Origin of the sequence: Antarctobacter heliothermus (genome assembly GCF_900188425.1) — a bacterium.
Lineage (GTDB): Bacteria > Pseudomonadota > Alphaproteobacteria > Rhodobacterales > Rhodobacteraceae > Antarctobacter > Antarctobacter heliothermus.
Genome location: NZ_FZON01000023.1, coordinates 1 through 55,235 on the forward strand (window position 1 = coordinate 1; position 55,235 = coordinate 55,235).

Annotated in this window: 57 protein-coding genes (1 of these 57 running past the window's edge); 34 read left to right on the forward strand and 23 right to left on the reverse strand. The window is 63.6% G+C overall.

Features of this window, described 5'->3' with window-relative positions:
• The 3 genes from CHB90_RS12875 to CHB90_RS12885 form a co-directional block, all read right to left on the reverse strand.
• Window positions 1–521 (reverse strand): SH3 domain-containing protein (locus CHB90_RS12875; protein ID WP_089278280.1); only part of this gene is annotated, 521 nt, incomplete at its 3' end.
• A 417-nt stretch (window positions 522–938) separates the two neighbouring features.
• Entirely contained in the window at window positions 939–1,280 is a 342-nt protein-coding gene (locus CHB90_RS12880; RefSeq protein WP_089278281.1) for a DUF427 domain-containing protein, read from the reverse strand.
• A gap of 57 nt (window positions 1,281–1,337) precedes the next feature.
• A complete protein-coding gene (locus tag CHB90_RS12885; protein ID WP_089278282.1) occupies window positions 1,338–3,104 on the reverse strand; it encodes an aminopeptidase P family protein in 1,767 nt (588 codons plus the stop codon).
• 138 nt (window positions 3,105–3,242) lie between these two features.
• Here CHB90_RS12885 and CHB90_RS12890 point away from each other — a divergent pair, with 138 nt between their 5' ends.
• The gene (locus tag CHB90_RS12890; RefSeq protein WP_089278283.1) at window positions 3,243–3,683 is read left to right on the forward strand and encodes a hypothetical protein; all 441 of its coding nucleotides are present in this window, start codon (window positions 3,243–3,245) and stop codon (window positions 3,681–3,683) included.
• A 6-nt stretch (window positions 3,684–3,689) separates the two neighbouring features.
• On the opposite strand, the gene cobT is transcribed toward CHB90_RS12890, so the two are convergent.
• A complete protein-coding gene (cobT, locus tag CHB90_RS12895; RefSeq protein WP_089278284.1) occupies window positions 3,690–5,567 on the reverse strand; it encodes a cobaltochelatase subunit CobT in 1,878 nt (625 codons plus the stop codon).
• A 119-nt stretch (window positions 5,568–5,686) separates the two neighbouring features.
• Between cobT and CHB90_RS12900 the strand changes: the two genes are divergently transcribed.
• Window positions 5,687–6,715, forward strand: a complete 1,029-nt coding sequence (locus CHB90_RS12900) for a hypothetical protein (protein WP_089278285.1) — start codon at window positions 5,687–5,689, stop codon at window positions 6,713–6,715.
• 15 nt (window positions 6,716–6,730) lie between these two features.
• Here CHB90_RS12900 and CHB90_RS12905 read toward each other — a convergent pair whose 3' ends face one another.
• The 3 genes from CHB90_RS12905 to cobS all read right to left on the reverse strand — a co-directional run bounded on the left by CHB90_RS12905 (window position 6,731) and on the right by cobS (window position 8,805).
• On the reverse strand, window positions 6,731–7,063 hold the full coding sequence (locus tag CHB90_RS12905) for a hypothetical protein (RefSeq protein ID WP_089278286.1): 333 nt from the start codon (window positions 7,061–7,063) through the stop codon (window positions 6,731–6,733).
• Window positions 7,064–7,325: 262 nt separating this feature from the next.
• Window positions 7,326–7,778 carry a hypothetical protein gene (locus tag CHB90_RS12910; RefSeq protein ID WP_141135869.1) on the reverse strand — a complete coding sequence of 151 codons (453 nt, stop codon included), beginning with the start codon at window positions 7,776–7,778 and terminating at the stop codon, window positions 7,326–7,328.
• Window positions 7,779–7,818: 40 nt separating this feature from the next.
• Window positions 7,819–8,805 carry a cobaltochelatase subunit CobS gene (cobS, locus tag CHB90_RS12915; protein WP_089278288.1) on the reverse strand — a complete coding sequence of 329 codons (987 nt, stop codon included), beginning with the start codon at window positions 8,803–8,805 and terminating at the stop codon, window positions 7,819–7,821.
• 92 nt (window positions 8,806–8,897) lie between these two features.
• On the opposite strand from cobS, the gene CHB90_RS12920 reads away from it, so the two are divergent.
• The 4 genes from CHB90_RS12920 (at window position 8,898) to rpiA (ending at window position 11,555) form a co-directional block, all read left to right on the forward strand.
• Entirely contained in the window at window positions 8,898–9,449 is a 552-nt protein-coding gene (locus CHB90_RS12920; RefSeq protein WP_089278289.1) for a sigma-70 family RNA polymerase sigma factor, read from the forward strand.
• An 8-nt stretch (window positions 9,450–9,457) separates the two neighbouring features.
• The gene (locus CHB90_RS12925; protein ID WP_089278290.1) at window positions 9,458–10,129 is read left to right on the forward strand and encodes an anti-sigma factor; all 672 of its coding nucleotides are present in this window, start codon (window positions 9,458–9,460) and stop codon (window positions 10,127–10,129) included.
• Between the two features lie 120 nt (window positions 10,130–10,249).
• Entirely contained in the window at window positions 10,250–10,681 is a 432-nt protein-coding gene (locus tag CHB90_RS12930; protein WP_089278291.1) for a hypothetical protein, read from the forward strand.
• A gap of 91 nt (window positions 10,682–10,772) precedes the next feature.
• Window positions 10,773–11,555, forward strand: coding sequence for a ribose-5-phosphate isomerase RpiA (rpiA, locus tag CHB90_RS12935; protein ID WP_089278342.1), 783 nt, complete (start codon window positions 10,773–10,775; stop codon window positions 11,553–11,555).
• A gap of 179 nt (window positions 11,556–11,734) precedes the next feature.
• On the opposite strand, the gene CHB90_RS12940 is transcribed toward rpiA, so the two are convergent.
• Complete coding sequence (locus CHB90_RS12940) at window positions 11,735–12,997, reverse strand: SulP family inorganic anion transporter (protein ID WP_089278292.1); 1,263 nt, start codon at window positions 12,995–12,997, stop codon at window positions 11,735–11,737.
• Between the two features lie 107 nt (window positions 12,998–13,104).
• Window positions 13,105–14,058, reverse strand: a complete 954-nt coding sequence (locus tag CHB90_RS12945; protein WP_089278293.1) for a calcium/sodium antiporter — start codon at window positions 14,056–14,058, stop codon at window positions 13,105–13,107.
• 182 nt (window positions 14,059–14,240) lie between these two features.
• On the opposite strand from CHB90_RS12945, the gene CHB90_RS12950 reads away from it, so the two are divergent.
• From CHB90_RS12950 to CHB90_RS12970, 5 genes are all read left to right on the forward strand, one after another.
• Window positions 14,241–15,683, forward strand: coding sequence for an FAD-dependent oxidoreductase (locus CHB90_RS12950; RefSeq protein WP_089278294.1), 1,443 nt, complete (start codon window positions 14,241–14,243; stop codon window positions 15,681–15,683).
• 61 nt (window positions 15,684–15,744) lie between these two features.
• The gene (gene hflK / locus CHB90_RS12955) at window positions 15,745–16,914 is read left to right on the forward strand and encodes an FtsH protease activity modulator HflK (protein ID WP_089278295.1); all 1,170 of its coding nucleotides are present in this window, start codon (window positions 15,745–15,747) and stop codon (window positions 16,912–16,914) included.
• Window positions 16,914–18,023: a protease modulator HflC gene (hflC, locus tag CHB90_RS12960; protein ID WP_089278296.1), complete on the forward strand. Its 1,110-nt coding sequence runs from the start codon at window positions 16,914–16,916 to the stop codon at window positions 18,021–18,023. The genes hflK and hflC overlap by 1 nt, the downstream gene beginning before the upstream one ends.
• On the forward strand, window positions 18,024–18,215 hold the full coding sequence (locus CHB90_RS12965; protein WP_089278297.1) for a DUF2065 domain-containing protein: 192 nt from the start codon (window positions 18,024–18,026) through the stop codon (window positions 18,213–18,215). It abuts the gene before it with no gap.
• Between the two features lie 317 nt (window positions 18,216–18,532).
• Entirely contained in the window at window positions 18,533–19,924 is a 1,392-nt protein-coding gene (locus tag CHB90_RS12970) for a Do family serine endopeptidase (RefSeq protein WP_425426622.1), read from the forward strand.
• Window positions 19,925–20,115: 191 nt separating this feature from the next.
• Here CHB90_RS12970 and CHB90_RS12975 read toward each other — a convergent pair whose 3' ends face one another.
• Both CHB90_RS12975 and CHB90_RS12980 read right to left on the reverse strand, forming a co-directional pair.
• A complete protein-coding gene (locus CHB90_RS12975) occupies window positions 20,116–20,679 on the reverse strand; it encodes a peptidoglycan-binding domain-containing protein (protein ID WP_089278299.1) in 564 nt (187 codons plus the stop codon).
• A gap of 116 nt (window positions 20,680–20,795) precedes the next feature.
• Window positions 20,796–21,128, reverse strand: coding sequence for an OB-fold nucleic acid binding domain-containing protein (locus CHB90_RS12980; RefSeq protein ID WP_089278300.1), 333 nt, complete (start codon window positions 21,126–21,128; stop codon window positions 20,796–20,798).
• Window positions 21,129–21,281: 153 nt separating this feature from the next.
• Between CHB90_RS12980 and CHB90_RS12985 the strand changes: the two genes are divergently transcribed.
• The 5 genes from CHB90_RS12985 (at window position 21,282) to CHB90_RS13005 (ending at window position 26,076) form a co-directional block, all read left to right on the forward strand.
• Window positions 21,282–21,605 carry a 2Fe-2S iron-sulfur cluster-binding protein gene (locus tag CHB90_RS12985; protein WP_089278301.1) on the forward strand — a complete coding sequence of 108 codons (324 nt, stop codon included), beginning with the start codon at window positions 21,282–21,284 and terminating at the stop codon, window positions 21,603–21,605.
• The gene (locus tag CHB90_RS12990) at window positions 21,605–22,360 is read left to right on the forward strand and encodes an FG-GAP repeat domain-containing protein (protein WP_089278302.1); all 756 of its coding nucleotides are present in this window, start codon (window positions 21,605–21,607) and stop codon (window positions 22,358–22,360) included. The genes CHB90_RS12985 and CHB90_RS12990 overlap by 1 nt, the downstream gene beginning before the upstream one ends.
• Before the next feature lie 179 nt (window positions 22,361–22,539).
• Window positions 22,540–23,355, forward strand: a complete 816-nt coding sequence (locus CHB90_RS12995; protein ID WP_089278303.1) for a TIGR00282 family metallophosphoesterase — start codon at window positions 22,540–22,542, stop codon at window positions 23,353–23,355.
• On the forward strand, window positions 23,352–24,272 hold the full coding sequence (locus CHB90_RS13000; protein ID WP_089278304.1) for a DMT family transporter: 921 nt from the start codon (window positions 23,352–23,354) through the stop codon (window positions 24,270–24,272). The genes CHB90_RS12995 and CHB90_RS13000 overlap by 4 nt, the downstream gene beginning before the upstream one ends.
• Window positions 24,273–24,297: 25 nt before the next feature.
• Window positions 24,298–26,076 carry an SLC13 family permease gene (locus CHB90_RS13005; protein ID WP_089278305.1) on the forward strand — a complete coding sequence of 593 codons (1,779 nt, stop codon included), beginning with the start codon at window positions 24,298–24,300 and terminating at the stop codon, window positions 26,074–26,076.
• Window positions 26,077–26,221: 145 nt separating this feature from the next.
• Here CHB90_RS13005 and CHB90_RS13010 read toward each other — a convergent pair whose 3' ends face one another.
• Both CHB90_RS13010 and CHB90_RS13015 read right to left on the reverse strand, forming a co-directional pair.
• On the reverse strand, window positions 26,222–27,028 hold the full coding sequence (locus CHB90_RS13010) for a class I SAM-dependent methyltransferase (protein ID WP_089278343.1): 807 nt from the start codon (window positions 27,026–27,028) through the stop codon (window positions 26,222–26,224).
• 235 nt (window positions 27,029–27,263) lie between these two features.
• Window positions 27,264–27,998, reverse strand: a complete 735-nt coding sequence (locus CHB90_RS13015) for a glutamine amidotransferase (RefSeq protein WP_089278306.1) — start codon at window positions 27,996–27,998, stop codon at window positions 27,264–27,266.
• Between the two features lie 117 nt (window positions 27,999–28,115).
• Here CHB90_RS13015 and CHB90_RS13020 point away from each other — a divergent pair, with 117 nt between their 5' ends.
• From CHB90_RS13020 to CHB90_RS13030, 4 genes are all read left to right on the forward strand, one after another.
• Complete coding sequence (locus CHB90_RS13020; RefSeq protein ID WP_089278307.1) at window positions 28,116–28,865, forward strand: YebC/PmpR family DNA-binding transcriptional regulator; 750 nt, start codon at window positions 28,116–28,118, stop codon at window positions 28,863–28,865.
• 544 nt (window positions 28,866–29,409) lie between these two features.
• Window positions 29,410–30,477: a DUF262 domain-containing protein gene (locus CHB90_RS13025; protein ID WP_089278308.1), complete on the forward strand. Its 1,068-nt coding sequence runs from the start codon at window positions 29,410–29,412 to the stop codon at window positions 30,475–30,477.
• Window positions 30,467–31,075, forward strand: a complete 609-nt coding sequence (locus CHB90_RS26175) for a hypothetical protein (RefSeq protein WP_141135871.1) — start codon at window positions 30,467–30,469, stop codon at window positions 31,073–31,075. Before CHB90_RS13025 ends, CHB90_RS26175 begins: the two co-directional genes overlap by 11 nt.
• Window positions 31,076–31,428: 353 nt before the next feature.
• On the forward strand, window positions 31,429–32,175 hold the full coding sequence (locus tag CHB90_RS13030; RefSeq protein WP_141135872.1) for a hypothetical protein: 747 nt from the start codon (window positions 31,429–31,431) through the stop codon (window positions 32,173–32,175).
• Between the two features lie 8 nt (window positions 32,176–32,183).
• On the opposite strand, the gene CHB90_RS13035 is transcribed toward CHB90_RS13030, so the two are convergent.
• The gene (locus CHB90_RS13035; RefSeq protein WP_089278310.1) at window positions 32,184–32,891 is read right to left on the reverse strand and encodes a DUF5765 domain-containing protein; all 708 of its coding nucleotides are present in this window, start codon (window positions 32,889–32,891) and stop codon (window positions 32,184–32,186) included.
• 133 nt (window positions 32,892–33,024) lie between these two features.
• Between CHB90_RS13035 and CHB90_RS13040 the strand changes: the two genes are divergently transcribed.
• The 10 genes from CHB90_RS13040 (at window position 33,025) to CHB90_RS13085 (ending at window position 42,548) form a co-directional block, all read left to right on the forward strand.
• Window positions 33,025–33,618 (forward strand): LysE/ArgO family amino acid transporter, encoded by a 594-nt coding sequence (locus tag CHB90_RS13040; protein WP_089278344.1) that lies wholly within the window; start codon window positions 33,025–33,027, stop codon window positions 33,616–33,618.
• 44 nt (window positions 33,619–33,662) lie between these two features.
• A complete protein-coding gene (locus CHB90_RS13045; RefSeq protein WP_245823244.1) occupies window positions 33,663–34,562 on the forward strand; it encodes a DMT family transporter in 900 nt (299 codons plus the stop codon).
• A 129-nt stretch (window positions 34,563–34,691) separates the two neighbouring features.
• Window positions 34,692–34,871 carry a hypothetical protein gene (locus CHB90_RS13050; protein WP_245823245.1) on the forward strand — a complete coding sequence of 60 codons (180 nt, stop codon included), beginning with the start codon at window positions 34,692–34,694 and terminating at the stop codon, window positions 34,869–34,871.
• Between the two features lie 123 nt (window positions 34,872–34,994).
• Window positions 34,995–35,981: a DUF1036 domain-containing protein gene (locus CHB90_RS13055; protein ID WP_141135873.1), complete on the forward strand. Its 987-nt coding sequence runs from the start codon at window positions 34,995–34,997 to the stop codon at window positions 35,979–35,981.
• 148 nt (window positions 35,982–36,129) lie between these two features.
• On the forward strand, window positions 36,130–36,696 hold the full coding sequence (gene betI, locus CHB90_RS13060) for a choline-binding transcriptional repressor BetI (protein ID WP_089278313.1): 567 nt from the start codon (window positions 36,130–36,132) through the stop codon (window positions 36,694–36,696).
• Window positions 36,693–38,201: a choline-sulfatase gene (betC, locus tag CHB90_RS13065; RefSeq protein ID WP_089278314.1), complete on the forward strand. Its 1,509-nt coding sequence runs from the start codon at window positions 36,693–36,695 to the stop codon at window positions 38,199–38,201. Before betI ends, betC begins: the two co-directional genes overlap by 4 nt.
• A gap of 24 nt (window positions 38,202–38,225) precedes the next feature.
• Entirely contained in the window at window positions 38,226–39,686 is a 1,461-nt protein-coding gene (gene betB, locus CHB90_RS13070) for a betaine-aldehyde dehydrogenase (RefSeq protein WP_089278315.1), read from the forward strand.
• Between the two features lie 101 nt (window positions 39,687–39,787).
• Window positions 39,788–41,440: a choline dehydrogenase gene (betA, locus tag CHB90_RS13075; protein WP_089278316.1), complete on the forward strand. Its 1,653-nt coding sequence runs from the start codon at window positions 39,788–39,790 to the stop codon at window positions 41,438–41,440.
• 155 nt (window positions 41,441–41,595) lie between these two features.
• On the forward strand, window positions 41,596–42,195 hold the full coding sequence (locus CHB90_RS13080; protein ID WP_342744956.1) for a thermonuclease family protein: 600 nt from the start codon (window positions 41,596–41,598) through the stop codon (window positions 42,193–42,195).
• Between the two features lie 116 nt (window positions 42,196–42,311).
• Window positions 42,312–42,548 carry an HP1242/YdcH family protein gene (locus CHB90_RS13085; protein ID WP_089278318.1) on the forward strand — a complete coding sequence of 79 codons (237 nt, stop codon included), beginning with the start codon at window positions 42,312–42,314 and terminating at the stop codon, window positions 42,546–42,548.
• 54 nt (window positions 42,549–42,602) lie between these two features.
• Here CHB90_RS13085 and CHB90_RS13090 read toward each other — a convergent pair whose 3' ends face one another.
• Window positions 42,603–43,118: a glutathione peroxidase gene (locus tag CHB90_RS13090; RefSeq protein WP_089278319.1), complete on the reverse strand. Its 516-nt coding sequence runs from the start codon at window positions 43,116–43,118 to the stop codon at window positions 42,603–42,605.
• 197 nt (window positions 43,119–43,315) lie between these two features.
• Between CHB90_RS13090 and CHB90_RS13095 the strand changes: the two genes are divergently transcribed.
• A complete protein-coding gene (locus CHB90_RS13095) occupies window positions 43,316–43,624 on the forward strand; it encodes a hypothetical protein (RefSeq protein ID WP_141135874.1) in 309 nt (102 codons plus the stop codon).
• Window positions 43,625–43,629: 5 nt separating this feature from the next.
• Here the strand turns inward: CHB90_RS13095 and CHB90_RS13100 are convergent, their stop codons facing one another.
• The 6 genes from CHB90_RS13100 to CHB90_RS13125 form a co-directional block, all read right to left on the reverse strand.
• Window positions 43,630–44,013: a hypothetical protein gene (locus CHB90_RS13100; protein ID WP_089278321.1), complete on the reverse strand. Its 384-nt coding sequence runs from the start codon at window positions 44,011–44,013 to the stop codon at window positions 43,630–43,632.
• A gap of 99 nt (window positions 44,014–44,112) precedes the next feature.
• A complete protein-coding gene (locus tag CHB90_RS13105) occupies window positions 44,113–44,403 on the reverse strand; it encodes a PAN domain-containing protein (protein WP_089278322.1) in 291 nt (96 codons plus the stop codon).
• Window positions 44,404–44,552: 149 nt separating this feature from the next.
• Window positions 44,553–46,364 carry a M3 family oligoendopeptidase gene (locus CHB90_RS13110; protein ID WP_089278323.1) on the reverse strand — a complete coding sequence of 604 codons (1,812 nt, stop codon included), beginning with the start codon at window positions 46,362–46,364 and terminating at the stop codon, window positions 44,553–44,555.
• A gap of 142 nt (window positions 46,365–46,506) precedes the next feature.
• Complete coding sequence (locus CHB90_RS13115) at window positions 46,507–47,373, reverse strand: hypothetical protein (protein ID WP_089278324.1); 867 nt, start codon at window positions 47,371–47,373, stop codon at window positions 46,507–46,509.
• 98 nt (window positions 47,374–47,471) lie between these two features.
• A complete protein-coding gene (locus CHB90_RS13120) occupies window positions 47,472–49,064 on the reverse strand; it encodes an ATP-dependent DNA ligase (protein ID WP_089278325.1) in 1,593 nt (530 codons plus the stop codon).
• On the reverse strand, window positions 49,061–50,059 hold the full coding sequence (locus CHB90_RS13125) for a ligase-associated DNA damage response exonuclease (protein WP_089278326.1): 999 nt from the start codon (window positions 50,057–50,059) through the stop codon (window positions 49,061–49,063). Before CHB90_RS13125 ends, CHB90_RS13120 begins: the two co-directional genes overlap by 4 nt.
• A gap of 99 nt (window positions 50,060–50,158) precedes the next feature.
• Here CHB90_RS13125 and CHB90_RS13130 point away from each other — a divergent pair, with 99 nt between their 5' ends.
• Entirely contained in the window at window positions 50,159–50,929 is a 771-nt protein-coding gene (locus CHB90_RS13130; RefSeq protein ID WP_089278327.1) for an HpcH/HpaI aldolase family protein, read from the forward strand.
• Window positions 50,930–50,971: 42 nt separating this feature from the next.
• On the opposite strand, the gene CHB90_RS13135 is transcribed toward CHB90_RS13130, so the two are convergent.
• On the reverse strand, window positions 50,972–51,934 hold the full coding sequence (locus tag CHB90_RS13135; RefSeq protein WP_089278328.1) for an alpha/beta fold hydrolase: 963 nt from the start codon (window positions 51,932–51,934) through the stop codon (window positions 50,972–50,974).
• The gene (locus tag CHB90_RS13140; protein WP_089278329.1) at window positions 51,934–52,224 is read right to left on the reverse strand and encodes an SCP2 sterol-binding domain-containing protein; all 291 of its coding nucleotides are present in this window, start codon (window positions 52,222–52,224) and stop codon (window positions 51,934–51,936) included. The genes CHB90_RS13135 and CHB90_RS13140 overlap by 1 nt, the downstream gene beginning before the upstream one ends.
• An 88-nt stretch (window positions 52,225–52,312) precedes the next feature.
• On the opposite strand from CHB90_RS13140, the gene CHB90_RS13145 reads away from it, so the two are divergent.
• Together CHB90_RS13145 and CHB90_RS13150 are read left to right on the forward strand one after the other, a co-directional pair.
• Entirely contained in the window at window positions 52,313–52,864 is a 552-nt protein-coding gene (locus CHB90_RS13145; protein ID WP_342744957.1) for a tetratricopeptide repeat protein, read from the forward strand.
• Window positions 52,865–52,921: 57 nt separating this feature from the next.
• Window positions 52,922–55,235: the 5' portion of a helicase-related protein gene (locus tag CHB90_RS13150; RefSeq protein ID WP_089278330.1), read on the forward strand. The gene runs 668 nt beyond the window's last position; 2,314 of the gene's 2,982 nt are visible here — the first part of the coding sequence; it begins with the start codon at window positions 52,922–52,924; the stop codon falls past the right edge of the window.

Below are 55,235 nucleotides of genomic sequence, written 5' to 3' on the forward strand. Positions count from 1 at the left end.
CCGCCGTCGCGGCCGTGGTCAACCGACGGTTTGCGATCAGACAGAAAGCGGCTGCTGGCCCATCCAGTCCTGCCTTCGAAGGTCAGCTTGTACCAGCCGTCCTGTTTGTAGATCACACGGGCCTTTGCGCCGTGGGGCATCTTGTCGATGACAGTGTAGGACCGTCCCGGCCCGTTGCGCAGGTTCAGGTGGCCGTCACGGGGGGCGTCGATCCAATAGTCCTGCCCGCGGTTGTGCCCGACGTCGCGGTCATGGCCCTTTGCCGGGTCGTGGTCGGTGAGAAAGCCGCTGTGCGCCCATCCGATCAGACCAGAGACATGCCTGACCTTGACCCATTTTCCCGGCGCTTCGAGCAGCTTGACCCGGCTGGCGTGCGGCATCTTGCCAAGCACATCGTATTGGACGGATGGCCCGGTGCGCAGGTTGAGATACCCGTCGCGGGGCGCATCCACCCAGAGGGTCGTGGCCGCCGCCGCACTGGCGAGGAATATGGCCGAGAGGAGTGTCAGCAATCTAAGCATGGTGTCGTCCCTTGTTGCATAGGCGATGTCCCAGAACTGGCCCAAAGCGCCCGGAGGGGCAATGTCAGGGACATGATAGCGGATAGCAGCCATACATATCAATCGGTTGAAGGAGGCAGGCCAAGAGCGGTCACTGCGCAGGAAAAGCCCGCCGGGTGGCGGCGGATCGATTTGTCAGGCCAGTTCAGCTTGGCCGGACTCTTGGCCGTGCGGCATTTCCGAGTGTCTTTGTCAGGTTGAGGGCCGCCGCCCGGCGTCTGGGTGGCGGTGAACGCGTTGCCGGTCGCTTTGCGGGACTGACCGGGCTTTGCGGGCGCATCACCCGGCGGTTGGTGTATTCCAAAGGGCTGCTGAAACGCGAACCCCGCGCGCCGAGGGCGCACGGGGTCCGGGTCATCGTGTCGGCATAGCCTGCGGTCAGACGTGTTCGACCGCCACGCCGTCCTGAGCATAAAAGGCGATGTGGTCCTTGATCTGGGCCACATCGGGCTTGGGATCCTCATAGGACCAGGCCGCGTTCACATAAGTTGTGGATTTCGACATGATCGAGAAATAGCTGGCCGCGCCCTTGTGCGGACAGGCGGTGGTGTGATCGGTGGCATCGAGAAAGGCCATGGCGATGTCGCTACGCGGAAAGTAGACGATCATCGGATAGCCGTCTTCGTGCAATTCCAGCGCATTTGCGGATTCGCCCAGAACGGCCCCCCCGGCGCGCACAACCCAGGTGCCGCTGGCCGGCGTGATGGTGATATTGCTCATGTCATGTCCCCCAGAATTTGCCCGCACAACAGACGCGGGCCGTGTAACCTTGTCATGTCAGATGACAGAACAGGCCCCGGACAGCCACTGCCCTGTTGCCGCATCCAGATGCGGGGACAGCGTGTCGTAGACCTGTTGGTGATAGTCATTCAGCCAGGTGCGTTCGGCCTTGGTCAGTAGAGTAACGTCGATCAGCCGGGTGTCTATAGGCACCCAGGTCAAAGTTTCAAATTCCAGCATCTGCGGCACGCTTTGCCCGTCCAGTTTTGGCGCGGGTCGCACGGCGATCAGGTTTTCGATCCGGATGCCGTAGGCGCCTTCGCGGTAGAAACCCGGTTCATTGGACAGGATCATGCCCGCCTCCAGCGGCACTGTGCCGGTACGGGCGATGCGCTGGGGGCCTTCGTGGACGGACAGATAGGCACCGACGCCGTGGCCGGTGCCGTGGCCATAGTCCAGCCCGACTTCCCACAGCGCTGCGCGCGCAAAGGGATCAATGTCGCGCCCGGCCAGCCCTTTGGGAAAGCGCAGCCGCGAGATGGCGATCATCCCCTTGAGCACACGGGTAAAGGCCTGGGTTTCCTCGGCCCCCGGCGTGCCGATGGCGATTGTGCGGGTGATGTCGGTGGTGCCGTCCACATATTGACCGCCGGAATCCACCAGCAGCAGTTCGCCGTCGCCCACGGGCCGGTCGGTGTTGTCGGTGACGCGGTAGTGCACAATTGCGCCATTGGGTCCGCTGCCAGAGATTGTCTCGAAAGAGATGTCGCGCAGGGCGTTGGTGGCGCGGCGCTCTTCCTCAAGACGTTTGACGACGCCGATTTCGGTCAGGCTGCCGGGGGCTTGCGCGTCCAGCCATGCCAGAAACCGCACCATGGCCAGCGCGTCGCGGTGGTGCGCGGCGCGGGTGCCGTCCAGTTCGGCGGCGTTCTTGATCGCCTTTGGCATGAGGCAGGGATCAGGCCCGTCCTTTGGGTCACTGAGCGCGTCGGCCACCGCGACCGGACAACTGGCCGGGTCGATCTGAACCGGGCCGGTCAGCGCGGCAAGATCGGTCAGAAAGTCGGCAGGCGTGCGCAGCGTGACCTGAGGGCCAAGGTGATCGCCTATATCTGCCAGCTTGGCCGCGTCCATATACAGAGTGACGGTGGCATTGCCGTGCAGCACGGCAAAGCCGTGCGGCACAGGGGTGCGGGCAATGTCGCTGCCGCGGATATTGAGCAGCCAGGCAATGCTGTCGGGCAGGGTGATCACGGCGGCCCCAGCGGTCAGATCCTTGGCCAGCCGCGTGATCTTGTCCGCGTGAGCCTCACCCGCAAGGTCCAGCGATTGCGCAAAGACGCGGCCCTGCGGCGGGGCGGGTTGATCCGGCCAGATCGCATCCACCAGGTTGTCGGTGGGGGTCAGGGTCAGATCGGGCAGCTTGTCGACAAGCGTCCGGTGCAGATCGACGCTCAGCAACCACGGGTCAAAGCCCAGCTTGCCCTTGTCCAGCGCCGTGCCGATCCAGTCGGCCAGCGAGGTTTCCGGCCAGTCGACCTTTTCGAACACATCGGCGACCTGCGCCTTGACCTGCACGCGATACCGCCCGTCCACAAAGACAGCCGCCCGGTCCCGCAGGGCCACGCACCAGCCCGCCGATCCGGTGAAGCCGGTCAGCCAGGACAGACGTTCATCCCGGTCGGCCACATCCTCACCCTGATGCGCGTCGGCGCGGGGGATCAGGAACCCGTCAAGGCCGGTGTCGGCCAGTTTCTCACGCAAGGCGGCAAGGCGGGGCGGTCCCTGATCGGGTGAGGCTGTCTCGGTGAAACTCTGGAACATGGGGGTCTCCTTTGCGGCGCAAGGTATCCGATGGGGGGCGGGTCGCAAGACCGGGCGCTAGGGATTTCTTAAAGCCTCGGCTGGCATGTGCTAGGTTTGGACCCGCGTATCCGGGTTTCGATTGGCTGGTGGATGACCATGTACGACGCACGCAGCGTGACACAGGATTTTCTGGATCGTCAGGGTGAGGCGACAATTTCCGGCGACCTAGAGGGCACGCTGGCCTTTTGCGATCTGCCCTGCACATTGGAAAGCCTTGAGGGACGGACCGTCGCCCGAACGGAGGCCGAGATGCGTGCCATATGCCAGGCGTTCATAGACAGCCTGCGATCGCGACAGTTGACCCATATGATGCGCCGCGCGCTGGAGGCGGATTTCAAGGATGGGCAGACCATCTGGGCCACCTATGAGACACGCTATATCCGCGCCGGAAAGCTGTTGACTGACGATCCCTACGTTAGTTTCATCATTCTGAAGCGCGTTGCGGAGCGGTGGAAAATCAGCATGTTACAGCTGACCGCCAGCGGCGACAGCCCCGCCAACGCGACCTTGCGACAATGGACACCGGACGCCGACTGACCGGCGTCAACCTGCGCGCTTGATGCCCATGAACCGGGCGCGGGCGCGCGGATCACTGTCAAACAGCGCCGCCAGTTGTTCGGTCATCGCGCCGGCCAGTTGTTCCACATCGGTGATGGTCACGGCGCGGTCATAGTAGCGTGTCACGTCATGGCCAATGCCGATGGCCAGCAGTTCCACCTGCTTGCGGCGCTCGACCATGGCGATCACGTCGCGCAGGTGCTTTTCCAGATAGTTGGCCGGGTTTACCGACAGGGTCGAGTCGTCCACCGGCGCGCCGTCGGAAATCACCATCAGGATCTTGCGCACCTCGGGGCGTCCCGCCATCCGGCGGTGCGCCCATTCCAGTGCCTCACCGTCGATGTTTTCCTTCAACAGGCCCTCTTTCATCATCAGACCAAGGTTGTCACGGGTGCGCCGCCACGGCGCGTCCGCATGTTTGTAGATGATGTGGCGCAGGTCATTCAGGCGGCCGGGCTGTTGCTCGCGTCCCGCATTCAGCCACGCCTCTCGCGCCAGCCCGCCTTTCCACGCGCGGGTGGTAAAGCCGAGGATCTCGACCTTGACGGAGCAGCGTTCCAGCGTGCGCGCCAGAACGTCGGCGCAGATCGCGGCAATGCTGATGGGGCGGCCGCGCATGGAGCCGGAGTTGTCCAGCAGCAGCGTCACCACCGTATCGCGGAATTCGGTGTCCTTTTCGACCTTGAACGACAGCGGCGTCGTCGGGTTGGCCACCACGCGGGCAAGGCGACCGGCGTCTAGGATGCCTTCCTCGCGGTCAAACTCCCAGCTGCGGTTCTGCTGCGCCTGAAGACGGCGTTGCAGCTTGTTGGCCAGCCGCGAAACAGCGCCTTTCAGCGGTTCCAGCTGCTGATCCAGATAGGCGCGCAGGCGTTCCAGCTCGATCGGTTCGGCCAGATCCTCGGCGGCGATCTCTTCGTCGTTTTCGGTCGAATAGACCGCATAATCCGGGTCGGCCTCGGAAATGGGCTGTGGGGCGGGCGGCTCCAGCGGGGCCTCTCCCTCTGGCATCTCGGCCTCTTCGCCCAGCTCCTGATCGGCCATCTCATCCATAGAGACCTGCGCCTGGGAGGGATCCTGGGTTTCCTCCTGCGACTGTTCGGGAGAGGCGTCTGCCTCTTCGCCATCGTCGTCGTCGTCGCCGGTGGAATCGGGATCCTGATCGTCCTGTTCGTCGTCAACGCCGTCGTCGTCCGAGTCGTCGTCAAAGCTGTCGGGGTCATCGCCCAACTGGTCGCCATAGCCCAGATCGGTGATCATCTGGCGCGCGAATTTCGCAAAGGCGGTCTGATCGGCCAGCGTGTCGTCCAGCCGGTCAAGCGTGTCGCCCGCCTGGTTTTCCATGAACCCGCGCCACAGGTTCATGACGTTGGTCGCGTCGGGCGGCAGATCGCGTCCGGTGGCCAGATGCCGGATCAGATAATTGGCGGCCACCGACAGCGGCGCATCCGCCGCCTCGCGGATCTGACCATAGCCACGCCGGGTGGCCTCGGCGGCGATCTTTGCGTCGATGTTGCCGGCGGTGCCGGGCATGTCGCGCGCGCCCATCGCCTCGCACCGCGCGGTTTCCATCGACTCGTACAATTCGCGCGCCATGTCGCCCTGCGGCATGTAACGCGAATGGGTGCTGTTGTCGTGGTAGCGGTGATACAGCGCCAGCGCATCCGCCGTGCCACGCGCCAGCATCACCTCATCGCGCGACATCCGCCGCGAGACCTGCGGCAGGCGCATGGATTCGCCAGACACGCCGGACGGGTCGACCGAATAGCTGACCGACAGTTCAGGATCGTCGGCCATCACCTTGGTCGCCTCGGCGAGGGCCTTCTTGAACGGATCGGCGGGGTTGTCGCTGGGCTTGTTCATGGGGCTTTTATCCGCCCTTTGAGGTGCGCCTGCAAGGGGGCGCAGTCTTGGTCGTGGGACGGTTTTGAGGTAGGCTGCCGAAATTGGTCGATTTGTTTTTGAGCGAAAGGATTTCCGCGATGTTGCGTCTGCTTTGCGCCTGTCTGCTGGTCTTGCCGGGACTTGCCCGCGCGGATGTCACCTGTGCCGAGATGCAGGCCGCGTTTCATGTGCCGCCGCCGCCGACCGGCGTCTCCGAAGACCCGGATGGCCCGTTGGGCTGTTCGATCGAGGCGCTGAAGATGTTTGTGGTGAACCACAGCGCGCTGGCCGAGGCGGTCCCGGTTTCCGATCTGTCCGACCTGCATGGCGCGTGGTTGGGGGACCGCGTGTTCCCGTATCTGTCGGGGATCAGGGTGGCGGGACAGGAACTGCTGGTCTTTGCACCGGGGCCAGAGCCGGACACGGTGGCGGTCACGCAATACTGGATGAAGGCGATGTCGGGACCGTCCAATGCGCTGTGGTCGGACGACGGCGGCTATGTGGGCGTCGCGACAGAGGTGGTGCTGGAACGGGCCGGGGACGGCAAGTTCGGCGTGTTCCGGTCGGGCACGTCAATCCGCTACGGCGGGCTGCTACTGGAACTCGAACGCTCGCGCGATCTGGCGGTCAAGGCTCAGCTGAACCATTTCGAGTTGCCCTTTGCCCTGCGCCTTGCGGGGGATGTTCTGGTTCTGGAGGGCGCGCACCGCGAACCGGCGACCCGGATCCCGGTGGACTATGCGCGCAGCTATACGCGGGTTGCGCCCGGCGCGGCAGAGCAGGCGCTGACGTTGGTCATATCCTTCAGCCTCAGTCAGGCCCGGTTTTTTGATTGCCTCACGCACCAGATTTCGAATGGGGCGGGGCCGCTGTATGAGGCGATGGGCGCGGCGGATGTCTCTGCGTTGAACGCGCTGACCCGGTCGATGATTGCAAACGGGCGCCGACGTGGAGAGGTCGTGAGCGCCTTGGAGGCGGTCGAGGATCAGGACAAACGCGACCTTTTGCGACAAGAGCTGGTGGATTGGACAGAGGCGTATGTTGCGCTGATCCGAACGCCAGAGGCGCGCAGCCTGATGGACCGTTTCAATGAGGCGTCCGGCGGGGTCTGTCCGACTTTCAACTAGAACCGGTTGAGGGGATCAACCAAGAATCAGCGCCGCGCAGGGGCGTTGTGCCCGGCGGGCCGCCGCGTCGGCGCGACGTTTTCGGTCGGGGTCAGTGTGAAAGGTGGCGATTTGCAGCAGGTGGGCCTGCGCAAACTTGGCGCGGATGCGCATATCCAGCAGTTCGGGGCCGGGGATGCCGGAGCGGGACGCAACTGTGTCCAACAGCATTTCGAACAGGGCGCGGCGGTCCTGCGCCGCATCCGCGCCGCCCCCGATGAGCCAGCTATGCTCCATCTCTGCCGACGCGCGTCCAAGACAGGTGGCAAAGATCTGCGCCCGTTCACGCGGTACATCCGTCAAGGCCATCAGCGGGCTGGTGGCGATGCTCCATAGGCCTAAGGCGGTTATTATTGTTTTCAAAACGCCCATGAAGTGAACTTTACGCCGAAATTATTGCCAAACAATAAGGCGAAATGAAAACTTTTGGTTTGTGTGGGCAAAGCCGCGGCGCCGCACAGAAGGCGAAAGGCCCGGATGCATGCAGAATCGGCGCTTTCGGTGTGGGGGGGGGCGGGATATTTGTGGGCTACAGACCGGCGGCGCCCAAGGCGCGCCCGCTACTCCCGGCCTAGCGGTCCCAGTGCATTTGCTGCAATGCGCTCGGCTCGGGTTTTTTCGGCACGCCCAGTTTCGCCAACCTATTGCGGCAGTCGGTGATCTGGGTTTCCAGCACTTCGCGGGCATTGTCTGCCAGATCGGGTTGCGCCAGATTCTGGAGGATCCGGTAGAACTGGATTCGCGCCTGGAACCCCAGTTCAAAGTCGTCATCGCCGCGCTGGTCGCTGAAAAAGCGGATGCGCTCGTAAAACCCGTCGCGCATCTCTGTCAGGTCTGCGGTCTCGACCACCACCACCCGGTCGTCCTCGTTTTCGAGGGCAACCTTCAGGAATTCATGGCAGAAATTGTCGGCGCTATAGCCCTGTAACGGGGCGGCGGGATCAGCCTTTGGGTCAACCTTGGGAAAAGGGGGCCGGTTGTGCTGCACCATGTAAACACCGGCCACGGCAAGCAGAATGCCCACGCCCGCCAAGCGGACCCAGGCATTCCGGAGGCCAGTATTGTCAGCCAAGGCTGAGCGAGGCCGCGCTTTCCGGCAGTTCCTCATCAAAGCAACGCTGGTAGAACTCGGCTACGGTCTGGCGCTCCAGTTCATCGCATTTGTTCAGGAAGGACACGCGGAAAGCATAGCCGACATCGCGGAAGATCTCGGCGTTTTGCGCCCAGGCGATCACGGTCCGGGGCGACATCACGGTCGACAACTCACCATTCATAAAGGCGCGGCGGCTGAAATCGGCCACGGTCACCATCTGGCGGATCGTCTTGCGGCCCTTTTCGTTGTTGTAATGCGGTGCCTTGGACAGGATGATCTGGGTTTCCGCATCAATCGACAGGTAGTTCAGCGTCGCCACCAGCGACCAACGGTCCATCTGGCCCTGGTTGATCTGTTGCGTGCCGTGGTACAGGCCCGTCGTGTCGCCAAGGCCCACGGTGTTCGCGGTGGCGAAGATGCGGAAATACTTGTGCGGGGTGATGACCTCGTTCTGGTCCAGCAGCGTCAGCTTGCCGTCGGTTTCCAGCACGCGTTGGATCACGAACATCACGTCGGCGCGGCCTGCGTCATATTCGTCAAACACGATCGCGGTGGGGTTGCGCAGCGCCCAGGGCAGGATGCCTTCCTGGAATTGCGTGACCTGCTTGCCGTCCACCAGCTTGATCGCGTCCTTGCCGATCAGGTCGATGCGGCTGATGTGGCTGTCAAGGTTCACGCGGACCGCAGGCCAGTTCAGGCGCGCGGCAACCTGTTCGATATGCGTCGATTTGCCTGTGCCGTGATAGCCCTGGATCATCACGCGGCGGTTGCGGTTGAACCCCGCAAGGATGGCCAGCGTGGTGTCGGGATCGAACTTATAGGTGGAATCAAGGTCCGGCACCCGCGCGGTGCGGTCCGGAAAACCATGGACAATCATGTCGCTGTCGATGCCAAACACCTCGCGGACAGAGATTTCCTCGGTCGGTTTCGCGTTGATATCGATCATCCCGTCGGCCATGGTGCCCGCGTCCTTCTGTCAAATCTCGTATGCCTTGCGTTAGGTGCAACATATCTTGGCGAGGGGCAAGAGGAAGTGGTGAGGCGTTCGGTATGACCGCGCAGGAAGAGATCGAAGCCTTGCTGGCCCGTGTGTCCAGCGGCGACCGGACCGCGTTCCGCAAGTTGTACGCGGCGACATCCGCCAAACTCTATGGCATCGCCTTGCGCATCCTGCGCGACGAGGCGCTGGCGCAGGAGGTCATGGAAGAGGTCTTTACCGGCGTGTGGGAGCGCGCGGCGCAGTATCGTGGCGCGCTGGCCTCGCCGCTGACTTGGCTGGTGACGATCACCCGCGATGCCTCTATCGCGCGGCTGGGGGCGGAACGCGCGGCGGGCCGGATGACCGGGCCGGTGGAAATCACCGAGCGGCTGTATGCGCCCCGTCCCGAGGTCAAGGAACTGGAGGGCCTGCGTGAAGAGGCGCGGGCGCTGGAGACCTGCCTGCGCGAATTGCCGCGCGCCCGCGCCGACATGCTGCGACAGGCCTATCTGTACGGGGCGACCTATGCCGATCTGGCGCGCAGCGCGGGGGCATCGCAGGACAGCCTGCGGGCCACATTGCGCGGCGATCTGCTGGCGCTGCGCGATTGTCTGAGCCGATGAAGACGCCGTTGGACAGGGACTTGCCGGGCGGCTGGGAGGCCGGGGCAGCGGAATACTCTCTGGGTCTGATGCCCAAGGAGGAAATCGCCGGTTTCGAGTCGCAACTGGTGGCGGAACCGGACCTGCAACAGGATGTGGCGGCCTGGGCCGAGTATTTCGCCTGCTTCACCGATCTGATCCCCGAAGAGACCCCGCCGCCGCAAGTGCTGCGCCGGATCGAGGGCAAGGTGTTTGGCGCGGTGGAAAAGGCCCCGGTGTGGCAGCAGGTGTTGCCCTACCTTGTCGGTGCTGTGGTCGGGGTGGTGCTGGCCTGGGGTGTCTTTGCTTCTGGCCTGCTGGAGCCGGATCGCCCGGTATTGAGCGCCGACCTGTCGGCGGCAGACGGGGCGCTGACGCTGGATGCGCGGTTTGACACCGCCACCGGCGTGCTGACGGTCGCGCGCCGGACCGGGGCTGCCGCAGACGGGCGCGTGCTGGAGCTGTGGTTGATGCCGGATGACGGCGCGCCGATGTCGTTGGCACTGTTGCGCAGCGCCGAAACGCTGGTTGCGCTGCCACCGGAAGTGGTGCGCGATCTCAGCGGCGCGCGGCTGCTGGTCAGCGAGGAACCCGCCGGGGGTGCCCCGCAGGGGGCACCGTCGGACGGGCTGCGTGCCGAGGGGCGGTTGACCACGCGCTGATCTGTCTGTGTTGCCGATTTGCGACGTGCCCTGGCGTCGGGCCGGACAGGGTGGTTGCGGCGCAGCCATGGGCGGCCTAGCCCATGGCGCGAAACCGCAATTGCCTGACTGAGAGTTCCCATGGTCCGCACCATTCTATCGCCCGTGTTCGCTGCTGCCCTCCTGTTGTCCGCCGGGGTCGCCACTGCACAACAGACGCTTGTCGAGGTGCCGGTCAGCGCTCGTTTCACCCAAAGTGAAATGGGGTGGGACACAAATATGGGCAAGATCAACATTGCCTGGGCGGTTATGGACATCCGCGGTGTGGCGCATGTCTGCGGCGCGACCAGCGCCACCACCAGCTTTGCCCATCGCAATACAACCAAGGCGTTCCGCAAGGGCTGGATCAAGGTGAACGGTCAAAAGGTCATGACCGACATGAGCTTTTTCACCCGCGCCGCGCGCAAGACGGATCTGTCCACGGTCAAGGCGCGCTGCAAGGCGCTGCCGGGCAATGCCGGGCAGGGCAAACGTTTCCTGCTGGGCTTTGATCCGGTTCGGGTGCGGATGTAAGCCCGCGACAGGCCCCACTTTCACCTCGCGCCCCGGACGGGTGCGACCTATAAGAGCGCGGTCCGTTGCCTCATACCCATAGGAGATGTCCATGACCGGAGAGCTGTCCCCGATCGACAAGGCGAAATTCGCCGCTGCCAAACAGGCAGCAAGCCTGGTGGACTCCGGCATGCGCGTGGGATTGGGCACCGGCTCGACTGCGGCGTGGCTGGTCCGCTGCCTGGGGGAGTTGGTGCGCGAAGAGGGGCTGCGCTTTCGTGGCGTGCCGACCTCGACCCGCACGGCTGAACTGGCGCGGGACGTGGGGATCGAGGTGATCTCGCTCGATGAGGCGCGCTGGCTGGACATTACCATTGATGGCGCGGATGAGTTTGATGGCGATCTGAACCTGATCAAGGGCGGCGGCGGCGCGCTGTTGCAGGAAAAGATCGTGGCGACGGCGAGCGATCAGATGGTGGTCATCGCCGACGCGGCCAAGGAGGTCGAGCGGCTGGGGAACTTTCCGCTGCCGGTCGAGGTGATCCCCTTCGGGATGCAGACCTCGCAGGCCCTGATCGAAGAGACATTGGTGTCGATGGATGTGATGGGCCGTCAGACGACGCTGCGGATGAATGGGGACAAGCCGTTCTATACCGATGAGGGCAATCATATTCTGGACCTGCATCTGGGGCGGATCGGCAACGCGCGGCAGCTGGCCATGGTGCTCAACCAGATCCCCGGCGTGGTCGAGAACGGGCTGTTCATCGATATCTGCGACAAGGTGATCATTGGCTATGGTGACGGGCGGGTCGAGACCCGCGATATCAATGAGGGCACCGTCAGCGAGGCGCAGCTGGATTTTGCCGAGGATGACAACATCTTTCGCGATCTCTGAGCGGGGCTGTCCACGCGTGGACAGCGGTGCGCCTGTGTAAGATCAAGGGCTTACAGAGACGAATTTACGAACGGTTAGGGATTGGGCCGGATTGGGGGCCGCGTTTTCCGGGCTCAAGCCCGGCCTGCCGAGGGCCTCACGGCGGGCGTTACAGCCAGCGCCGGGGGGGGCCGCGCGGATCACTTGTCGCGCGGTGTCCAGTCGGCGGGCGGCGCATCGCGGCGGGCCAACCGCAGGGCCAGACCCAGGGCGACGCCGACGGCAATCGCCACGGTCAGATCCGCCAGCACCGTCAGAACCATTGTCAGACCCAACAGCCCCACATCCGACCGGCGACCGGCCATGTAGCCGCGCCATTTGTGCGGCTCTGACATGTTCCATGCGGTCAGGATCAACAGCCCGGCCAGCGCGGGCATCGCCAGTTTGCCGGCCAAAGGCGCGGCCACCAGCATCACCAACAGGATTGTCGCCGCATGGACCAGCCCGGCCACCGGCGTGCGGCCCCCGGCGCGGACGTTGGTTGCGGTGCGGGCGATGGCTCCGGTGACGGGCAGGCCGCCAAACAAGGATGAGCCGATATTGGCCGCGCCCTGCGCCAGCATCTCGGCGTTGGGGCGGTGCTTTCCTGCGATCATGCGGTCGGCGACCATGGCCGACAGCAGAGATTCGACCCCTGCCAGAAAGGCGATCACCACCGCCGAGGGCAGCAATTCCTGCATTCGGGCCAGCGACAGGTCGGGCAGAGCGGGCATGGGCAGCGTCGCGGGCAGCGCGCCAAAGCGCGACTGGATCGTGTCCACGGGCAGCGACAGCAGCGCCACCGCCGCCGATCCCAGCCCCACGGCCACAACCAGCCCCGGAAGCCGGGGGGCTGCGCGGCGCAGCAGCACGATCAGCACCATCGTCCCCAGCCCGGTGGCCAGTGCCGCGCCGTTGAACGTGTCGCGCGCGTCCCAGAGCGCCGCGATCTTGGGCAGGAAATCGGCCGGAACCTCTGCCATTGTCAGGCCCAGCAGATCCTTGAGCTGGCTGGCGGCGATGATCACGGCAATGCCGATGGTAAAGCCGTTGATGACCGGCTCTGGCACCAGCGCGACCAGCTTGCCCGCCTTGAGCGCGCCTGCGATCAGCAACAGAACCCCCGCCATGAATGTGGCGATGACCAGCCCGTCATAGCCGTGGGCGATGATGGTGCCATAGACCACAACGATAAACGCGCCGGTTGGCCCGCCGATCTGCACCCGGCTGCCGCCCAACAGCGACACCAGAAAACCGCCAATGATGGCAGTCACCAACCCCGCCCCCGGATCGGCCCCCGAGGCGATGGCAATGGCGAGACTGAGGGGCAGGGCAACCATGGCAACGGTCACGCCGGCCAGCGTGTCACGGGATAGGTCCGCGCGGCTGTAGCCGGGCAGAACCGTCATCAATTTGGGTTTCATGAGGTCAGGTTTTTTGAAATGTGTGCCCCCAAACTAGCGTCTGGTTTCAGTCTGTGCAAATGCAGCAAAGTCGCAGGGGCGGCTGTGGGGGTCGATTGTGTATTGTCTCAGGCGGTCATCAGCAGCCAGCCCATATAGGCCGCGTAGGACGCCAGCAGCGCCCCGGCCTCTCGCCGCGACACGCGCGCCCCTGTGGTTGCAAAGACCAGCAGCGCCAACGTCGCGGCCGCCATGACCCAGATGTCCACGCTCAGGATTTGCGCGGGGACATCGATTGGCACGACGAGGGCCGTGATGCCGAGAATTCCGAGCAGGTTGAACACGTTGCTGCCGATGACGTTGCCCAGGGCGACCGCGCCTTCGCCTCGGCGGACCGCCATGACAGAGGTGACCAGTTCGGGCATCGAGGTGCCGATTGCGACTATGGTCAGGCCGATGATCGTCTCGGAGATGCCCATGGAGGCGGCAATCCCCACGGCCCCCTGCACCAGAAACCGCGCGCCAAGCACCGTCAGCGCCAGCCCGGCAAGTGTCAGCAGGGCGTCGCGGCCCAGTCGGGTGGGGTGTTTGGGCAGCAGGTCGGCCTCAGCGGTGTAGAGCGCGCCGGTGTCGCTGGCGCGGCGGCGTTCCAGCAGCAGGGTGGTGCCGACATAGGCCAGCAGCGCGGCCACAAAGACCGCGCCGGTTGCGCGGCCAATGGTGCCTTGGCTCATGGCCCACAGCCCCAGCGCCGTGGCCCCCGCCAGCACCGCGCCGTCGCGCCACAGCGCGCGGGTGTCCACCGCGATCGGCGCGATCAGCGCGGCAATCCCGAGGATCAGCAGCACGTTGCCGATGTTGCTGCCCACCACGTTGCCCACGGCCAGACCGGGCGACCCGCTGAGCGCCGCTTGCAGGCTGGTCACAAGTTCCGGCGCGGAGGTGCCAAAGCCGACCAGTGTCAGGCCGATCACCAGCGGCGGCACCGCCAGGCTGCGCGCCAGGTTGACCGCGCCGCGCACCAGCAGGTCACCGCCCGCCACGAGGGCGATCAAGCCGCCAAGAACAAAGAGAAAGGTCATGGTGTCGTTCTGTCCCAATAGGTGCCGGAGGGGCACAGCGCCAAGATGGGGATGCGCGGCCGCGCTGCAAGGCCCTGTGCTTCGTCGGGCCACGCGGCTGTGACGGATGCGGGGCATTCGCTGTCTGGCTTTCCCGGGCTGCCTGTGAAATACACTTTGGCGGGTCAGGCAAGGATGCGGACATGAGCGATTTCGACTACGATCTCTTTGTCATCGGCGGCGGTTCTGGCGGCGTGCGTGCGGCGCGTGTTGCGGCGGGCGAGACGGGGGCCAAGGTGGGTCTGGCAGAGATGGACCGCTATGGCGGCACCTGCGTGATCCGGGGCTGTGTGCCGAAAAAGCTGATGGTCTTTGCCAGCGAATATGCCGGAATGCCCGGTGAGGCGCGCGCTTATGGTTGGGACGTGGCGGATGGTGTTTTTGACTGGACGGCGTTTCGCGGCAAGCTGGACGCGGAGCTGGACCGGCTTGAGGGCGTGTATCGCAAGCTGCTGTCCGGCTCTGGTGTCGACAGTTTCGATGCCCGTGCGCGGCTGAAGGACGCCCATACGGTCGAGCTGTCCACCGGCGAGGTGAAGACGGCCAAGCATATCCTGATCGCCAGCGGCGGGCGGCCGGTGCGGCCGGACATGCCCAACGCCGATTTGGGCATGGTGTCGGACGATCTGTTCCATATGGAGCGGTTGCCGAAATCGCTCCTGATCGTCGGCGGCGGTTATATCGCCTGTGAGTTCGCCTGCATCCTGCACGGGCTGGGTGTCGAGGTGACGCAGTATTATCGCGGGGCGCAGATCCTGCGCGGTTTCGACGAAGAGGCGCGCGGCTTGATTGCCGACGCGATGAAGGAACGCGGTATCGACCTGCACACCGGCACCAACATCGTCGAGATGCACCGCGCGGGCGACCCGGACGAGGATGCGCTGGACGACGCCCCGGTCGAGGCGCTGCAATACGGGGCTGGTGGGCATGTCGGACCCAGCGACGGCGCGATCCGCGTCAAGGCGACCAACGGCAACATCCGCGAGTTCGACGCGGTGCTGTTCGCGACGGGCCGCGCGCCCAACACCGCCGATATGGGGCTGGAGGAGGCCGGTGTCACGCTGGGCCGGGGCGGCGCCATCGAGGTGGATGACTACAGCCAGAGCAAGGTGCCCTCGGTCTATGCCATCGGCGATGTGACCAACCGGGTGAACCTGACCCCGGTGGCGATCCGCGAGGGCATGGCCTTTGTCGAGACGGTGTTCCGGGGCAACCCGACGCCGGTGGATCACGAGCTGATCCCCAGCGCAGTGTTCACGCAGCCCGAGATGGGCACCATCGGCCTGACCGAAGAGGCCGCCGCCGAACAGGAAGAAATCGAGGTGTACTGCACCTCTTTCCGGCCCATGCAGACCGCCTTTGCCGACAAGCCCGACCGGGTGCTGATGAAACTGATCGTCTCCAAGGCCTCGCGCAAGGTGCTGGGATGCCATATCGTGGCCCCGGGCGCGGGTGAGATGATCCAGCTGGCGGGCATCGCCATCAAGATGGGCGCGACCAAGGAAGACTTTGACCGGACGGTGGCGGTGCATCCGACAATGTCCGAGGAAATGGTGACCATGCGCAATCCGACCAGGACCGCTTGAATTTGCGGGCGCCGGGCACAGGTAACATAACATATCGACAGACGAGGAAGGACGGAAGTTCATGGCAGGTAACAGCGGCGGCCCCTGGGGGGGCGGCGGTGGCAACCAGAACGGTGGTGGCAATGGTCAACGTCCGCCCAGTGGCGGCGGTGGCGGTGGCGGGCGACGCCCGGAAGACAGCCAGATCCCCGAGATCGACGAATTGATGAAAAAAGGCCAGGAACGCCTGCGCGTTCTGATGGGCGGGCGCGGCGGCGGCTCGGGCAAAAACGGCTCTGGCGGCAATGGCGGCGGCTCGGGTGGTCCCGGTCTGACGCGGGGCACCGTGGGCATCGGCGTGCTGGTGCTGCTGGGCCTGTGGTCCTTTGCCAGCATCTATACCGTGCGGCCCGAAGAGCAATCGGTCGAACTGTTCCTTGGCACCTATTCGAGCACCGGCAATCCGGGCCTGAACATCGCGCCTTGGCCGTTTGTGACCTATGAGGTTGTCAATGTGACCTCGGAACGGACCGAAACCGTGGGTGCGGGCCGTGGTGGCAACGACGGTCTGATGCTGACCACCGATGCGAACATCGTCGACATCGATTTCCAGGTGGTCTGGAACATTTCGGACCCCGCCAAGCTGCTGTTCAACATCCGTGATCCGCAACTGACGGTTCAGGCGGTGTCGGAATCGGTGATGCGTGAGATCATCGCGGCATCGACCCTTGCGCCGATCCTCAACCGTGACCGTGGTGCGATTGCCGATGGCGCGCGTGAGCAGATCCAGGCAACGCTGGACGAATACGACAGCGGCATCAGCATCGTGCGGATCAACCTTGATAACGCCGACCCGCCGAATGAGGTGATCGATGCCTTCCGCGCCGTGCAATCGGCCGAGCAGGAACGTGACCGGCTGGAACGTCAGGCTGACGCCTACGCCAACCGTGTGGTCGCCGAGGCACGCGGTGCCGCGGCGCAGGCGCGTGAAGAGGCCGAAGGCTATCGCGCACAGGTCGTGAACCAAGCCGTTGGTGAGGCCGCGCGCTTTACCAGTGTTCAGCGGGAATACGCGCTGGCCCCCGAGGTCACGCGCCGTCGCCTGTATATCGAGACGATGGAAAGCGTGTTGGGATCGGTCGACAAGATGATCCTCGACAATTCGGTGACCAATGGTGGCGGGGCTGCCGGTGGCGGCGTCGTGCCGTATCTGCCGCTGAATGAACTTCGCCGCAGCGGAGGGAACAACTGATGCGCAAGACAACTTATCTATTGCCCGGCCTCGTGGTGGCCATTGTCGTCGTGCTGTCGTCGATCTTTGTGGTGGACGAACGCGAAAAGGCGCTGGTGCTGCAATTCGGCCAGATCAAGGCTGTCAAGGAAGAGCCGGGGCTGGCGTTCAAGATCCCGCTCATTCAGGAGGTCGTGCGCTATGACGACCGTATCCTGTCGCTGGACACGCAAACCATCGAGGTGACGCCGTCGGATGACCGCCGCTTGGTCGTTGACGCCTTCGCCCGTTACCGGATCGCCGATGTGGTGCAGTTCCGGCAAGCGGTGGGCACCGGCGGCCTCCGCGTGGCTGAGGATCGCCTGTCAGGCATCCTGAACGCGCAGATCCGTGAGGTGCTGGGTGCCGATCAGGTCACGTCGGACCGAATCCTGTCCAAGGACCGGGGCGAGCTGATGATCCGCATCCGTGACAGCGCCCGCGTGCAGGCCCGTTCGCTGGGTCTGGATGTGGTCGACGTGCGTCTCAAGCAGACCAACCTGCCGCAGCGCAACCTCGAGGCCACCTTTGACCGGATGAAGGCGGAACGTGAACGTGAGGCGGCGGACGAGATCGCCCGTGGTAACGAAGCGGCGCAGCGTGTGCGCGCGCTGGCGGATCGTACCGTGGTCGAAACGCTGTCGGTCGCGGACCGGGACGCCAACGTGATCCGGGGTGAGGCCGACGCGGAGCGGAACAGGATCTTTGCCGATGCCTATGGCGCGGACCCCGAGTTCTTTGCCTTCTATCGCTCGCTTCAGGCCTATGAGACGTCGCTGAAGGGCGACAATTCGACCATGGTCATGACGCCGGACAGCCAGTTCTTCGAGTACTTCAAGAACGAACTGTCGACCAACGGCTCTGTGACCCTGCCGGACCCTGTGGCCCGCGCCGAGGCCCCGGACGCACCTGCGCCGGACGCCCCCGAAGCGCCGGAAATGCCAGAACCGTTTGACCTGACCCCGGTTGACCCGGCTCCGGTCGATCCGGCCCCGGAAAGCCCGGAGGCGGTCGACCCGGCCCCGGAACCGGCAGATCCGGCACCGGCTCCCGAGGAGCCCGAGGCCGACACCCTGCCCGCCGACAATTAATTGAGCGGGACGGACATATTGACGGGGATCGGAATGGTCCTTGTGATCGAGGGGCTGGTCTATGCACTGGCCCCTCAGCTTGTGGAGCGCCTGCTGGAGGCGCTCCGCAGCCTGTCCATCGAACAGCGCCGCAATCTGGGGCTGTTGACGCTGGTGTCGGGTCTGCTGGTGTTGTGGATCGCCAAAGGCTGACGCCCCCGACGGACGCGCGCAGACGTCCGGTGCCAAACGGTTTTTCCGCCGTTGGCGTCCTTTCCCCTAGCGGAATTGTGCCGATTCCCCCGTGTAACGCCGCCCTCACAAACCAGTGAGGTGTGATTTCATCCCTTTGGTGTTGCGCGTGCGCACCTATGTTTGTCACACTGACCGATAGGAGGCAGGCGGCGGCGTGTGGCCCCGCGCGCCCGCTGGCTGGCAGAGACAAGGAGACCCCATTGAAACCGCAATCCCTCGCCCTGACGCAGGAGAATGCGACACCGCTGCGGCTGTTCTGGCTGGCATCGCTGTCGATGATCCTGATCGTATCGCAATCCCTGATGGCCCATGCGCGCGGCGCGCCCGAAAGCTTTGCCGATCTGGCTGAGCGGATCAGCCCCGCCGTCGTGAACATCACCACCTCGACGACGGTTGCAGGCCGCAGCGGCCCGCGCGGCGTTGTGCCCGAAGGCAGCCCGTTCGAGGATTTCTTTCGTGAGTTCCAGGACCGTGGCGGCCCCGACCGTCCGCGCCGCTCTTCGGCGCTGGGTTCTGGCTTTGTCATTTCCGAAGACGGCTTTATCGTGACCAACAACCACGTCATCGAAGGCGCGGATGAGATCACCATCGAATTCTTCGAGGGGTTCGAACTGCCTGCGACGCTGGTGGGCACCGACCCGAACACCGACATTGCGCTGCTGAAGGTCGAGGCAGAGCGCCCGCTGGTCTATGTCAGCTTTGGCGACAGCGACACTGCCCGTGTGGGTGAGTGGGTGATGGCGATGGGCAACCCGCTGGGACAGGGCTTTTCCGTCTCGGCCGGGATCGTGTCGGCGCGCAACCGCGCGCTGAGCGGCACCTATGACGACTACATCCAGACTGACGCCGCCATCAACCGGGGCAACTCGGGCGGTCCGCTGTTCAACATGGCGGGTGAGGTGATCGGCGTGAACACCGCGATCCTGTCGCCCAACGGCGGCTCGATCGGCATCGGGTTCTCGATGGCGTCGAACGTGGTGACCAATGTGGTCGGCCAGTTGCAGGAGTTCGGCGAAACCCGCCGCGGCTGGCTGGGCGTGCGCATCCAGGACGTCAGCGAAGACGTGGCCGATGCCCTGAGCCTGGCAGAGGCCAAGGGCGCGCTGGTGTCGAACGTCCCCGAGGGACCGGCGCTGGAGGCCGGTGTGGCCGCAGGTGACGTGATCCTGTCGTTTGACGGGGTCGAGGTCGAAGACACCCGGCAGCTGGTCCGCATCGTGGCCAACACACCGGTGGGCAAGACAGTGCGCGTTGTGGTCAACCGCGATGGCGCGACGCAGACGCTGAAGGTCACGCTGGGCCGCCGGGAAGAGGCGCAGGGCGCCGTGCCCGCCGCCGCGCCGGTGATGCCGGACGCGCCGGAAGAGGTGCAGACCCTTGGCCTGACCCTCAGCCCGCTGACGGATGCGATCCGCTCTGAACTGGGTGTGCCTGCCGGCATGCAGGGTCTGGCGATCATGGATGTCGACGCCACGAGCGAGGCCTTTGAAAAGGGTCTGCGGGCCGGTGATGTGGTGACCGAAGCGGGTCAGCAGGCGGTCAGCAGCATCGAAGACCTGGAGGCGCGGATCGAAGAGGCCCGCGACGAGGGTCGCAAATCGATCCTGTTGCTGGTGCGCAGCGGCGGCGACCCGCGCTTTGTCGCGCTGAGCCTGTCTGACGGCTGAGACGCGGATCACCTGCGCATGACGACACGAGAGCGGAGCGCCCCTTGGGGTGCTCCGTTTTTTTTGTGCGGGTCGTGTTTTGGGTGGGGGCGACGTGTGCCGCGGATTATCGGGTGTGCTGACGGTTGGGGACGTTGATGCCTTGGACGGTGGCAATGGGGGGGCGTGGGGTCCGGCGGTCGGTTGAAGACTTAGAGGGTGTCTTGCGCGGGTGGTTTTGCGGGCAGTTCGACCGCAACCAGACCCAGCGCCCGCGCGGTTTCCAGCGAGAGCTGCGCGCTTTTCAAGCCGCGCTCTGACTGGTAGGCGCGCACGGCGGCAGTGGTCGGGGCGTCAAGTGTGCCGGTGACATTGCCCGCGAAATAGCCGCGCGCGGCCAGTGCCCGCTGGACCGAGGCGATGAACTCGGGTGTCATCTGTTCCGGGCAGGGGGCCTCGAACGTGATCTCGCCGCGTTCGCGGACGACGCGCGGCACGGGCGCCTTGCGGTAGATCGGCGGGCGGATCACGGTGCCATCCTCGGCGATTTCCGCCTGCACCACCTGCACCTCGCCCATGACATGCTCATAGATCGCCGGTTGCACGTCGCGGGCGCGGCAGGTGCCGTCCTCTACATGTTCAGCCATGGGCGGTTGACCCTCGGGGGGCAGGGCATCACGGCTGACGGTCTGGCTGACGGTCTGCGGGTCGCCACAGGCGGCAAGCGCGGTCAGCGCAGCCAGCAGCGCGGCCGGGGGCCTTGGGGGTCGGGACATCTCTGCTCGGGCCTCTTGTGTGCCTTTGATGCGGCGAACATAGCGGTTTTGACAGGCGCTGCCTAGAGTGCCGAAAGGACGGCCGCCAAAAGGCCGGCGGCGCATCGCCTGAGCGCTCAGGGCGTGTCCAGCAAGCGGTCCAGCAGGGGCGAAATGTCCTCGATCTGTTCAGAGATGACGTGGGTCACGCCGTTCTCGCGTTGCAGCCGGCCGGTGACGCGCAACATGCGGCCCGCGATCACGGCGCGGCGGAACTGTTCATACAGCTTGCGCCAGACGATGATGTTCACCACGCCGGTCTCATCCTCCAGCGTGATGAAGATCACGCCCTTGGCGGTGCCGGGGCGCTGCCGCAGGATCACCAGCCCGGCCACGGTGACGCGCGCGCCATTGGGCGGCAGGCCCAGGCGGTTGGCGGGCAGGCAAGACGGGGGGCGGGGCCAGTTCATGCGAACGTATATAGAACATGTGTCGCGCAGTGCCATGTTTTTCGCGGCGCGCGGATCACGAAAGGCACCTGTGGTCGCAAAGGTGCAATAGGGGGTGGCGGTGGCGGGATGGGCGCACTACCTAGGGTGTCGAATTTCAAGGAGAGCGGTGAAATGGCCAAGATCACCTATATCGAGCACAACGGCACAGAGCATGTCGTCGACGTCCCCAACGGTCTGACCGTCATGGAAGGGGCGCGGGACAACAACATCCCCGGAATCGAGGCGGATTGCGGCGGAGCCTGCGCCTGTTCCACCTGCCATGTCTATGTGGCCGAGGACTGGGTGGAAAAGCTGCCCGCGAAGGAAGACATGGAAGAGGACATGCTGGATTTCGCTTTTGAGCCCAATGCCAAACAATCGCGCCTGACCTGCCAGTTGCGCGTCACCGATGCGCTGGACGGTCTGGTCGTGAAGATGCCCGAGAAGCAGATCTGATGCGGACGGGGGCGCCGCGTCTGCCGGGGCGCCCTTGGCCCATGATCGCGCGCGGCGCGCGGGTGGCGCTGTGCCTGTGGCTGGTGTCTCCCGTGGCGGTTGTTGCGCAAGAGGCCGTCGCCGCGCGCTATGAAGGCGCGGTGACACGTTACCCGCACGGCGTTCTGGGCGACGAGATCGAATACGACACGCTGGCGGTGACCCTGTCGGACGGGCGCGTGCTGCGCCGCCGCTGGGACGCGCCGCTTGTGTTCGAAGACGTCGCCCCCCGGCTGTGGGATGTGACCGGCGACGGGCTGCCGGAAATCGTCACGGTAGAGAGTCACGAAACGCGCGGCGCGCGGCTGGCGGTCTGGGCGGTCACGGAGGGCAGTCTGGACCCGCTGGCGGCGACGCCGTTTATCGGCCAGCGGTTCCGCTGGCTGGCACCGATCGGGGCGGCGGATCTGGACGGCGACGGCGCGATAGAGATCGCCTATGTCGACCGCCCTCATCTGGCCAAGACCCTGCGCATCTGGCGCTTTGCTGAGGGCGCGCTGACCGAGGTTGCGGCGGCCCCGGGGGTCACCAACCACCGGATCGGTTGGGATTATATCGCGGGTGGGCTGCGCACCTGCGGCGACGGGCCAGAGATGATCCTTGCCAGTGGCGACTGGGCGCGGGTCGTTGCGGTGCGTTTCGACGGCACTGTCAGCTCGCACGATCTTGGACCCTACAGCGCCGACCGGATGGCCGCTGCCCTGACCTGCCACTGACCGGAATTTTCGGCGCTGCGCTATGCGGCTTCTTCTGGCTAAAAATATCCCGGGGGTGAGGCCGCAGGCCGAGGGGGATTTGTTCAGTGCACGCCTCTGGCGTGACGCCCCCTTGCCCCGACCTGCCAGGTACGATTGGGGCTTTGCTTTCGCCGTCGCGCGAATTACCCCTGTCGGCCATGAAAATACTCTTTCTTGGCGATGTCATGGGCCGCGCGGGGCGGCAGGGGATCACAGAGCGGCTGCCGGCCCTGCGCAGGGATTGGCGGCTGGATTTCGTGATCGTGAACGGCGAAAACGCCACCAATGGCGCGGGTCTGTCGGCGGAACACGCCAAGGCGATCTTTGAGGCGGGCGCAGATGTGGTCACGCTGGGCGATCATGCCTTCGATCAAAAGGAAATGCTGACCCATATCGAGGGCGACACCCGCGTCATCCGCCCGTTGAACATTGCCCGTCAGGCACCGGGGCGCGGGGCGGCGATGTACAAGGACGCGCGCGGGCGCAAGGTACTGGTGGCGCAGGCGCTGGGGCAGGTGTTCATGAGCCGCAACTACGACAGCCCCTTTGTCGCCATCGACGATCTGCTCAAGCGGCACCCGCTGGGCGGGCAGGCGCAGGCCATCGTGGTTGACATGCACTGCGAGGCAACCTCGGAAAAGATGGGCATGGGCCATTTCTGCGACGGGCGCGCCAGTCTGGTGGTGGGCACACATACCCATGTGCCGACCTCGGACACGCAGATCCTGCCCGGCGGTACGGCGTTTCAGTCGGACGCGGGCATGTGCGGCGACTATAACTCGGTCATTGGCATGGACCCGGCAGAGCCGCTGCGTCGGTTCGTCAATGGCATGGGCAAGGGCAGGTTCAACCCCGCGCTGGGGGAGGCGACGCTATCGGGCGTTTATGTCGAAACCGACGACGCCACCGGCAAGGCCGTCATGGTCAAGATGGTTCGGCAGGGTGGGCGGCTGGAACAGTCCGGCCCCGCATGACCCGGCTTTTGCCCTTTGCCACGCTGGTGGTGACGGGCGCAGCCTGGGGCGCGACGCAACCGCTGGCCAAGGTCGCGGTGTCTGAGGGCTATCGACATTTCGGTCTGATCTTTTGGCAGGCGATGCTGGTGGGACTGCTGCTGGGCATGCTGACGCTGATCAGGGGCAAACGCCTGCCGCTGCGACCGGCGGCCCTGCGACTGTATCTGTTTATCGCCGTGATCGGCACGGTTGCACCCGGCATCGCGTCGTATCAGGCGGCGGTGCATCTGCCGTCGGGCGTGCTGTCGATCCTGCTGAGTTCGGTGCCGATGTTCGCGTTGCCCATCGCGCTGGCGCTGGGGACCGACCGGCTGTCGGCCGCGCGGGTGCTGGGCCTGCTTTTGGGCCTGGGCGGGGTCGCCCTGCTGGTGCTGCCGGAGGCAAGCCTGCCTGCGGGCACGCAGGCGGTCTGGATCGCCATCGCGCTGATCGCCTCGGCCTGTTACGCGCTGGAGGGCAATGTGGTCGACAAATGGGGCACGCAGGGGTTGGACGCGGTGCAGGTCCTGACCGGGGCCTCAATCCTGGGCGCGGCGCTGAGCCTGCCGCTTGCACTGGCAAGCGGTCAGTTCATCGTGCCGGATCTGCCGCTGGGGGCACCGGACAAGGCGGTGATCGCCAGTGCGGCGCTGCACGGTTTTGCCTATTCCGCCTATGTCTGGCTGGTGGGTCGCGCGGGGGCGGTGTTTGCCGCGCAGGTCAGCTATCTTGTCACGCTGTTTGGCGTCACCTGGGCGATGCTGTTCCTGTCCGAGGCCTATGCCGGCTGGGTCTGGGTTGCGCTGATCCTGATGATGGCGGGCATGACCCTTGTGCAGCCGCAGCGTAAACCGCTTGTACCCGCTCCGGCGTCAGGTCAGAATGCGGTCGGTTGAGAGCGGGCGGTGAACTGAGCGAAACATGATCGGGATCGAGCTGAGCCAGACAGGCCAAGCGGTGGTGACCCTTGCCGTCGTGGTCGCGATGTTCGTGCTGTTTGTGCGCGAGTCCTACCCGACCGAGGTCACAGCCATCGGCGGCGTGGCGGTGTTGCTGGTGATGGGCGCGCTGCCCTATGAGGCGGCGCTGGAGGTGCTGTCAAACCCCGCGCCCTGGACCATCGCGGCGATGTTTGTCGTCATGGGGGCCTTGGTGCGGACCGGGGCGCTGGATGCCTTTACCGGATACGCGCAGGATCAGGTTGCCAGACGTCCCCGGCGGGCGATTGCGGGCATCCTGATGGTGGTCGTCGTGGCCTCTGCGGTGATGAACAACACCCCCGTGGTCGTCGTGATGTTGCCCATTTTTGTGCAGATCGCCAATTCGATGGGCATTGCGCCGTCAAAACTGCTGATCCCGCTCAGCTATGCGGCGATCCTTGGCGGCACACTGACGCTGATCGGCACCTCGACCAACCTGCTGGTCGATGGTGTCGCCCGCGCGCAGGGGATGGAGCCGTTCACCATCTTCGAGGTCACGCCGCTGGCGGTGATCCTGGTGGCCTGGGGCATGGTCTATCTGTTGTTCGTTGGCCGTTACCTGTTGCCGGACCGCACGTCGATGGCAGGCATGTTGTCGGACCGCTCGCGGATGAAGTTCTTTACCGAGGCGGTGATCCCGCCCGACAGCAACCTGATCGGACGCGAGGTTCTGGGGGTTCAGCTGTTCAAACGCGAAGGTGTGCGCCTGATCGACGTGATCCGGGGCGACGAATCGCTGCGCCGCAACCTGCGGGGAGTCGAGCTGCGTGTGGGCGACCGGGTGGTGCTGCGCACCAAGATGAACGAGCTGCTGTCGCTGCAACGCAACAAGGAGTTGAAGCGCGTCGATCAGGTTTCGGCCAAGGAGACGACGACCGTCGAGGTGCTGATTACACCGGGCTGCAAGATGGTTGGCCGCAGTCTTGGCGCGCTGCGCCTGCGGCGTAAATTCGGGGTCTATCCGCTGGCGGTGCACCGGCGGAACCAGAACATCGGGCGACAGTTGGACGATCTGGTGGTGCGGGTGGGCGATACCCTGCTGCTGGAGGGCAACTCAGAGGACATCAAGCGGCTGGCGGACGAGATGGAACTGGTCGACGTGGCGCAGCCTTCGGCGCGGGCGTTTCGGCGCAGCCATGCCCCGATTGCCCTGGTGGCGCTGGCCGGGATCGTGGTGCTGTCGGCCTTTGGCGTGGCGCCTATTCTGGCGCTGGCCGTGGTGGCGGTGGCGGTTGTCCTGCTGACCCGTTGTATCGACGCGGATGAGGCGTTTTCCTTTGTCGAGGGGCAGTTGCTGGCGCTGATCTTTGCCATGCTGGCCATCGGTGCGGCGTTGCAGACCTCTGGCGCGGTGGAACTGATTGTCGGCGGGGTGGCCCCGTGGATGGCGAACCTGCCCGCGCCGGTGGTTATCTGGGCGGTTTACCTGATGACCAGCCTGCTGACGGAAACCGTGTCGAACAACGCCGTGGCCGTGGTGGTGACGCCCATCGCGATCAGCCTTGCCGCCGCAATTGGCGTCGACCCGCGCCCCCTGGTGGTGGCGGTCATGGTTGCGGCCTCTTGCAGCTTTGCCACGCCGATTGGCTACCAGACCAACACTTTGGTTTACGGGCCGGGTGGGTATAAATTCTCGGACTTTTTCAAGGTTGGCCTGCCGCTGAACCTGAGCATCGGCGCGCTGGCCTCTGTCCTGATCCCGTTTTTCTGGCCGTTGTGATGTGGGCAAAGCCTGGCATGTGGTGTCTGCGCCGATCACCAAACTTGGCCGACCTTTGACAAGAGGCTGACGCACTGGACTGCGGCGGGCGACTGCGCATGTGATCGTGGTTGCGCAGAGACCGTCCGACAGGTGCCGAAAATCGTTATGCCGCTTGGGTGTATCCTCTGGCGGCCCAGGCGCGCGCGGGCAGGGCGACGGGGCCATCACCGCCAAGAGTTGTTTCCAGCCGGTCTTTCAGCTGTTGGCGGTGTGCGTCGGACAGGGTTCTGCAATAGCCGGGTGCGGGGCCCGCCCCCATTGTGAAGGGGTGCCAGAAGGCGTCGAAATCCTCAAATCGGGTTGTAACCTCGATAGGGATAACCTCTGTGCGCTTTAGCCCGGCTTCTTGGCACAGCCGGGTGAGGACATCCTGCGTGCAAAACGGAAAGCGAGTGCTTTCGTCCAGATCGGACGCTTTTGGATCGACCTCGGCCGCCGCTTTCCAGAAGGCGTCGATAAAGCCCATGCCACCGCCGGGATAGTCCCATACATAGAAAGACAGCAGTCCGCCGGGCCGCAGGGCGCGGGACATGGCGGCAAGGGCGTCTTGTCTGTCGGGGATGAAGTTCAACACGAGGGCAGAGGTGACAATGTCGACAGAGGCGTCGTCAACCGCAAGCAGCGCTGCATCCGCGACCTTGAACCGCGCGCGCCGGTCGTCGGTCTGCGCCTTTGCATGGGCAATGAAATCGGGCGACTGGTCGATTGCAAGCACGGATCGCGGGGCCGCAGACGTCAGGATTGTCTGGGTCAGCGCCCCGGTGCCGCATCCCAGGTCAAGCCAGTCGGCGTCCGGCTTTGGCGTGAGCCATTCCACGAAACGAGCGGAGATCATCCGTATCCACCGACCCATGTAGTGCTCGTAACTCTGTCCGGCGGACCAGGCGTCGAATGCGTGTTGCGTCGGCATCGTATCCTCCATTGCGCCCGGTCGCCCTGAAAGTCAGAGCCATCCGTGAGCTACAATAGCACGTTCAACGGCAATTCGATTGTGTCTCACCCGACGCGCCCTTGGGGGATCCGGGGAAATGCGCGGCGTGGTCTAGGAGACAGGCGGGCCAGCGTGCCTTTTTTGCCCGGCGGGGCGACGGTGCCGCTGCGCGCCTGAATTACCGCGTTCCCCCAAGACATCCCTGTGCGACTTGTCACCCGAAGCGCTGGACAAACCCTTCGAGCAGGCGGGGTGGTTCGCTGACCTGTGCGGCGCGGCACATCTCTATCAGGGCGTCGGCCTCTTCGGGGGCGAAATAGCCCTTGTGACGGTAGATGCGGATGCGGGTTTCAAATTCGGAGGCGTCCGCCTCTGGGTGGAACTGGGTGGCGTAGACGTTCTGACCATAGCGGATCATCTGGTAGGGGCACGGCCCGGATGAGACGAGGTGAACCGCGCCGTTGGGCAGATGCTGGACCGCTTCCTTGTGGCCGACAAAGGCGTCGAACTGGCCGGGCAGGTCGGCGGTCAGCGGGTCTTGTGCGCCCTCGGGCGTGAGATGGCAGGTCACCGCGCCCACGGGTTCGCCAAACCGCACTTTGGACACTTCGGCGCCAAGGTGATGCGCAAGGATGCCGATGCCATAGCAGCAGCCCATGAAGGGAATGTCCTGCGCCGTGATCCTTGGCATCAGGCGCAGGATCGCCTCTTCGATGCGGCGCTCTACCGGGGCTTTCTTGGCGGGCGGATCGCTGACACAGCCGGGGCCGCCGCCGACGATCACGCCGGAATAGTCGGCGGGGTCCAGATCGGGGGGCAGATCCTCCTTGTCCAGGCAGATGCGGTGGACGCGATCCGCGGCCAGGCCCGAGGTGTCAAGCATGGCGCGGTATTCGGACGTGCTTGCCTCTGGTTCGGGGCGCAGCTGGAGGAGAAGGAACTTGCTCATGCCCCAGCGCTAGCCCAGGTCAAGCCCCTGCGCAACGCCCGGACTTGGCAAGGGGGGCGGCGCTGGCATATAGAGGCGCGGATATCTCAAGACACCCGAGAAAGAGGCACACCGACCATGGCCGGCCATTCCAAATGGGCAAACATCCAGCACCGCAAGGGCCGTCAGGACAAGATCCGGGCCAAGATCTTTTCGAAACTGTCGAAGGAGATCACCATCGCCGCCAAGATGGGCGATCCCGACCCCGAGAAAAACCCGCGCCTGCGGCTGGCGGTCAAGGAAGCCAAGGGGCAGTCGATGCCCAAGGACAACATCGAACGCGCCATCAAGAAGGCGACCGGCGGCGACGCCGAGGACTACGAGGAAATCCGCTATGAGGGCTATGGCCCCAATGGTGTGGCGGTGATCGTCGAGGCGATGACAGACAACCGCAACCGGACCGCGTCGACGGTGCGGTCGACCTTTGCCAAGAACGGCGGCAATCTGGGGGAGACCGGCTCTGTCGGGTTCATGTTCGAGCGCAAGGGAGAGATCATCTATCCCGCCTCCGTAGGTGATGCCGATACCGTCATGATGGCGGCGATCGAGGCGGGCGCAGAGGACGTGGAAAGCTCGGACGAGGGCCATGTGATCTGGTGCGCCGACACCGATCTGAACGAGGTGTCCACCGCGCTGGAGGGTGAGCTGGGCGAGTCGGACTCGACCAAGCTGGTGTGGAAGCCGACCACCACCACGGACATGGATCTGGACGGGATGCAATCGCTGATGCGGCTGATCGAGGCGCTGGAGGATGATGATGACGTCCAGCGTGTGACCGCCAACTTTGAGGCCTCGGATGAGGTTATGGCAAAGCTGGAAGAATCCTGATTTTTCGCGCCCTTTTGGACCTGAGAAAACCCCCGCTTTGGCGGGGGTTTTTGTTTGAGTAATGGGCGTGTCCACGCGTGGACAGGATTGCGGTGACGTAAAATCAAGGGGTTACAGAGACGTTTTTACGCCGCGTTAAGGTTTGCGCGCGGGGTGGCCCGCGATGAGAGGCCGTGTTTGGGGTGATGAAATCGGGGTGTTTCGGTTGAAAGCCGTGGCATGGTTTGAGGTTTGGATGTGGGTAGATCAGGGGTGGGTTTCGGCCCGGAGCGGCCGTTCAGCATCTCGGGTGTTCTCGTCCGCTCACTGCCCTAAGCGTGCCTCTGTACTGGGTGCAGCGTTCGCCGCCATGATGAAAGTCAGCAAAGAGTCTGAGGGCAGCGATCCGACGGCAACTCCTGCACTCTAGGGCAAGTTATAGGTCTGACAGTCCGAGTCTGGAGATCTGGTGAAAGTGTGATAGAGAAAGCAACACATAAGCGGAGGCAGCCTATCTGTACAGGTCGAGGCTTTGCCTACAACCATATAATATAAAGGGTGACACGTGAAAGCCTTTGACGTTCGCGCATACTCCGTCTCAGACTTCAACGAATGGTATCTAGATGGAAAGTTGGACCTTTCGCCTGATTTTCAACGTCGGTCAGTTTGGTCATCATCTGCCAAGGCATTTCTTGCCGATACCATCATTCGAGGGAAGCCCTTCCCAAAGGTCATCCTGATGCAAGAATACAAGGATGGTAAGCTTCTCCGGGTTGTAGTGGATGGACAGCAAAGGCTTCGCGCCATCTTCGACTTCATCAACGATGGGATAAAAATTTCCAGAGCTCACAACAAAGAATTCGCAGGGCTGACCTTTTCGCAACTCCCGGAGGACATGCAGGACGACTTCATGCAGTATGAAGTGGGCTGCGACGTGCTCAATTCCGCTCCTTTAGAAGAGCTCCTCGATATTTTTGCGAGGATTAACAGATATACTGTAAAATTGAACGGTCAAGAAATGAGAAATGCTTCATACAGTGGCTTCTTCAAATCTGCCGCTTACGAAATTGGCTATGAGAACCTGGATCATTGGCTTTCTTCTGGCATCCTGTCCAAAACATCAATCAACAGGATGGCTGAGGCAGAACTCGCGTCCGATTTGCTTGGCTGCTTCTTGGTGCAAATGCAATCATCAAAGGCCGTTGAGACCACTTACAAGCGCTTTGAAGACGAAGAAGGCGCAATTCCTGAGGTGCGTGCGCGCCTCAGGAATGCCATCCATGCGGTTGCGAGTGTGTATACAAATGACGAGATAAAAGGATCAGCTTGGTCGAGTAAGCATATGTACTTTTCTCTCGTGACTACGCTTGGCCACCTTCAGCATGAAATCGAAGGCCTGCCAGAGACGCCGCTTTGTGAGAATATTCTTGACGAAACTCAAAAGTTGAAGTCCGTTTTGAATGGAATTAGCGCCGATTACGCTTCCTATTCACCTCAACCAAAACGCGCAATGGCGCCCGAGCATCTGAAGCCGTTCATTCGGGCTTCAACTTTGGCAACAACGGATACACAGGCAAGAGTTGCACGATCTGTTTATATTCTCTCGGTTTTAGAGGCGCATTTTGACGATTGAAGAGGAGATTGATCATTTTGACACGAATTGTCATTTGCTTCTGACTTTTGTCAACGAATTGGCGACTGTAGCTGGCACCGAGAAAACCGAACAACATACTTTTCTTGCAGAAGCCGTGACTTTTCGTCTTTATCGCGTTTACGAAAGATTGGTTCGGTCTGCATTTCTGCACTACTGTGTAACGAACGAGACACTGCAAGGAGCACAGGTGGTTTCCAAGCTAACCTGCCCGGATTGGGAGACAGCGGAAGACATTCTTAAATCCGGAAACAAATTTCTCGATTGGGGTAATGTGGTATCTGTTAAAAAAATTTCTAACTTGGTATTTCGGGAGGGGTTTCCAATTGGTGAAATGCTCGCCCCTTTCCATTCGGATTTAATAAATTTGCAACGACTACGAAACTTCGTTGCGCACGACAGCAAGGAAGCTGAGGAAGGGTTCAAACGCGCAAGAACACAATATGTTCGCATTGGTGATGCTGAGCCAAGAACAGTCGGGGAGTTAGCACTGTATCGAAGAGATTCGCGATCTGATGTTACCTTGAAAAAAATCCACACAAAGGTATCCGGGCTGAGTAGCATGCTCACTTCTCTTTAGTGGGCAGCCAAGAATAGCCGCAGGCTTCGCCATGCTGTCGATCAGTGTAGCAGATTCATCGGCGGCTTTCTGCACTTGGCTGAAATATTCGCACGCGCTGGCCGAGGTCCGCTTCCTCCGCATTGCTGACCTTGGTGCACCGTGCAACAACGCCGCTCCCCACCCAAAACTTGGAGGCCGCAGCGCGCGTTGACAGCGCGCCCACTCCCCCAAACCGGCTCTCGCGTTTCCCGGCGCTGAACACCGCGTTCTTTTCAGGGATTGCGCCAAGGTTTCCGTCAAATAGGTCCGCCCCCGGCGGAATGCCCGACTTGCGGCGAGGCGCAAAAACCGCCTAAGCCGGGGGGATGTTGTTGCGCGCGCTCTTGCTTTTGGTCGTTGTTGTCGCGCTTTCGGGGGCGGCGACCTGGTATTTCGGCCATGAGGTGCTGATTGCGCTGGGGCTGATCCTGACCCAACTCAAGGTGCTGATGAAAAAGCTGTTCGGCGTCGAATTGCCGGTGCTTTTTGTCTGGCTCAAGACTCAGGGCGCGATGTTTTTCCGGGTCGAGCTGATCAAGAAATGGCTCATGACCTCGGTCCTGCCCTTGATGCTGGGCAAGGCGCTGTTGCGGCGCATTCAACTGCTGGTGAAGCGCTATCTGGAGGTCGTGCAGCTGCGCTATGCGCGGCTGTTGGCGTGGTTCAACCGGCTGAGTCCGCTGGAGCGTGCGGTGGCGTGGATGGTGATTCTGTTTGCCTCGCTGGCCTTGTCGGTGACCTCGATGGGGCTGTGGCTGATCCTGTTTTCGGTGCAATTGCCGCTGTGGCTGGTGGCGGCGGGCGGGGCGGCGCTGCGGCTGACGTGGTCAACGCTGCAAAAGGGCCTGTTCAAGGCGCTGGCGTTTCTGCAGCTTGGCTGGCTGTGGAAAGGCATCAAGCGGCTGCTGCCCGCCGCTGTGCTGGAGCGCAAGCGGCGCACCGAGTTTCGCATCGCCCGCGCGGTTGTGCGGCGGCGGCGCATGACGTTGAAGCAACTGGTGGACCGCAAGGGGCGGCTGCCGTTCAAGCTGGGCGTGTTGGCGGAGTATCTGTTCCACCCGCCGGGGCGCAAGCGATAGGGGCGCCGTCAGGCGGCGGTCGGGGGAAAGACCTGTCGCCGAAAGATCGGGCTGAGGCCGATCAGCACCAGCACAATCGACAGCAGGCACCAGACCGCTGGCATCTCATTGGGGTTGCTGGTCAGGCCGGAGGCCAGCAGCGGCCCGACCAGCGTGTTGAGGACGGCAAAGCGCCACGCTCCGTAGAGGCAGGGCAACAGCAGGCTGGCCAGCAGGTAGTCGGGGTATTGCCCGATCCCGCCGACCCAATGGGCGAGGCTGAACAGGTTGTTCAACGGCATGGTCCAGCCGATGTGCCAGTCGCCCGAGATGGTGCAGAACGCCGCCCCGCACAGTGGTGTGCCGGGCAGGCAAGTGCCCAGCCAGTCGGCCGGGATCAGCCGCGCCAGTAGCGTGAGCGAGGCCAGCGAGGCCAGTGTCAGCACCCGCCGTCTGGTGCGCGGGTCGATGCCCGGTCCGACCAGGGCAAGGCAGAACAGGTTGATCATGATGGGCTGAAAGGCGATGTGCAGGTAGGACAGCACCGTCACGGTGGTATTGGCGGGTGTGCCACATTGGTCGACCACGCCATAGCCCCAGGCCTGCAAGCCCTCCATCAGGGTGAAATAGCCCAGCGTGCCCCAGATGCCCGCCGGGTCGCCACGCCGCCATGTGGCGACGGTGGCGGCGGTCCCAAGCCCGACCATGGCAAAAGTGGCGGTTTCGCTCCAGCACATGTGTTTGCTCCCTTGGGCATAGATTTCTGGAAAGGACGGGCAAGGTCAATGCCATAGCGGTGCGGCGGTGTTTTCGCTTGTCCTTGGGGCCGTTCCGCGCGAGGGGACGGCCCGGACAGACGCAGGAGACGTGATGGAAGCGGTACTGGCGGGGTTTGCCCTGGGGTTGAGCCTGATCCTTGCGATCGGGGCGCAGAACGCCTTTGTGCTGCGGCAAGGGCTGCGGCGGGTGCATGTGCTGCCGGTGGTGCTGGTTTGTGCCGTGTCGGACGCGGCGCTGATTGCCGCCGGGGTGGCGGGCTTTGGCGCGCTGGTCGAGGCGGTGCCGGGGCTGGAATGGGGGATGCGCCTGTTCGGGGCGGCGTTCCTGATCTGGTACGGGGCCAAGACGCTGTACGCGGCCTGGAAAGGCGGCGCGGTGCTGGCGGCGGGCGAGGGCGCGCAGAGCCTGCGGGCGGCCGTGCTGACCTGTCTGGCGCTGACATGGCTGAACCCGCATGTCTACCTGGACACGGTGGTCCTGTTGGGCGCGGTGTCGGCGCAGTACGATGACCGGCTGGGCTTTGCGCTGGGCGCGATGACGGCCTCTTTCGTGTTTTTCTTTTCGCTGGGCTATGGCGCGCGGGCGCTGGCGCCGCTGTTTGCGCGGCCCTCGGCGTGGCGGGTGCTGGATCTGGTGATCGGGCTGACCATGTGGGCCATCGCGGCCAAGCTGATCGTGATGTGATCCGCGGGGCTTGTGCCTGCGGATCAATGGGCTAAGCCTTGGGCATGGTGGACAATGTGCAGAGCCCGGCGCGGGGCGTGTTCTGGATGGTGGTGACGGGGCTGTGCTTTGTCGCGGTGACCGCCTTGGTGAAATCGCTGGGCCAGCGCATCCCGGCGGCGGAATCGGCCTTTTTGCGCTATGTGCTGGGGTTGGTCTTTTTGCTGCCTGTCGCGCAAAGCCTGTTGCGGACAAAACTGACGCCGCGGCTGTGGCGGCTGTTTTCCCTGCGGGCGCTGTTCCACACCATCGGCGTGGTGCTGTGGTTCTATGCCATGACCCGCATCCCCATCGCCGAGGTGACGGCGCTGAACTACATCAACCCGGTCTATGTGACGGTTCTGGCGGTGATCTTTCTGGGCGAACGGCTGGCGCTGCGGCGGGTCATGGCGATTGTGGCGGCGCTGATCGGCGCGCTGATGATCCTGCGGCCGGGGTTCCGGGAACTGGACCCGGGGCATTTTGCAATCATGGGGACGGCACTGTTGTTTGCCGGATCGTACCTGCTGGCCAAGATCCTGTCAGGAGAGGTGCGCGCGACACTGGTGGTGGCGCTGTTGTCCGTCGGCGTGACCATCGGCCTTGCGCCGCTGGCGATTGCGGTCTGGGTCTGGCCGACGTGGGGGGAGCTGCTGGTGCTGCTGGGCGTGGCGTTTTTCGCCACCGCCGGACATTACACCATGACACTGGCCTTTGCAGCCGCCCCGGTGACGGTGACGCAGCCGGTGACGTTCCTGCAACTGGTCTGGGCCGTGGCGCTGGGCGCAATTGTCTTTGGCGAACCTGTGGACCCTTGGGTCATTGCGGGCGGATCGCTGATTATGGCGGCGGTGATTTTCATCACCTGGCGTGAGGCGGTGCTGAAGCGGCGGATCACGCCGCTGGTGTCGGAAACCAAGACCTGACGCGGGGACGCGCGGTCACGTTTCGCTGAAACTCCTTCGATAAGGCGCAATCGCGCCCTATTTTTTAACGATGATGCAAGCATTCGCGTGCAGCATATCAGGAGGAATTGGATGTTTGCGGAGGGTAGAATGACTGACGACATGACAGAGATCGAGGATTTCCTGCTGAGCGAACGGCAGAAGGTTCTTTCCGAGGCAGAGTGGCGGTTCCGCATGCGCGGCTATGGCTACAACCTGCGGCGCACCGACAACGGCGTCGAAGTGGCACGACTGCCGCAGAACCGGGTACTGGGCACGCTGAACCTCTGAAGTTGCGTCAAAAGGCTCGACAGGGCGTCTGCACGACGGTTCTGATGTCTTCCCAGACAGGGAGGACAGGATTTGACGACACGGACTTTTCTATGTGCCGCGTATGCGTTTGCGGTAGTGCCAATGGCCGCGCAGGCCGGGCTGGACGTTTGCAACAACACGGACCTGCGGCAAAGCGTGGCCATCGGCTACGAGGCACCGGGCGGGATCTGGACATCCGAGGGCTGGTGGCAACTGGCACCGGGAGAATGCAAGACGGTGATGGGGCGCGCCCTGGACCGCCGGTATTTCTACTACAGGGCAACGGTCAAGGGCGGCGAATTCGACGGGCCTTTTGCGTTTTGCAGCACCTCTGGGGCGTTTACCATCGAGGGCGACAAGGATTGCGCCGCGCGGGGCTATGACAGCACGCGCTTTCGCAAGGTCGATACTGGCGAGGCTGCGGATTTTACCCTGACACTGGTGGCCGACGGGGCCATGCCGGGGCCGGACCCTGATCACAGCGACGAGGATATGCCGCTGGAAAGCGCTGTGCCTTTCGCGCGTGGCAGTCTGGGCGAACCGTTTACCCAAAACGGCATCTTTACCGGCTGTGAGCTGATCGACGGGTTGGATTTTTGCAGCTTTGAGGTCGAGGGCTGGCGCTATCACGCCTATTACGGCGGCGGTTCGGCAGACAGCATCCTGGACGATCTGCAACACTGGCCGATGCCTCTGGCGGTCGAGATCGAAGGCGACATGGTCAACTATGGCGACATCACGGTCGAGGTGGCGCTGGCGCGCGTGACAGAGGTGTTTGACGGCGATTTCTTTGCCGAGGAACGGCGCATGATGCAGGGAACGTGGCAGTCGGTGGACGATCCCGAAGCGCAATTCACGATCGCGGGCGCGGATGTCTATGACTACTACGGCGGCGAATTCATCGGCCACCAGTGGATGACGCTGGGCGGGACGTGCCCGGATGCGCCCTATGAGGGGATCGGGTTCACCCGGACCGAATTGGAGACGCAGGACAGCTGGTGCGAGCATCTGGGCGAGGTGACGGCGGATCGGCTGGAATTGATCATCCCCGAATTGGGCGATGTTCTGACCTATCGCCGGGTGGACTGATCCCCGCGCGATGGACGTTTTGGGCAGACATGTTTTGGGCAGACACAAAGCGCCGGTTCCCGGGCGGGGGGCCGGCGCTTTTGCGTGCGGTTGTTGGGGTTGGTGTTTTTGATTGACTCGCCAGTCAACGAAACTCATACCTGCCGACATGCCAAAGATCGGACAAGAACCAATCCGGCGCGCCGCGCTCATGGAGGCCACGGTGGCCGAGATCGGCGAGGCCGGGTCGCTGGACGTGACCGTGTCCCGGATCGCGCGGCGGGCGGGCATGTCCAGCGCGCTGGCGCATCACTATTTCGGCGGCAAGGCGCAGATCTTTCTGGCCGCCATGCGCCACATCCTGACCGAATACGGGGCAGAGGTGCGCAGCGCGCTGGCCGCCGCGCCTTCCGGCGCGCGGTTTGAGGCGGTCATCGAGGCGAACTTTGCCGACAGCTGTTTTCGTTCCGACACGGTTGCGGCCTGGCTGAATTTCTATGTGCTGGCGCGCAAGGAACCAGAGGCGGCGCGCCTGTTGCAGGTCTATCAACGGCGGCTGCATTCCAATCTGGTCCACGCCTTGCGCGACCGCGCAGACAATCCCGACGCCGTGGCGCAGCAGATCGCGGCACTGATCGACGGCGTCTACCTGCGCGCCGCCCTGTCGGGCAGCGGCGTCGAAGGGGCCGCCTGCCAAGTCATCCAAACCGCCCACGCCCTGATGAGGACGACATGACCAAACCCAATATCCTGATCCTCATGGTGGACCAGTTGAACGGCACGCTGTTCCCCGACGGCCCCGCCGACTGGCTGCATGTTCCGAACCTGCGGGCGCTTGCAGAACGGTCGGTGCGGTTCCGGAACGCCTATACGGCCAGCCCGCTGTGCGCGCCGGGGCGGGCCAGTTTTATGTCCGGGCAGTTGCCCAGCATGACGCGGGTCTATGACAACGCGGCGGAATTTGCCTCTGACATCCCGACCTATGCGCATCACCTGCGGCGGGCGGGGTATCAGACCTGCCTGTCTGGCAAGATGCATTTTGTCGGTCCCGACCAGATGCACGGCTTTGAGGAGCGGCTGACCACGGATATCTACCCCGCCGATTTCGGCTGGACCCCGGACTATCGCAAACCGGGAGAGCGGATCGACTGGTGGTATCACAACATGGGGTCGGTGACGGGCGCGGGCGTGGCCGAGATTTCCAACCAGATGGAATACGACGATGAGGTCGCCTATCACGCCGAGCGCAAGTTGTATGATCTGGCGCGGGGCAAGGACGCGCGCCCGTGGTGCCTGACCGTCAGCTTTACCCATCCGCATGACCCCTATGTGGCGCGCAAGAAATTCTGGGATCTGTACGGCGATTGCGAACACCTGACTCCAGAGGTGCCCGCGATGGCTTATGAGGATCACGACCCGCACAGCAAGCGGATATTCGCCGCCAACGACTGGCGCAGCTTTGACATCACTGAGGAGGATATTCGCCGGTCGCGGCAGGCCTATTTCGCCAATATCTCCTACCTTGATGAGCAGATCGGCAAGCTGTTGGAGGTGTTGGACGAGACCCGGCAAGAGGCGATTGTGGTCTTTGTCAGTGACCATGGCGACATGCTGGGCGAACGCGGTCTGTGGTTCAAGATGAGCTTTTACGAAGGCGCGGCGCGGGTGCCCATGATGATCTCCGTGCCGGGGGCCGAAGGCGCGCGGATTGACGCGCCGGTGTCGACCATCGACCTGTGCCCGACGCTGTGCGATCTGGCGGGCGTGGACATGTCCGAGGTGATGCCCTGGACTGAGGGCGAGAGCCTGACGCCGGTCATGAAGGGGCGCGCGCGGGTGTCGCCGGTGGCGATGGAATACGCAGCCGAGGCGTCTTATGCGCCGCTGATCTGCCTGCGCGAGGGGCGGTGGAAATACACCAATTGCGCGCTGGACCCCGAGCAGCTGTTCGACCTTGAGGCCGATCCGCATGAGTTGACCAATCTGGCCGAGGTCGCGGCGCATGCGGGTGTGTTGGAACGGTTCCGGGTCAAATCCGCCGCGCGTTGGGATCTGGAGCGGTTCGACGCCGAGGTGCGGCAGAGCCAGGCGCGGCGCTGGGTGGTCTACGAGGCGTTGCGGCAGGGCGGCTATTTCCCGTGGGATTTTCAGCCGCTGCAAAAGGCCAGCGAGCGCTACATGCGCAACCATATGGATTTGAACGACGTGGAAGACAGCCAGCGCTTTCCGCGCGGCGAGTAGCGTCGGTTCTACAGGAGACAGATGATGAGTTATGACACACAACCGCAGGCCTCGCATTTTGTTGACGGCCAGTATCTCGAGGACAGCGCCGGGGAGGTGATCGAGGTGGTCTATCCGGCCACCGGCGAGGTGATTGCCAAGGTGCATGCGGCAACGCCCGCGGTGATCGAACAAGCGATCACCAGCGGGCGGCGGGCGCAGGCCGAATGGCGCAAGCTGAGCGGGACGGAACGGGGCCGCGTGCTGCGCCGGGCCGCCGACATCATGCGCGAACGGAACCGCGATCTGTCGGTTCTGGAAACCCATGACACCGGCAAACCGCTGTCCGAGACCCTGTATGTGGATGCCACCAGCGGCGCCGATGCGCTGGAGTATTTCGGCGGTCTGGCGGGCAGTTTGACGGGCGAGCATGTGCAATTGCCGGACGGCAACTGGGGCTACACGGTGCGTGAGCCGCTGGGCCTGTGCGTGGGGATCGGCGCGTGGAACTATCCGACGCAGATTTCCTGCTGGAAGGGCGCGCCTGCGCTGGCCTGTGGCAATGCGATGATCTTCAAACCCTCCGAGGAAACGCCGCTCTGCGCGCTGAAGGTCGCCGAGATCCTGATCGAGGCGGGCGCGCCTGCGGGGCTGTACAACGTGGTGCAGGGTGCGGGGGCCGTGGGCGCGGCGCTTGTCACCGATCCGCGCGTAGACAAGGTGTCGCTGACCGGATCGGTGCCGACGGGGCGCAAGGTCTACGCCGCCGCCGCCGAAGGCATGAAGCATGTCACGATGGAACTTGGCGGGAAGTCCCCGCTGGTGATCTTTGACGATGCGGATCTGGAAAATGCGGTGGGCGGCGCGATCCTGGCGAACTTCTATTCCTCCGGTCAGGTCTGCTCCAACGGCACGCGGGTCTTTGTGCAAAAGGGCATCAAGGAGGCGTTTCTGGAACGTCTGGCGGCGCGTCTTCAGGGGGCTGTGATCGGTGATCCGATGGATGAGGCCGTGACATTCGGGCCGATGGTCAGCGCACGCCAGCGTGAGATCGTGCTGGGCTATATCGAAAAAGGCGTGGCCGAGGGCGCGCGGCTGGTCTGCGGCGGTGCTGCGCTTGAGCGGGACGGATTTTACATCGCGCCGACGGTCTTTGCCGATGTGACCGATGACATGGTGATCGCCCGCGAGGAAATCTTTGGCCCCGTCATGTCGGTGCTGGATTTCGAGAGTGAGGAAGAGGTGATCCCGCGCGCCAATGACACCACGATGGGCCTGTCGGCGGGGGTCTTTACCCGCGACATGGCGCGGGCGCACCGGGTGATCGGGGCGTTTGATGCGGGGTCATGTTTCATCAACTCGTACAACGACGCGCCGGTGGAACTGCCCTTTGGCGGCACCAAGATGTCGGGTGTCGGGCGTGAGAACTCCAAGGCGGCGATCGGGCATTATTCGCAGTTGAAATCGGTGTTTGTGCGGATGGGCGACGTCGAGGCGCCTTTCTGACAAGGCGCGCTTGCGGGCGCGCCCACCCGCCCACCCCGCGCCCGCAAGCGCGCGGTGGGGGCGGAGGGGGCGTCTGTTGAAAAGGTCGAAGGGGCTGACCCATGGAAGCGGATTATGTGATTGTCGGCGCGGGATCGGGCGGCTGTGCCGTCGCGGCGCGGCTGACACAGGCGGGCAAGTCGGTGATCGTCATCGAACATGGCGGCAGCGACTGGGGCCCGTTCATCAACATGCCCGGCGCGCTGAGCTATCCGATGAACATGCCGCGCTATGACTGGGGTTATCAGACAGAGCCGGAGCCGCATATGGGCGGGCGGCGCATGGCCTGTCCGCGTGGCAAGGTGATTGGCGGGTCATCCTCGATCAACGGGATGATCTATGTGCGCGGTCATGCGCTGGACTATGACCACTGGCGCGACGCGGGCTGTGAGGGCTGGGGCTTTGCCGATGTGCTGCCCTACTTCAAGCGGATGGAAGACTGGCACGACGGCGGCCATGGCGGCGATCCGTCATGGCGCGGGCAGGGCGGGCCGTTGCATGTGACACGCGGCAAGCGCGACAACCCGCTGGTGCAAGCGTTCGTTGAGGCAGGTGGGCAGGCGGGCTATCCGGTCACCGGCGATTACAACGGTGAGCAGCAAGAGGGCTTTGGCGCGTTTGACATGACCGTCTGGGAGGGCGAGCGTTGGTCGGCGGCCAAAGCCTATCTGCGTCCGGCGATGAGCGCAGGCGCGGAACTGGTGCGGGCCTTGGCGCGGCGTGTCGTGTTTGACGAGGGCCGCGCGGTGGGTGTCGAGATCAGCCGGGGCGGCAAGGTCGAGGTGATCCGCGCGCGGGCCGAGGTGATCCTTGCCGCCAGCGCGATCAACTCTCCCAAACTGCTGATGCTGTCGGGGATTGGTCCGGGCGCGCATCTGGCGGAGCATGGCATCGAGGTGCTGGCCGACCGGGCGGGCGTGGGGCAGAACCTGCAGGACCACCTGGAGCTGTACATCCAGATGGCGGCGACGCAGCCGGTCAGCCTCGCGAAATACTGGAGCCTGATGGGCAAGGCCTGGGTCGGGCTGCAATGGCTGCTTGCGCGCAAGGGGCCGGGGGCGTCGAACCAGTTCGAAAGCGCCGGGTTCATCCGGTCGCAGGCCGGGGTGCAATACCCGGACATCCAGTATCATTTCCTGCCCATCGCGGTGCGCTATGACGGCAAGATCGCGCCCGAGGGGCATGGCTTTCAGGCGCATGTGGGGCCGATGCGGTCGCCGTCACGGGGTGAGGTCACGCTGCGGTCGTCTGATCCCGAAACGGACCCGCGCATCCTGTTCAACTACATGAGCGAGGAGCAGGACTGGCAGGATTTCCGCCGCTGTATCCGGCTGACGCGGGAGATCTTTGGGCAGGAGGCCTTTGCGCCTTATCGTGGCAAGGAGTTGCAGCCGGGGGCAGAGGCGCAAACGGATGAGGATCTGGATGCGGTGATCCGCGACCACGCCGAGAGCGCCTATCATCCCTGCGGCACCTGCCGGATGGGAGCGGCGGACGATCCGGATGCGGTGGTTGACCCGCAGGGCCGGGTGATCGGGGTTGAGGGGCTGCGCGTGGCGGACAGTTCCATTTTTCCGCGTATCACCAATGGCAACCTGAATGCGCCGTCGATTATGGTTGGCGAAAAGATCGCGGATCACGTTCTGGGAGGGCGCCTGCCGCCGGAGAATGTGCAGCCTTGGGTGCATCCCCAGTGGGAGACCGCGCAGCGCTGAATTCGTTAACCGGGCTAAGATCGGGTTAACCATTCGTTAACTTTTGGCTTGAAATCGGGCGCGGGCGGGCCGATCTTAACGATATGTTAAGGTTTTGTTTCGCTCTTGTTCTTTCTTCGCTGGCCTCGGTTGCTTTGGCGGACCTGAGCGGGCCCATGCGTGTCATTGACGGCGATACGGTTGCGATTGGTGAGACGCGTATCCGGCTGCATGGCATCGACGCCCCTGAAAAGGCCCAGTTTTGCGGCAGCCGGACCGCGCCGATGTGGCCCTGCGGCAGCTGGGTCACCGGCGAGATGCGGGCCCGATTTGAAGGTCGTCACGCCCGGTGCGAGGCTTTGGAGATCGACAAATACGGGCGCACCGTCGCGCGCTGCGAGGTGGCGGGTGAGGATCTGGGCGCGGCGCTGGTGGATGGCGGGCTGGCCTTTGCCTATACCAAGTATTCCTTTGACTACCTGCGGCAACAGACCGAAGCGGCGCGGCGCGGTGCGGGCCTGCACGGGGCCGGTGTGCAATCGCCCGCCGATTTCCGCGAGGCGACGCGGCGCGGTCATGACGCGCAGCATCTTGCCAAAGCACCCGATGGCTGCGTGATCAAGGGCAATATCTCCAGCCGGGGCGACACGCGGATTTACCATGTGCCGGGTCAGACCTGGTATGGGGCGACGCGGATCAGCCTGGCCAAGGGTGAACGCTGGTTCTGTTCCGAGGCAGAGGCGCAGAATGCCGGATGGCGGCGTGCGCACCACTGACCGGGTGGGAATGTCGGCGCGAAAAAGGGCAATGGCTGTGCGGATTTGATCCCGGTCAAAGTGTGTGATCGCGGCATGTGTAAATTGGTGTTCGAACAGAAGAAAAGGAGACGCCAATGTCGCACACACCGCACGAGCTGTCGGAAGAATTCCCGGAATTCGCAGACAAGATGCACGAGTTGAAGCAGTCGAACGCGCATTTCGTGAAACTTGCGGATGAATACCACGAGATCAACCGCCAGGTGCACCGGGCAGAGACAAATGTCGAACCGATGGAGCAACTGGCCGAAGACCAGCTGCGCAAGCAGCGCGCGTCTCTCAAGGATGAGATCTACGGAATCCTGCGCGCCTGATTGCCTCTGACGCACAGCCGTTTGACCACGCCCCGGCCATGTCCGGGGCGTTTTTCATTTCAGCGCCGCCTCAATAGCTTTGGTGATCTTGCCCGACAGCGGCCGTGTCGTAGAGCCGAATGTCGCCTCTACCTGACCGTCGGGGCCGATCAGCACCTTGTTGAAATTCCACGCCGGGGTGAAGCCGGACTGCTGCGCGACCCATTGGTAGAAGGGATGCGCCTGCGGTCCCCGGACGGACGTGATGTCGGTCATCGGCATGTCGAGATCGAAATTGACCGCGCAGAACTCTTTGACCTCCTGGGCGGTGGACAGCTCTTGGCGAAAGTCGTCGGAGGGGATGGCAAGCACGATCAGTCCCCGGTCGCGGTAACGGTCATAGAGCGCCTGCAAGCCGTCGTATTGCGGGGTAAAGCCGCATTGAGAGGCGGTGTTGACCACCAGAACCGGGCGGCCCTGCCAATCGTCCATCGACAGCGTGCCGCCGTCGATGCTGGCAAAGGTAAACCCCTGCGCGGCCCAGACGGGAAAGGCGAACAGGGCGGCGAAAAATGTCATGAAACGGGTCATGGGGAACGATCCTTGTGTGCCAGTCAAACCTAGGGCCGATCCTGTTTTGTCAAGGGAGGCCGCAAAGGGGCCGCCGAGATCCCCGGCACGAATCCCGGCGCGGCGGGGGGGAGGACGGGGCGTCGGCGAACGCTTGACCCCTGAGTGGTATTGCGCATCCTGAGGCGGTGATGATGCGTCGGAACGCGGAGGGTCAGGTGTCTTCATCTTGCAGAACGATCTGTTGGGCGGCCTGTCTGTCGGCTTTGTCAGCCCTGTCAGGGCCATCCGCCGCCGAGGAGGGGTGCAAGCTGTACCCCATCGGAAGCGTGATCAACTACAGCTATGACCTGATCGGCCCGGACGCCTGTCTGGCGCAGTGCGCACAAACGGCGGGATGTGTGGCCTGGTCCTATACGCCGCACAATTTTAACCCCGGGACCGCGCCGGGGGAATGTCGCCTGTTGCCGGACAAGGGCACGCGGGAGGACCACAGCCGCGACTATTGCGGCTACGCGGGCGGCTGAGCGGATCAGTTGGCCGCGCGGTCATATTCCAGCAGCAAGAAGGGTTTGCCCTTGCCGGTTTTCAACAGGTAGCCGTTTCCGGCGAACGGTTTGTATTGCGTGCCATCGATCCAGAGCATCGGGGCGGCGGGGTCCAGAGCGACCTTTTGACCGGCATCGGGCACAAGGGTCATCACCGCGACCCAGCCATGTGGTTCGTTGATATAAACCGCCAGGCTTTCGCCCGTGGCGGTGTAGTCCATCGCCGAGGTGCCTGCCCCCGCGACGATCCACTTGGTCGCTTCCAGTTCGATCTGCGTTCCAGTGGCGGGATAGGTGTCCTGAGCTTGGAGGGGCAGGGCGGTCAACGCCACAAGGGCCAATGCGGCGACATGGTGGGGGAGTTTCATGTCGGTGTCCTTTGCAAAACCATTCGGCACGGGCGTTTCACCCGCGCATGGTGTGCCGCCGGACGATCGACAAGAAAGACCGGCGGCAGGGGACGGCGATCACATTTCGCCGCAAAAGACCTTGGCAGACTCTTCGCGGCTGAATACGCCTTTGATCAGCTTGCACTGGCCGGGCATTCCGGCGTCAAAGCTGTGCGGGCGGAACGTCCAGCTGTCGCAGCCCTCTGTGGTCTTGCAGGCGGCGACGCATTCGTCGGGTGTGGTGAAGGTGTCGATGAACCCGACCTGATCGACAGGGGTGAGGGAGCATTTTTCAAACTCTTCCGCCTGAACGCTTGCGGCAAACAAGACCGATACAACGGATGCGGATAGAAACAATTTGCTGGCCATCTTAAATCTCTCCGAAATGCTGATTGAATGGCATCGATCCTATCAACAGCTTACGCGGCGGAACGGGGAAATCCTGCGATGCTTTCCCCTTTAGCGTGTGCAACGGCGAGCATGACCTCTGCGCGTCGGACGCGCAGAGGCCGGGGTGTTTATTCCATCGCTTCGAGTTCTTCGATGAATCCCTCGATCATCGACAGGCCCTTGTCCCAGAATTTCGGGTCGCTGGCGTCAAGGCCGAAGGGGGCCAGTAGATCCTTGTGGTGTTTTGATCCGCCCGCCTTGAGCATGTCGAAGTATTTGTCCTGAAAACCCTCTGGTGCCTCCTGATAAGCGGCATAGAGCGCATTCACCAAGCCGTCGCCAAAGGCATAGGCGTAGACGTAGAACGGCGAGTGGACAAAGTGCGGGATGTAGCACCAGAAGGTTTCATAGCCTTCCATGAACTCGAACGCGCCGCCAAGGGATTCCGCCTGCACCGACATCCACAGGGCGTTGATGTCGTCTGGTGTCAGTTCCCCGCCGCGGCGCGCCTCGTGCAGTTTGCATTCAAAATCGTAAAAGGCGATCTGGCGCACGACGGTGTTGATCATGTCCTCGACCTTGCCCGCCAGCAGGACCTTGCGTTCCTTGTCGCTCTTGGCGTTTTCCAGCATCTTCTGGAAGGTCAGCATCTCACCAAAGACCGATGCGGTTTCGGCCAGCGTCAGCGGGGTAGAGGCCAACATTTCGCCCTGATCGGCAGCCAGCACCTGATGGACGCCGTGGCCCAGTTCATGCGCCAGTGTCATCACGTCGCGCGGTTTGCCAAGGTAGTTCAGCATCACATAGGGGTGGACGTCGGTGACGGTCGGGTGGGCAAAAGCGCCCGGAGCCTTGCCCGGTTTCACGCCTGCGTCGATCCAGCCCTTTTCAAAGAACGGTGTCGCGATTTCACCCATTCGGGGGTCAAAGGCGTTGTAGGCGGTCATGACCATGTCACGCGCCTCGTCCCAGCCGACGACGCGATCGGTTTCCATCGGCAGCGGCGCGTTGCGGTCCCAGACCTGCATCACGTCCAGCCCCAGCCACTTGCGTTTCAGCTCATAGTAGCGGTGCGAAAGGCGCGGGTAGGCGGCGACAACCGCGTTGCGCAGCGCCTCGACCACCTCGGGCTCGACATCGTTGGACAGGTGGCGGCCGGACTGCGCCGTGGGCATGCCGCGCCAGCGATCAAGGATTTCCTTTTCCTTGGTCTGGGTGTTGTGGACACGGGCAAAGGTGCGGACGTTGTCGGCAAAGACGCGGGCCAGTTCCACTGCGGCGGCCTCACGTTTGGTGCGGTCCTGATCGGTGAGCAGGTTCAGCGTGCCCTCGATGTTCAGCTCTTCGCCGTCGACCTCAAAGGTCAGCCCGGCGATGGTCTCATCGAACAGCCGTTCCCACGCGTCGCCGACCACGCCCAGATCGTGCAGGAACTTTTCCAGTTCATCGGACAGCTGATAGGGCTTCATCGCGCGCATCCGGTCAAAGGCGCGTTTGTAGCGGGCCAGATCGGGATTGCCGGTAAACAGCGCCTCATAGTGGTCATCGCCAAGGCGGTTGGCCTCGAGCGAGAAGAAGACCAGCGGCGTGGTGTAATTGGTGATCTTTTCCTGACAGTCGGACAGGAACTTGGCGCGCTCGGAATCGGTGGTCAGCTGGTAATAGCGCAGACCGGCAAAGGACATGATGCGCCCGGCAATGGCCGAGATCCGTTCGTTTCGCTGCACCAGCGTCAGAAAACCGGCCGAGTCGAGCGTGTCCAGCTTACCCTCGTAATCGGCGGCAAAGCTGCGGCACGCCTCTTCGAGCCAGTCCAGATCGCGCTTGAGTTCGGGCGCGTCGGGCGCGGCGTAGAGATCGGTCAGATCCCATTCGGGCAGGTCGCCCAGGCCCTTGCCCCCGGCAGTGGCATTGGCATCAAAGACGGGTTGCAGGGTCATGGGGGTCTCCTTTGTCTGTTTGGTCAACAGCTAAGCCGCCGCAGGGGTGGCTTCAACTGTCGAAACGGCAAAGGCGGGGTGGTTTGTCGGTCTAATCTGTCTCTGGATGGCCTTGGCGGGGCGGCTGGCGTCCCGGTGGCGGTCAGAAACGACGTTCCAGCGTCATGTGGACCGCGCTGTCGCGGGCGCCGTCCGTGGCCGAGAACAGCACGCTGCTGTCGCGCTGGACCTTGTAGTCCAGCGCCAGCCCATAGGCATCGTCCCTGGATTTGTCCGTCAACTCGCCAAAGGCCAGCAGGTCAACCCGCGAAGAGACCGGCACGACCACGTCCAGCGCCAGCGCGTCGGGGGTGTCATTGACGTCGGGGCGCAGGTAGGTGACGCCGACATCCATCTGCCCCACGTCAAACCGCGCACCCAGTTTGGCGTTGATCCCCTCATGGGTAAAGTCATCCTCTGCCACGGTCTCAACGGCCGCCGCCAGCGTCCAGCCAGCGCCCCGATAGGTCAGGGCGACAGAGGCCGAGCGGAAGTTGCCCTTGTTCGCATCGTGGATCGAGACGGCGACATCGGTCTGACCAAAGGCCTGTTGCCACGACACGCCCCATGGCACCGCCGTGCGGCGCATCGCCTCGACCGTGGCGTGGGCGCGGGTGTATTCGGCGCGTTCATAGGCCAGATAGGGAGCTGCGCGGGCAAACACCGACGGCAGCACCTGGTCAAAGGCCGGGCGCACCACGCCCACGCGCCAGGTGTCGTCCCAGGCGAAGGCGACGTAGGTTTCATGCGGGCGTTTGCCATCCAGTCCAAAGAGATAGGCACCGATTTCAAAGGTCAAAGGATAGCGTTGGATCAGAGGAATTGATGCCGTCGCGTCGATCACACCAATTCCGGACCCGCCCGCGATGTCGGTTGTGCCAAGGGCAAGCGTGCCGTCAAAGCTGACCGATTGCGCCGAAACGGCGGCCGGCAACAGAACGGCAAGCGAGAGCAGCGCGGAACGGAACATGAGCGGCAATATCCTGATTGCAATGTGCCAAGGGTAGCCACTTAGGCGCTGTCCCTGCCAGTCCGCAATACCGGACCCTGCGGAAAGTGCGGTTCGTGTCAGCCGTAGGCGGCAAGCAGCGCATGCAAATCGTCCAGTGTGTTGGCCTCTTGGGCGGTTTTGTCATGCCGCCAGCGGGCCATGCGGGGAAACCGCAGGGCGATGCCGGACTTGTGTCGGGTGCTTGGCTGGATGCCCTCAAAGGCGATCTCAAAGACATGTTCGGGGCGCACCTGCCGCACCGGACCAAAGCGTTGCAGGGTGTTCTTGCGCACCCAGCGGGTGATGTCCTCAAATTCCGCGTCGGTCAGACCGGAGTAGGCCTTGGCAAATGGGACCAGATCGTTGCCCTGCCAGACCGCAAAGGTGAAATCGGTGAACAGGTTGGCGCGGCGGCCGTGGCCCTGTTGGGCGTAGATCATGACCGCGTCGACGGTCAGCGGGGCCAGCTTCCATTTCCACCAGTCGCCTTTCTTGCGGCCCGACAGGTAGGGGCTGTTGCAGCGTTTCAGCATCAATCCTTCGGCACGCATCTCACGGGCCTTGGCGCGGGTGTCTGTCAGGCTGTTCCAGGTGTCGAAGGGCAGGGTGGGGGGCAGGCGGATGGGGGCGTCCTCTGGCAGGTCGGCCAGCAGAGTGGTTAGGGCGGCGCGGCGATCGGCCAGCGGTACATCCCGCTGGTCGTGGCCCCCATGTTCCAACAGGTCGTAGGCCAGCAGGATCACGGGGGCCTCGCGCAGCAGTTTCTTTGGCACGGTCTTGCGCCCGATGCGCGGTTGCAGCGTGTTGAAGGGCAGGGGTTGCGCGCCGTCCCAGGCGACGATCTCACCGTCCAGCACGGTGCCCGGCGGCAGGAAGTCGATGGCGCGGGCAAATTCGGGAAAGCGGTCGGTCATCAGTTCCTCGCCGCGTGACCAGACATGATGGGCATTGTCGCGCAGGATCAGCTGACCCCGGATGCCATCCCATTTCCATTCGGCCTGCCAGTCAGCGGGATCGCCCAGCGTGTCTGGCGTGTCGTCCAACTGGTGGGCCAGGTAGAACGGATAGGGGCGGCTTTGATCGGCGGCGGGGTTCTCTGCCTCGATCAGCGCGTGAAAACTGGTGCTCTCGGGGGTCCAGCCGCCCATCAGTTTATGCGCAAGAGTGGCCTCTTCCTGCCCGGTGGCCTGCGCCAGCGCGCGGGTCATCAGCTTGCGGCTGACGCCAATGCGAAAGCCGCCGGTGATCAGCTTGTTGAACAGGAACCTCTCAGTTGCGTCCAACTGGTCCCATGCCTCCAGGATGCGCGGTTTGCGGTCGTCCTGTGGCGCATCGTGCAGGGCGCGCAGGACGTCGATCCAGTGGGTCAGGCTGTGGTCAGAGGTCTGCTGTGGCGGCGGCAGGATCAGCGCAAGGGTTTCGGCCAGATCGCCGACGATGGGATAGGATTCCTCCAACAACCACAGCGGGATACCGGCGCGTTCTGCAGCCCATTCCCGCAAGGCAGTGGTGGTGACGGCGCGTTTTGGACGGCGACCCAAAAACAGCGCGATGCACCAGAGTTTGTCACTGTCTGGCGCTTGGGTGAAGTAATCCGCCAGCGCCTTTGTCTTGGCCGTGGTTTTGGTGGTCTGGTCGATGGCGGTGAACAGCGCGGCAAAGCGTTTCATGACGCCTCTTCCTCACCGCCGAACTCGGTCGGGACAACCTCGGCGTCATAGCCATAGGTCTTTAACCAGCGCGCGAAGATTTCCGTGTAACCATGTGTGGCAAATATCTTTTCCGCGCCGGTCGCCTTGATCGCCTGATGCAGGCCGGACCAGTCGGCGTGGTCGGATACAACAAACCCCCGGTCCATGGCACGGCGGCGACGGATGCCGCGCAGCCGCATCCAGCCGGACGCAAACCCGGTGGAGGCAGGGCCAAACCGCCGCGCCCATGCGCTGGTCAGGGCGGAGGGCGGCGCAAGGATCAGCGCGCCCTTGTGCGCCTTGGCGTCCATGTCCGGCGTGACCGGGATCGTGTCGGGCAGCGCGTAACCCTGAGTGCGCAGGATGGCGTTGGTGGCCTCCACCGCGCCGTGGGTCAGGATCGGGCCCTGCTGCGCGTCGAGCACGGACAGCAGGCGCTGTGCCTTGCCCAGTGAATAGGCCCCCAATAGCGACGCGCGGCCTTGAGCGGCGTTGTCGGCCCACCATGCGTTGATGTCTGCCGCAACCGAGTCCTGCGACGGCCATGTGAAGACGGGCAGGCCAAAGGTGCATTCGGTGATGAAGGCGTGGCAGCGCACCGGCTCGAACGGTTCCGACAGGCCGTCAGGGGTGGTCTTGTAGTCGCCTGACGCCACCCAGACCTGACCGCCGACCTCAACCCGGATCTGGGCAGAGCCGGGCAGGTGGCCTGCGGGGTGAAAGGATACGCGCGCGCCGCCGATGGTCCGCGCCGTGCCATAGGCGATGTCCTCTGCGTTGATCTGACCCAACCGGTGGCGGATGACCGGCAGCGCGCCGGTGGTCGCCAGATAGGCGCCGTGGCCGGGACGGGCGTGGTCGGCGTGGCCGTGGGTGATCAGCGCGCGGTCCACCGGTCGCCACGGATCGATATGGAAATCGCCTGCCGGGCAATAGATACCCCGATCGGTAAAGGTGAGGACGGGCTCTGTCATGGGGCAAGGATAGGGGCTTTTTTCGGGTTGGCCAGCAAGGGTGCCCTTGCGTTCGGTCAGAGCCCTGCGCAAGGGTGAGGCGGACAGCAGGAGGGTGCCATGGGATACGCGGATTTCCGGAAACAGGTTCTGAGCGGTGCGCCGCTTGCGGGTACTTTTATCAAGACGCCCTCGATCCCGGTGATCGAGGTTCTGGCGCAATCGGGGCTGGATTTTGCCTGTCTGGATGCGGAACACGCCCCCTTTGACCGCGCGGCGCTGGATGCCTGTATCGCGGTGGCGCGGGCGCTGGATTTCCCGATGATGGTGCGGGTCGGCGATGCCAGCCCGCGTGAGATCCTGCAGGCGCTGGATTATGGCGCGGTGGGGGTGATTGTCCCCCATGTCGAAACCGTGGCGCAGGCAGAGGCAGTGGCGCGGTCGGCCCGCTTTGGCCTGGGCGGGCGCGGCTATGCCGGGTCAAGCCGCTGGGCCGCCTATGGCACCCAGACCATGCCCCAGGTGCTGGCCCAAAGCCTGGCTGAAACCGTGGTGCTGACCCAGATCGAGGAACCCGCCGCAGTCGATGTCTGCGAAGAGATCGCGGCGGTCGAGGGCGTGGATGGGTTGTTCGTGGGTCCGGCGGATCTGTCGGTGGGATACGGGCATACCGATATCGACAACGACGATGTTAAGGCGGCGCTGACCCGCGTGGGGGATGCCTGTCGGGCGGTTGGCAAGGGTTACGCCAGTTTTGTCGGCACGGGGGCCTTGGCGCAGGACTGGGCGGCCAAGTATGGCGTCAGCATCTTTTGCATCGCCTCTGAACACACATGGATGCGGCAGGGCGCGGCGGCGGCGGCGGCGGCGGTTCACGACGTCGGCGATTGATCCGGTCGGCGTGAGACTGTCGGAGCGGGGCTGATTCCGGGATCAGGCCCGCAGTGCGGTCTGCGCGCCTGCACTGTCGAAGTGGGCAACAATCTCCGTCAGGACGCGGTCGCGGATCAGCGACGCCTCCATCATGATCTCATGTTCGCCTCGGTCGACCATGTCCAGCCGTCCGTTCGGCCAACGGGCCATGCGCGAGCGGATCCGGTCGATGTCGACAATGCGTTCATTGGTGCCGCAATAGCAGATGCAGGGCTGTTGCGGTGAAGGCAGACGGGCGAGGCGCCGTGTTTCTGCCAAAGCCTCATGCAGCCAGTGCAGGGATGGCCCGCCCAGTTGCAGTTCCGGGATCGCCAGCACCTGACGGCGCATGTAGTCCCAGTTTTCGGGGTCGGTGGTCAGCAGGTTTTCGGCAAAGGCGTTGGAGGCGACATAACTGTCGACCCCTGTTCCGGGAGCAAAGAGATGCCCAAGCCCCACAGTTTTCGACATGCGTGAGATCGCCCAGGCGGCGGGGCGTACCGGGTCGGCGATGCGGATGCCCCACATCGGGCCGGTAAAGACACAAGAGGCCACGTCGAGGCCGTCGTAGACGGCCCGCAACCCGATGCAGCCGCCCATGGAATGGGCAATCAGGTGGCGTTGACCGGGCAGGCCCAGATCATCCGCCAGCCGCGTCATTGCGGCGACATCGTGCTGATAATCCTCAAACACGCCAACATGGCCAGTGCGGCGTTCGCCCAGCATCCGGTCGGCCAACCCCTGGCCGCGCCAGTCGATTGCCAGCGTGTGATAGCCCGCGTCCGATAGAACACGCGCCACGCGGCCATATTTTTCGACGTATTCGGTGCGACCGGGAAAGAGCAGGACTGTGCCCCGCGCCCCTTGACTTGCGTAATGCGCGATGCGCACGCGCAGCCCGTCCGAGGTGGTCATCCACCAGGCACGGGAGTCAGCCGGACCCTCGGCGAGATCGGCGTGAAAAGGGGCGGGGGAGGCGTTCATCAGGCCAGAACCTGTGCCAGACGCATGGCGGCTGCCATGTCGCCCTCGATGGCCAGCTTGCCGGACATGAAGGCCGACGTCGGATCAAGATCGCCGCTGACGATGGCCTCAAAGGTTTCGGCGCTGGCGGTCAGGGTGACATCCGCGTCCTCGTCGCCGGCATGGGCGCCGTTTTCGTCGATGATCAGGCTGCCTTCGTCTTCGATGGTCATTTTCGCGGTGCCTTCAAACCCGTTTCCGTCCATTTTTTCATTCAAGGCAGTTACGGCCGCGTTAACAGTGTCGCTCATTTTTATTCCTCGGCTTTCTCTCATAAACGTGCGCTGGCCAATCGGCGCATTGGCGCTACACTCAACCCAAGTTATGAGGACGGCTATTATGGAATACAAACGTATCCTCGCGGCATTTTGCGCCCTAGTCATGATTTCCCTACCTTCCCTCGGGCGGGCGCAGGACAGGGCCGATGAGCTGCTGCAAGAGCTGATGCAGGCAGAGACCGAGGTGGCGGCGCTGCGCCTTGAGAATCAGATCATCTCTGAATGGTCAAAGTCCGGTTCGGCCAGCATGGATCTGCTGCTCAAGCGCGGGCGAGATGCGCTGGAGGTCAAGGATTCGGCTGCCGCGATCGAACATTTCCACGCGCTGACCGATCATGCGCCGGATTTCGCCGAGGGCTGGCACGGGCTGGCGCTGGCCTATTTCGAGGCCGAACGGTTTGGCCCGGCGATGGATGCGCTGGAACATGTGCTGGCGCTGAACCCGAACCATTTCGCGGCGTTGCGCGGAGTGGGCGCGATCAATGAGCAGGTCGGCAAACCGATCCTTGCCTATCGCGCCTTCGAGAAGGTACTTGAACTCAGACCGCATGACCCCAACGTTGCACAGGCGATGGAGCGGCTGGAACGTGAGGCCATCGGCATCACACTCTGACGAGGCATGCGGGCGCGGTTCTGGTTTGGGGCGGGCGCCCGAAACAAAGGCGGCCCCATGGCCCAGAACTCACGGATCGCGGCCGTTCTTGGCCCGACCAACACTGGCAAGACCCACTATGCCATCGAGCGGATGCTTGGCTATCGCAGCGGCGTGATCGGCCTGCCGTTGCGCCTGCTTGCGCGCGAGGTCTTTGACAAGATCGTGGCCATTCGCGGCCCGTCCGTTGTGGCGTTGGTGACGGGCGAGGAACGCATCGTACCGCCGCGCGCCCAGTACTGGGTCTGCACCGTCGAGGCGATGCCAGAGGGGATGGGCCCGGATTTTGTCGCCATTGACGAGATCCAGCTATGCGCCGATCCAGAGCGCGGCCATGTCTTTACCGACCGTCTGCTGCGGATGCGCGGCACCCATGAGACGCTGTTTCTGGGGGCGGATACCATGCGCGGGCCGATCTCGGCGCTGGTGCCGGGGGTGGAATACGTCCGCCGCGAACGGATGAGCCAACTGGTCTATACCGGGTCGAAAAAGATCAGCCGACTGCCCGCGCGCACGGCGATTGTCGGTTTTTCGGTCGACAACGTCTATGCCATCGCCGAACTGCTGAAACGGCAAAAGGGCGGCGCTGCGGTGGTCATGGGGGCGCTGTCGCCCCGGACCCGCAATGCGCAGGTGGAACTGTATCAGAACCGGGAGGTCGATTACCTGGTGGCGACCGATGCCATCGGCATGGGGCTGAACCTGGACATCGACCATGTGGCGTTTTCCTCGCTGGCCAAATTCGACGGTCGGCGGATGCGCACCTTGCAGCCCAATGAACTGGCGCAGATCGCCGGGCGCGCTGGGCGCGGCATGTCGGACGGCACCTTTGGCGTGACTGGCGATGCGGGTCCGTTGCCCGATGACTGGGCCGAGGCGATCTGCAACCACAGCTTTGCCCCGCTGAAAAAGCTGCAATGGCGGTCTTCGGTGCTGCGCTTTGGGTCCATTGACGCACTGGAGGCCAGTCTGGAGGTCAGCCCGGACCACGACACCCTGTTGAGGACACGCGAATCCGATGACCTGCGTGCCCTGCGCGCGCTCGCTTCTGAGGCCGAGGTGCGGGCGCGGGCCTCTGATGCGGTGTCGGTCAAGCTGCTGTGGGATGTATGCCGAATCCCCGATTTTCGCGGAATCTCGCCGGCGGAACATGCGGCGCTTTTGGGCGTTATCTTTGGACATCTGCACCAAAGAGGCGGCGTTCCCGATGATTTCATGGCCCGACAGGTCAACCGCATCGACCGGACCGATGGCGACATTGACACATTGTCGAAACGGCTGGCGTATATCCGGACGTGGACATATGTCGCGCAACGCAAGGGTTGGGTGGCGGACGAAGACCATTGGCGCGGGCGGACTCGCGCTGTAGAAGACGCCCTGTCAGATGCGCTGCACGACCGTCTGACGCAAAGATTTGTAGACCGCCGCACCTCTGTGCTGTTGCGGCGGTTGAAACAAAAGGAGGCCCTCTTGGCCGAAGTAAACGATCAAGGTGAAGTCACTGTCGAGGGTCATCTCGTCGGTCGGCTAGAAGGGTTCCGGTTTCGCCAGGACAAAGAGGCAACCGGACAGGAGGCCAAGACGCTGCGGCAGGCAAGCCTGCAGGCGTTGAAGCCGCATTTCCATCTGCGGGCGGACCGGTTCTACAATGCGCCGGACACCGAGATCGACTTTACCGAGCAGGGCGGCCTGATGTGGGGCAACCAGGCGGTCGGCAAACTCGCCAAGGGTGACGATGCGCTGAAGCCCCGCGTGGTGGCCTTTGTCGACGAAGAGGCCGGGCCGGATGTGGCCGGCAAGGTCGAGCGCCGTTTGCAGCATTTCATGGACCGCAAGATCGCCGCGCTGTTCGAGCCGCTGCTGAAGATGCGCGACGACGAGACGCTGACCGGGCTGTCGCGCGGTTTTGCCTTTCAGCTGGTCGAGGCCATGGGCGTGATTCCGCGCGCCCAGATCGCCGATGACGTCAAGGCGCTGGACCAGGAGGCGCGCGGCGCGCTGCGCAAACATGGCGTGCGCTTTGGTCAATACACGATCTTCATGCCGCTGCTGCTGAAACCCGCGCCGACCCGGATGCGGCTGGTACTGTGGTCGCTGGCGGGCGGACTGGACGAATTCCCCGAGGCACCGCCTCCGGGTCTGGTGACCGTGCCCAACATCGACAATGTTCCCGCGCAGCATTATTCGCTGGCGGGCTACCGCAAGGCGGGCGCGCGTGCGATCCGCATCGACATGTTGGAACGTCTGGCCGACATGCTGCGCGCCGAGGACAGCCGCGGCGGGTTTGAGGCCAAGCCGGATATGTTGTCGATCACCGGCATGACGCTGGAAC

Excerpts from the sequence above, each read along its gene's own strand:
- CHB90_RS12900 (WP_089278285.1), top strand. The coding sequence starts at position 5,687 with ATGTTGCGTCTGCTTTGCGCCTGTCTGCTGGTCTTGCCGGGACTTGCC.
- CHB90_RS13035 (WP_089278310.1), bottom strand. The coding sequence starts at position 32,891 with ATGTGCTGGAGCGAAACCGCCACTTTTGCCATGGTCGGGCTTGGGACC.
- CHB90_RS12985 (WP_089278301.1), top strand. The coding sequence starts at position 21,282 with ATGGCCAAGATCACCTATATCGAGCACAACGGCACAGAGCATGTCGTC.
- betB (WP_089278315.1), top strand. The coding sequence starts at position 38,226 with ATGAGTTATGACACACAACCGCAGGCCTCGCATTTTGTTGACGGCCAG.
- CHB90_RS12995 (WP_089278303.1), top strand. The coding sequence starts at position 22,540 with ATGAAAATACTCTTTCTTGGCGATGTCATGGGCCGCGCGGGGCGGCAG.
- CHB90_RS13125 (WP_089278326.1), bottom strand. The coding sequence starts at position 50,059 with ATGACAGAGCCCGTCCTCACCTTTACCGATCGGGGTATCTATTGCCCG.
- cobS (WP_089278288.1), bottom strand. The coding sequence starts at position 8,805 with ATGGCCGACGGGATGATCGATATCAACGCGAAACCGACCGAGGAAATC.
- rpiA (WP_089278342.1), top strand. The coding sequence starts at position 10,773 with ATGACCGGAGAGCTGTCCCCGATCGACAAGGCGAAATTCGCCGCTGCC.
- hflK (WP_089278295.1), top strand. The coding sequence starts at position 15,745 with ATGGCAGGTAACAGCGGCGGCCCCTGGGGGGGCGGCGGTGGCAACCAG.
- CHB90_RS12940 (WP_089278292.1), bottom strand. The coding sequence starts at position 12,997 with ATGAAACCCAAATTGATGACGGTTCTGCCCGGCTACAGCCGCGCGGAC.
- CHB90_RS13005 (WP_089278305.1), top strand. The coding sequence starts at position 24,298 with ATGATCGGGATCGAGCTGAGCCAGACAGGCCAAGCGGTGGTGACCCTT.
- CHB90_RS12885 (WP_089278282.1), bottom strand. The coding sequence starts at position 3,104 with ATGTTCCAGAGTTTCACCGAGACAGCCTCACCCGATCAGGGACCGCCC.
- betA (WP_089278316.1), top strand. The coding sequence starts at position 39,788 with ATGGAAGCGGATTATGTGATTGTCGGCGCGGGATCGGGCGGCTGTGCC.
- CHB90_RS12930 (WP_089278291.1), top strand. The coding sequence starts at position 10,250 with ATGGTCCGCACCATTCTATCGCCCGTGTTCGCTGCTGCCCTCCTGTTG.
- CHB90_RS13045 (WP_245823244.1), top strand. The coding sequence starts at position 33,663 with ATGGTGGACAATGTGCAGAGCCCGGCGCGGGGCGTGTTCTGGATGGTG.
- CHB90_RS13100 (WP_089278321.1), bottom strand. The coding sequence starts at position 44,013 with ATGAAACTCCCCCACCATGTCGCCGCATTGGCCCTTGTGGCGTTGACC.
- CHB90_RS13040 (WP_089278344.1), top strand. The coding sequence starts at position 33,025 with ATGGAAGCGGTACTGGCGGGGTTTGCCCTGGGGTTGAGCCTGATCCTT.
- CHB90_RS13015 (WP_089278306.1), bottom strand. The coding sequence starts at position 27,998 with ATGAGCAAGTTCCTTCTCCTCCAGCTGCGCCCCGAACCAGAGGCAAGC.
- CHB90_RS12970 (WP_425426622.1), top strand. The coding sequence starts at position 18,533 with ATGATCCTGATCGTATCGCAATCCCTGATGGCCCATGCGCGCGGCGCG.
- CHB90_RS13055 (WP_141135873.1), top strand. The coding sequence starts at position 34,995 with ATGGCCGCGCAGGCCGGGCTGGACGTTTGCAACAACACGGACCTGCGG.
- CHB90_RS12990 (WP_089278302.1), top strand. The coding sequence starts at position 21,605 with ATGCGGACGGGGGCGCCGCGTCTGCCGGGGCGCCCTTGGCCCATGATC.
- CHB90_RS12880 (WP_089278281.1), bottom strand. The coding sequence starts at position 1,280 with ATGAGCAATATCACCATCACGCCGGCCAGCGGCACCTGGGTTGTGCGC.
- CHB90_RS13135 (WP_089278328.1), bottom strand. The coding sequence starts at position 51,934 with ATGAACGCCTCCCCCGCCCCTTTTCACGCCGATCTCGCCGAGGGTCCG.
- CHB90_RS13050 (WP_245823245.1), top strand. The coding sequence starts at position 34,692 with ATGACTGACGACATGACAGAGATCGAGGATTTCCTGCTGAGCGAACGG.
- CHB90_RS13145 (WP_342744957.1), top strand. The coding sequence starts at position 52,313 with ATGGAATACAAACGTATCCTCGCGGCATTTTGCGCCCTAGTCATGATT.
- CHB90_RS13120 (WP_089278325.1), bottom strand. The coding sequence starts at position 49,064 with ATGAAACGCTTTGCCGCGCTGTTCACCGCCATCGACCAGACCACCAAA.
- CHB90_RS13020 (WP_089278307.1), top strand. The coding sequence starts at position 28,116 with ATGGCCGGCCATTCCAAATGGGCAAACATCCAGCACCGCAAGGGCCGT.
- CHB90_RS13085 (WP_089278318.1), top strand. The coding sequence starts at position 42,312 with ATGTCGCACACACCGCACGAGCTGTCGGAAGAATTCCCGGAATTCGCA.
- CHB90_RS12890 (WP_089278283.1), top strand. The coding sequence starts at position 3,243 with ATGTACGACGCACGCAGCGTGACACAGGATTTTCTGGATCGTCAGGGT.
- CHB90_RS13105 (WP_089278322.1), bottom strand. The coding sequence starts at position 44,403 with ATGGCCAGCAAATTGTTTCTATCCGCATCCGTTGTATCGGTCTTGTTT.
- CHB90_RS13110 (WP_089278323.1), bottom strand. The coding sequence starts at position 46,364 with ATGACCCTGCAACCCGTCTTTGATGCCAATGCCACTGCCGGGGGCAAG.
- CHB90_RS12975 (WP_089278299.1), bottom strand. The coding sequence starts at position 20,679 with ATGTCCCGACCCCCAAGGCCCCCGGCCGCGCTGCTGGCTGCGCTGACC.
- CHB90_RS13140 (WP_089278329.1), bottom strand. The coding sequence starts at position 52,224 with ATGAGCGACACTGTTAACGCGGCCGTAACTGCCTTGAATGAAAAAATG.
- CHB90_RS12950 (WP_089278294.1), top strand. The coding sequence starts at position 14,241 with ATGAGCGATTTCGACTACGATCTCTTTGTCATCGGCGGCGGTTCTGGC.
- CHB90_RS13130 (WP_089278327.1), top strand. The coding sequence starts at position 50,159 with ATGGGATACGCGGATTTCCGGAAACAGGTTCTGAGCGGTGCGCCGCTT.
- CHB90_RS13080 (WP_342744956.1), top strand. The coding sequence starts at position 41,596 with ATGCGTGTCATTGACGGCGATACGGTTGCGATTGGTGAGACGCGTATC.
- betI (WP_089278313.1), top strand. The coding sequence starts at position 36,130 with ATGCCAAAGATCGGACAAGAACCAATCCGGCGCGCCGCGCTCATGGAG.
- cobT (WP_089278284.1), bottom strand. The coding sequence starts at position 5,567 with ATGAACAAGCCCAGCGACAACCCCGCCGATCCGTTCAAGAAGGCCCTC.
- CHB90_RS13090 (WP_089278319.1), bottom strand. The coding sequence starts at position 43,118 with ATGACCCGTTTCATGACATTTTTCGCCGCCCTGTTCGCCTTTCCCGTC.
- CHB90_RS12905 (WP_089278286.1), bottom strand. The coding sequence starts at position 7,063 with ATGGCCTTGACGGATGTACCGCGTGAACGGGCGCAGATCTTTGCCACC.
- CHB90_RS13010 (WP_089278343.1), bottom strand. The coding sequence starts at position 27,028 with ATGCCGACGCAACACGCATTCGACGCCTGGTCCGCCGGACAGAGTTAC.
- CHB90_RS12920 (WP_089278289.1), top strand. The coding sequence starts at position 8,898 with ATGACCGCGCAGGAAGAGATCGAAGCCTTGCTGGCCCGTGTGTCCAGC.
- CHB90_RS13115 (WP_089278324.1), bottom strand. The coding sequence starts at position 47,373 with ATGTTCCGTTCCGCGCTGCTCTCGCTTGCCGTTCTGTTGCCGGCCGCC.
- hflC (WP_089278296.1), top strand. The coding sequence starts at position 16,914 with ATGCGCAAGACAACTTATCTATTGCCCGGCCTCGTGGTGGCCATTGTC.
- CHB90_RS13000 (WP_089278304.1), top strand. The coding sequence starts at position 23,352 with ATGACCCGGCTTTTGCCCTTTGCCACGCTGGTGGTGACGGGCGCAGCC.
- CHB90_RS12945 (WP_089278293.1), bottom strand. The coding sequence starts at position 14,058 with ATGACCTTTCTCTTTGTTCTTGGCGGCTTGATCGCCCTCGTGGCGGGC.
- betC (WP_089278314.1), top strand. The coding sequence starts at position 36,693 with ATGACCAAACCCAATATCCTGATCCTCATGGTGGACCAGTTGAACGGC.
- CHB90_RS12980 (WP_089278300.1), bottom strand. The coding sequence starts at position 21,128 with ATGAACTGGCCCCGCCCCCCGTCTTGCCTGCCCGCCAACCGCCTGGGC.